The sequence below is a fragment of the Actinomyces gerencseriae DSM 6844 genome (assembly GCF_000429265.1).
Classification (GTDB): domain Bacteria; phylum Actinomycetota; class Actinomycetes; order Actinomycetales; family Actinomycetaceae; genus Actinomyces; species Actinomyces gerencseriae.
In genome coordinates this window covers 111,648-168,085 of record NZ_KE386871.1, presented here as the reverse complement: position 1 = coordinate 168,085, position 56,438 = coordinate 111,648, and the positions used below count along the sequence as shown (strand labels likewise).

Here is a 56,438-nt window from a genome sequence, read left to right as displayed (position 1 = left end):
GGCCGGCGGTGCCGTTCCCGCCGTCCGCATCTGCCCGCCCGCCCCGGTCGATGGGCAGCGCCCCGGCGCCGGCGAGGATCTGGCGGGCCGCCAGCAGCCCCACCAGCCCGCCCATGGGCAGGGCCGCGTCGCGCCTGACCTGGTAGTTCTCGTGGCAGCCGAAGGTGGCGCCCCACGCGTCCGTGTTCGACTTGAGCAGGTGGATGCGCGCGCCGCGGGACTCCAGACGGGCGTTGGCGGTGCGGGTCATCGAGGCCAGCACCGCGTCGCCGGCCAGGTCCTGGGCCACCACGTCGGTCGTCCACACGCACTCCGGCCCCGCGTACTCCGGGTGCATGCCGACGTCGATGTACAGGCGCGCCCCCGCGGCGGTGAAGCGATGCGTTCCGCTGCGCGGGGAGGAGACGTCGCGGAAGACCTCCCGCACCGCCTCCTCGACGCTCAACGGCGCGCCGTCGCGGCCGGGGGCGAGGTGGGCGCTGGTGATCCCGTACTCGGTCTCGATCCCCACGGCGCGGTGCAGGCGCCCGGCGGGGGCAGGGCTCACTGGCCGCCCTTCTGCCGGAAGCTCTGCACGAAGGTCAGCGCGTTGACCTCCAGGACGTCGTCGATCCCGTCCAGGACCTCGTCCAGCCCCTGGGCCGCGGCGCTGGGCGCCACCGGCGCCGGGGCCGGCTCGGGCTCGGGGGCGTCCTCGCGCGAGACCTCCTTGTGGATGCGATCTGCCATGTCACTGCCTCCTTGTGCTGTCCCTGTGCTCGTTCCCGCACGTCACCGCGCCGAGCCTAGTGCGCGGCGCCGTCGTCGCCCACCGGCGCCGTGGCGGCGGACTCCCGGGGACCGGGGGTCCCCGGGGCGGAGTCGGCGTAGAAGCCCTCGTCCCAGGCGTAGGTGCGCGGCTCCTCGGGGATCTCGACTCCCAGCGCCTCCAGCGCCGAGACGAGACTCGCGCCCCGATCGTCGTCGGCCCCGCCCTCGGCGCCCCGGTCACCGCCCGCACCGCGCCCGAGGGCCCGCTCCGCCTCCGCCGCCGTCGGGTGGGTCGGGTCGGGCAGGCTCACCCGCAGCAGGTCGGTCCCGCCGGTGTCCACCACCAGGGAGGTCCAGCTCGCCGCCCACACCCGGTCGGGGAAGGCCCGCAGGAACGCGGCCCGCCCACCGGCCCGGGTATCGGCGGGAGCCCGCTCGACCGCGGCGCGCACCGCCTGATCGTCCACGACCCGGCGCACCGAGCCCGCCCGCTCCAGGGCGGCCGCGAGCGAGGTCGCAGGATCGACGACGCCGAGCTGCAGGTCGGCGGCCCGGATACGGGGGTCGTCCCAGCCGCAGCCGTAACGGGCGCGCAGGCGCTCCAGCACCGCCAGCTTGGCGCACCACTCCACCAGGTGCGCGGCCCGCAGCGGGGAGCGCTCCAGGGCGTCGAGGGCCTCGCCCCACAGCGCCAGGAGCTCGGCGGTCTCCTCGTCGGGCCCCTCGGACGCGCCATCCGCCGCCCCGTCCGGTCGGGCGGCGGCGCGGATCTCCGTGAGGAAGGCGCGCTGGACCTCCAGCGCGCTCGCCGCGCCCCCGGCCGCCAGGTCGCAGCGCACCCGCAGATCGGGGTCGTGGGAGAAGGCGCGCAGTGCGCCGACCGGGTCGGCGAAGGCGAAGCGCTCGGCCAGGGCGCGCGCCCGCTCCGGATGCTCCTCGATCAGGGACAGCAGCGCCGCCATGGAGCCGGTGCGCAGCAGGCCCGTGATCGCCAGGTTCGAGGAGTCGGCGGTGATGACGTGCAGGCGGCGCCAGAGGCCCGCGTCGGCGTGCGGCTCGTCGCGGGTGTTGACGATGGGGCGCTCGCGGGTGGTGTAGAGCGAGACCTCCTGCTCGACGTAGTCGGCGCGCGCGAAGACCTGGAAGCCGGGCGTGAGCCCATCGGGGCCGATGCCGACCCGCCCGGAGCCGCCGATGACCTGCCGGGTGACTAAGAAGGGCAGGATGACGGAGGTGAGCAGCTCCCAGGGCACGGAGCGGCGCACCGCGTAGGACTCGTGGGCGCCCCAGGCGGCGCCGTGACCGTCGGTGTTGTTCTTGATGACCTGGATCCGCGAGCCGCGCCGGCGGCCCAGGGCGGTCTCGGCACGGTGCATGAGCAGATCGCCGGCCTTGTCGTACAGAACCGCCTCGCGGGGGCCGAGGGCCTCGGGGGAGGCGTACTCGGGATGGGTGTGGTCCACGTAGAGCCGGGCCCCGTTGACGGCGTGGCTGGCCGAGCCCCGGTAGTAATGCGCCTCGAAGGGCGCCACCCGTTTGACCCAGCGCGTGGGCGAGCCGGTCAGGACCGCCCCCGCCTCCCTGTCCGTGCGAGCCTCGGGGGCCAGGTCGTGGTCGGCGCCGTCGCGCGCGTCCCTGGTGGGCAGCTCGCCGGAGTAGTCGAAGCGGCAGCCGGCGCCGGCCAGCAGCTCCCGGCCGGCGTCGGCCGGCACGTGGTCCGTGGACGGCGCGCCGCCGGCGGCCGCCTCGCGCGCGTAGGCGAACAGCAGGGCGCGGGCCAGTCGGTCGGGGTCGGCGCTCGGGTCGTCGCGGTCGATGAGGGCGTACTCGGTCTCCACGCCCATGATCCTGCGCACGGTGATCATCCGGTCTCCTTCCCGCGGGCCGGGGCGAGTGCGATGACGGGGTCGGCGCGCCGCCCGCGCCCGATGACGCGCGCCCATTCCTCGGGGTCGGAGGCGCCGGGCAGCTCGGCGGACTCGGCCACCTCGGCGTGCAGGGCGTCCAGGAGATGAGCGGTCGTCAGACCGCGGCGGCCCGCCAGGGCGTCCTTGACGGCGGAGGCCTTGGCGCGCTCGACGACCGAGGCGATCATGGCCCCGGAGACCAGGTCGGCCAGGTGCCAGGTCTCGACCGCCCCCGAGCGCCGGTGGACCTCCAGGACCGCGGTGCTCGGGCTGCGGGAGAACAGTCCGTCCAGCAGCGCCTCGCCCATGGCCCGCACGGCACCGCCCGCCGATCCGGCGGCGGCGAGCTCGTCGGGGTGGAGAGGCAGGTCCTCGGTGAGGTAGCGCTCCAGGATCTGGCGGCTCGCCTCGCGGTCGGGCCGGTCGATGCGGATGCGCACGTCGAGGCGACCGGGTCGCAGGATCGCCGGGTCGATCATGTCCTCGCGGTTGGAGGCGCCGATGACGATGACGTTGCGCATCTCCTCCACGCCGTCGATCTCGGCGAGCAGCTGGGGGACCACCGTGGTCTCGACGTCGCTGGACACCCCCGTGCCGCGGGTGCGGAACAGGGACTCCATCTCGTCGAAGAAGACGACCACGGGGATGCCGCGGACCGCCTTGTCGCGGGCGCGGGTGAAGATGAGGCGGATGCGCCGCTCGGTCTCCCCGACGTACTTGTCCAGCAGCTGGGGGCCCTTGATGTTGAGGAAGTGGGTGCGCTGGCCGGTGGTGCGCGCCAGGGACGTGGCCACGGCCCTGGCGATGAGGGTCTTGCCGACCCCCGGCGGGCCGTAGAGCAGCAGGCCCCGCGGCGGGCGCAGGCGGTGCTCGACGTAGAGCTCGGGGTGGGCCATGGGCAGCTCGATGGCGTCGCGGATGCGCTCGATGGTCGCGTCCAGACCGCCGATCATCTCCCAGGAGGTGTCGGGGGAGTCGTCCAGGAGGAGGTCCTCGACCTCGCGGCGGGCGACGCGGCGCAGGGCGACGCCGTCCTTGAGATCGGCCATGAGGGCGTCGCCGGGACGCAGGCGGATGGAGAGCAGGCCGGGGGACAGGCGCAGGACGCGGGTGTCCTCGCTGCGCACGGCGACCAGGACGTGGCGCTCGTCCAGGAGCTGCTCGACGCTGACGAGCTCGCCGACGTCGTTCGGCTCGGCGGTGGCCACCGCGTTGAGGCGCTCGTCCAGGACGAGGGCGGTGCCGGGCTCCAGGCCTCCCAGGGGCAGGGCGGACGACGCCGTCACCCGCATCCGCCTGCCCGCCACGATGACGTCGATGGTGCGGGCCATGGCGTCGACGACGCCCGCATGCGTGGCGAAGGAGAGCGGGGGCGCGGTCAGGCGCTCGATCTCCTCCTGGGCGGCGGCCAGCTCCCGGCGCGCCGACGCCAGGGCGCGGGCCAGGCTGCGGTTCTTGCGCACCAGGACGTCGGTGTCGGGCGCGATGGGATCGGGCGCCACGGGTCCACCGGCCCCGGCGGCCCTGGTGCTCGGGGGAGCGGAGTCCGCGGTCTCGGCGGCGGTCGGGTCCGCGACGCCGGAGGCGCCCCCGGTGTCGCGCGGCCGCGCACGCGCGACGGTGCCCTCATCCACGTCCTGCTCCTTCGCCTCGGCGGGGTCCGGCGGCCGACCGGAACCCGGAGTGGCACGCCTGTACCAGAACGAGGTTAGCGCGTTCGCGCGCGCGGCAACAGGGGAGGGCGGCGCGGAGCCGGTCGAGCCCGGCGGATTCCGCCGATGACGGGAGGCCGTCCGCGCGGGCGGACGTCGTCGGATCGTTCCTCCCGGTGGCCGACCGCGTCGTCAGTCGGCCGGGCGCGCCCAGTCGCCCGAGCGGCCGCCCGACTTCGCCGTCACCGCCGCCTCGCGCAGCATCACACCGCGGTCCACTCCCTTGACCATGTCCACGATCGCCAGACCCGCGACGGTCGCGGCGGTCAGCGCCTCCATCTCCACCCCCGTGCGGTCCGCCGTGCGCACGGTCGAGGAGACGCGCACGCCCCCCTCCTCGACGGTCAGGTCCACCCGGCAGCCGTGCACGCCGATGACGTGCGCCAGGGGGAGCAGCTCGGGAACCCTCTTGGCGGCCGCGATGCCGGCCACGCGCGCCACGGCGAGCGCGTCCCCCTTGGGGACCGTCCCGTCGCGCAGCGCGGCGACGGTGCTCGGCGAGCAGGCCACGAAGGCGGTCGCGCTCGCGGTGCGCACCGTGGGCGTCTTGGCCGAGACATCCACCATACGGGCGGCGCCGGCGTCGTCCAGGTGAGTCAGGCGGATGCGGGACGGGTCCGTCATGGTGATTCCTTCGAGCACGGGTGGAGCGGGGCGTGCGGATCCGTTCAGGGCCCGGTGCGGGTCGGTGGGCGCGACGGGGCCGTGGGGCGGGAGGCCCCTCCCGGTGCCGCCGGGGCGCTCAGCGCGATGAGGCCCACCGGGTCTCCGAGAGCGACCTCGAGCACGTGCTCGCCCACGACGGCGAGCGCCTCGGCGGCCGATAGGGAGGCCACGAGGTGCGAGCCCGAGCCCAGGCGGTGAGTCGGCTCCACCCACCGGGGCTCGGCCCCGGGATCCGCGCCCCGCGTCGGGGCGCCCGCAGACGCCGGGGCCGGGGCGTCGACGAAGCGCACGGGGATGTACTGGCGCCTGCCCGGGGGCGTTCGCCACGCGGCCGCGGCGCGCGCGTGCAGCGGCGGCTCCCGCCGGCCCGGAGAGTCCCCGGCCCGTCCGGGGCCCGGGCCGGCGGCGTCGTGCCCGGCCAGGCGCGCCAGGGCCGGGGCGACGATAGTGGTGAAGGACACGAGCACGCTCACCGGGTTGCCCGGCAGGGCGATGATGGGCACCTCCCGCTGAGTCCCGTCGTCCTCCACGCGCACCGCGCCGTGGCCCTGCGGCTTGCCCGGCTGCATGGCGACCTTGGCGGGGTGCAGCCGCACCGGGCCGTCCGAGGCGCCGTCATCCGCCAGCATGATGAGAGGATCGAAGGCTCCGGCCGATATCCCGCCGGAGGTGACGACGAGGTCGGCCCCGCGAGCCGCTCTCACGAGCGCGCCCGCCAGCGACTCGGCGGTGTCGCCGCTGCGCGACACCGACGCGAGCGACGCGCCGTGCTCGGCGATCAGCCCCGCCAGCAGCACGGAGTTGGAGTCGGGCACGGCGCCGGCGGGCAGCGGCCGGCCGGGATCGACGAGCTCGGCGCCGGTGGACACGACGGCGACCCGCGGTCTCGGCACGGCGCGCACTGAGGCCAGACCGACCGAGGCGAGGGAGGAGACGGCGGTCGCCGACAGGAGCGCACCGGCCGCCAGGACCCGGTCCCCGACGCCGACGTCCTCGCCCGCGCGGCGCACGTTGAGGCCCGCTCGGGCGGCGGCGCGGACCTCGACCTCGGCGGGCAGCGGCCGGGGGCCGGATTCCTGGTCGGTGTCCTCGACCCTGATGACGGCGTCGGCGCCCTCGGGCAGCACGGCGCCGGTCATGATCCGCTGGGCCGTTCCGGGGACCAGGGGCGCGGGGACGGAGCCGGCCGGCACGTCCCCGCTCACCGGCAGGACGACGGGCGCCCGGGGCGCGGCCGGGGCCGTGTCCCGTGCCCGCACCGCGTAGCCGTCCATGGCCGAGTTGGTCCACGGCGGCACCGGCAGGGCGGCCGTGACGTCCTGGGCGAGCACCAGGCCGTGCGCCGCGGCCACGGGGACGTCGGTCGCGGGCAGGGGCGTCAGTGCGGCGAGGACGTCATCGACGTAGGCGTCCGGACCGAGCAGCTCGGACATGGTCCTCCTTCGGTGCTGGCGACGACGATACGCGCGGGCGGGCCGCGGCGCGACGTCGCCTCCGGGCCATCATGCCCGCCCGCGGTCGGGATGGTGCAGGGCGCGGATGACACGAGGGCGCCGACCGGGCGCCGGGGCGTCCATGCGCTCGGCGCGGTCATCGGCGTGTAACGTTCCGGGAGGGGCCGACGCGCCCCGGATGCGGACCACCCGGGAGGATCGACTATGGCCGACAGGATCGGCACGACCGGCACGACCGAGTCGGGCGGCCGGACGATCGCTCGCGTCGTGCGGGCCGAGGTCGTCCTCGGGCGGGTCTCGGTGCCGGGGCTCGCCGCCGCCGTCGAGGACCGGGCGGCCGGCGCCGTCGTCACCTTCGACGGCGTGGTGCGCGACCACGACGGCGGGCGGAATGTGAGCGAAATCACGTATTCGGCCCATCCGGTCGCCGGGGAGGTCATCGCCCGGATCGCCGGAGACATCGCCGGGCGGCCCGGCCTGCGGGCGCTCGCCGTCGTCCACCGCGTCGGGGACCTGGAGGTCGGCGACACCGCGCTCGGCGTCGCCGTGAGCGCCGACCACCGCGCGCCGGCCTTCGAGGCCGTCGGCGATATCGTCGAGGAGGTCAAGAAGCGCCTCCCGGTGTGGAAGCACCAGCTCTTCGCCGACGGCACGCGCGAGTGGTCCAACATCCCCTGAGCGGGCGTCGGCGGTCGGCCGCGCCTCAGCCTCCGGCGAAGGGCGGCAGGACGTCGATGCGGTCGCCGTCGGCCAGGGGGGTGAGCGAGTCCGCCGGCGTCGACAGCGCGTTGACCAGGCAGCTGGAGACGCCGATGACCCGTGCCATCTCCAGGCCGCGGCCCGCGAGCCGCTCGCGCAGAGCGGCGAGCGTCGTGCCGGCGGGCAGCTCGAGGCGCTCCTCCGCGCGTCCGGCGGCCTCGGCCGCCGCGGCGAAGTAGCGCAGCTCGACCTCGATCGCGTCGTCGGGCGGGACGGTCATGTCGGCTCCTCTCGATCCGGGTCCCTGATGAGCGTCGCCGCGGGCGGGATGCGGGTCGGACGGCGCCGTACCGACCATGATCGGCCATCATCGCGACAATCGCACGGGTGACGCGGATGTCACACGCCCGCGGTCCCTGGTAGCCTCGAGCCGGAGCGCGGAGCCGTTGTGGGTGGGCCGGTATGCGGCGCGAGAAGCGCGGAAGGGGCGGTGCGGGGACGTGAGCGCATGGACGTGAGCGCGGCGTGGGACGTCGTTGAGCGGGTGCTGGCCGAGCGCGCGCCGAGGGTCGCCGCCACGCTTCGGGGCCCGGCCTCCTTCGAGGGCATCGACCGCCTGCGCGCGACGGTCGGGCGCGAGCTGCCGGACGACGTCGTGGCGAGCCTGCGTCGCCACGACGGTCAGGACAACCCGACCCGGCTTCTCGACCTCTTCGACCACCACACCCTGCTCGGCGTCGATGAGATGATCGGGACCTCCGACATGCGCGCCGGGATCTTCGAGGGGCGAGACGGAGAGACCTCCATCGACTGGATGGTCCCCGACAAGGTCAGAACCGTTATGAACTGCCGGGGCTGGCTCCAGTTCACCGACGCCGAGGGCCGCGGCTACGCGCTCGACCTCGACCCCCTTCCGGCGGGGGACGTCGGTCAGATCATCAGCCTGCCGATCGACGGCCCCACTCCCGAGCCCGAGTTCCCCTCCTTCACGGCCTGGTTCTCCGACATCGCGGAGAGGCTCGACGCGGGCGCCTTCCGCGTCGAGGACGGTGACGGGATCTGGCTCGACCGCCCCGACGACTGAGTCGGGGTCGGCCCCGGGACCGACCCCGTTGCGGAGGCGGGCCGCTCTCGGCGCGGGGACGTGACGCGGTCAGCCGCCGATGGCGGACATGGTGCGAGCCGGTCGCACGAAGCCGTCCCCATGATCCGCGCCGTCGGCCGCCCGTCCCGGGGTGTCCGTGCCGTGGGCCAGCGGCTTGCGCCAGGTCGCCTCCGCCCAGATCCGAATGAGCTCGTCGTCGCTGGCGCCGGCGCGCATGGGCCCGCGCAGGTCCGTCTCCCGGGCCGAGAACAGGCAGGTCATGAGCCGTCCGTCGGCCGTGAGGCGGGTGCGGTCGCAGTCGGCGCAGAACGGAGCCGTCACCGAGGCGATGATCCCCACGGTCCCGGCCGGGTGGAATCCGTCGCGATCCGTTCCTGCGGCCACGTCCCACACGGCCGCCGGCCGGCGATCCGGCCGTCCGCGGGCCCGCAGCTCGAAACCCGCGGAGTCCAGGGCCTCCAGCACCCGCTCGGCGCCGACCACCTCCTCGGCCCGCCACGACTCGCGCGGCCCCAGGGGCATGTGCTCGATGAAGCGCAGGATCCAGCCGCGCCTCAGGCACTCGCCCAGCAGCCTCGGTGCGCGCTCGCCGAGGGCGCCGGGCATGACCACGGCGTTGATCTTGACCGGGGTCAGACCGGCCTCCTGCGCTCCGGCCGCTCCGCGGAGGACCCCGTCGAGCCGGTCGCGACGGGTCACGCGCGCGTACTCCGCCGGGTCCAGGGTATCGATCGAGACATTGACCCGGTCCAGGCCCGCCCTGCGCAGGCCGTCGGCCCGCCTGTCCAGGCCCAGCCCGTTGGTCGTCAGGCCGATGTCGGGCTTGACGCCGCGTCGTGTGCGCAGCCCCGCCACCGCTGCGACGATCGCCTCCAGATCCCGCCGCATGAGCGGCTCCCCGCCGGTCAGCCGGATCCGCTCCACTCCCAGGCGCTCAACGGCCACCCGCGCGAGCCTCGCGATCTCCGCGCCCGTGAGCAGACCGGGCGCCGGCAGCCACTCGAGCCCCGCGGCGGGCATGCAGTAGGTGCAGCGCAGGTTGCAGCGATCCGTGATCGACAGGCGCAGGTCCCGCACGGTGCGCCCGTAGCGGTCGGTCAGCTCATCGGGGACCGCGTCGCCCGACGCCGCCGGCACCTCCTCGGGCGTGCCGGGATCGCGGGCCGGAGCGCGCCCCTCGCCGGAGCCCGGCCCCGCGGACGAATCGACGCGCGCCGCCGGTACCGGCGACGCGGCCCGGGTGCGCGCCACCGTCCCGACGACGCGACCGTCACGGGGCGAGGGGAACACGGTTCGAGAATACGGGGCCATGCGCGAGGGGGCCATCCCGGGACCGGAGCGTCCGAGACCGCTGGCCGCGCGGGTGCCGGTCAGGCGACGCGCAGGATCTCGACGCGGGCGAAGCCGTCCTCGGCCTCCAGGAGGGTGTGCTGGAAGGTGAAGGGCAGCTGATCGATCTGGTTCAGCAGTGGTGTGGGCACGTGAGGGGCGAGCAGGTCGAAGCCCTCTCCCACGTTCAGCGAGGAGGCGGCACCGATGACGGCGGCGTGGCGCAGGCGGTGGGGGATGGCGCGGGCGTCGAGGGTGAGGCGGTCGGGGTCGTGGTCCTGGCAGCCGCAGCCCTCATGGGTGCGCCTCTTCTCCCGGATCGGGATGAGATCGGGGGTATCGCTCATGACGCTCTCCTTGCTCCTCGTCGTGGGTACGGCCGCCGTCGATGGCGCGCCGAGTGCGCGATCTCCGACGTGAGCCGAAGCGCGTCGTGAGATCGTTGCCCGGCCCGCTGCTACTTTATTACGGTGGACGGTGTGGAAAAAAGTGAGGTGAGCGTGTCGGGGGATCCGCGTTCGGCCGCCTCCGCCCGGGCCCCGCGCGCGTCGGTGCCGCCGACCCGGTCCCGCCCCGGCGCCTCGCGGCTGGTGCCCGGGCTCATCATCCTCGGCGCGGGCGGTGCGTGCCTCCTGGCCGGACTCGACGCCGTCCTGCTGAGACCGGGTGCGCGGGCGCCGGTCGACGACGCTGAGCTCGTCGCCTTCCACGGGCCCCTCGTGCTCGTCGGCCTCCTGGGCACGGTCGTCGCGCTGGAGCGGGCCATGGCCGCGCGTGCGGACTGGGCCCTCCTCGCACCCGCCGGCAGTGCCACGGGCTGGCTGGCCCTGGTCGCCGGAGTGCCCGGGCCCGCCGGCCGGGTGCTGGCGCTCCTGGGCGCCCTGGTCCTGTGCGCGGTCCACGTGCGCCTCCACCGGCGCGCCGCCTCCGTCGCCGTGGATCTCGGGGCCATGGGCGCCGTCGCCCTGACGGCGGGGGACCTGCTGTGGCTCCGCGGCCTCGCGATCGAGATCTGCGTCCCCCTGTGGCTGCTCCTCCCCCTCCTGACGATCGTCGGCGAGCGGCTCGAGCTCGCCCGCGCCGCCCTGCCCGGCACGATCGTCGAGGAGACCGTGCGCACGGTGTCGGCGGCCGCCCTGCTGGGCGCCTGCGTGCTGAGCGCGGCCGGGGCGGCCCGCCTCGTGATGGGCCCCGCCATGCTCGCCCTGGCCGCGGTCATGGCGCGCTACGACATCGCCCGTCGCACGATCCGCGTCGCCGGGGCCGTGCGCCTCACCGCGGCCTGCGCGCTCACCGGATACCTCTGGCTCGCCGCGGCCGGGCTGCTGTGGACCCTGGGCCCTCCGGGCGCTGGCTCCGTCGAGTCCGCAGCGGTCCCCGCGGCCGGGTACGGCGGCCAGGGACATGACCCCGCCCACCCCGCCGATCATCCTGCCGATGGCGACGTCGTCGTCCAGGTCGTCGCCGTCGCCTGCGCCTCGTCCATGGTCCTGGCCCACGCCCCCAGGATCGTCTCCGCCGTCACTCGCCGCCGTCTCCGCTACCACCGAGCCATGTGGCTGCCCTTCGTCCTGCTGCACGCCGGTTCGACGGCCCTGATCGTCTTCCGGGCACGCGGTGCCGTCGCGGCGTGGCGGCAGGACGCACCCGGTGCTGCCGGCGTCGTCGGCGCTGCCGGCATTGCCGGCATTGCCGGCGCTGTGGCGGCGCTCGTCCTCCTCCTGCCGGCCGCCACCCGTCCCGCCGTCGCGGGGTCGAGCGACGCCGACCGGCCGGAGGCGGCCGGGCCCCGCTCGATCGCGGTCGGGCCCGCGCGGAGGGCCTGAGCCGTGCCCGTCCCCGCCGGAGATCCCCGCCGGCCCTCCCGCCCGGGAGGCAGGGCCGGCGGGGGATCCGCGCCCGCCGCCACCGGCGGGCCCCGCTCCCCGGACGAGCGCGATCGTCCGGCCCGCAGGCTCTCCCGCCGCAGCACCCAGGTGCGGCGCAATGCCCTCGTCGTGGCCTGGATCATGCTCGCCGGCGTGCTCGCCGTCCTCATCATCGGGGGGCCGCTGGCCTCCTGGGGCACCTGGCTGCCTCTGCACGCCCTCCTGCTCGGAGGCATCGGCTCGGCGATCACGGTGTGGTCGGCGCACTTCGCCGACACCCTGCTCCACCGTCCGGCGCTGGGCGGGGCGGCCCTGCTCGACGCCCGGCTGTACGCCCACGGGGCGGGCACGGCGCTCGTCCTGGTGGGGATCGCCGCGGGACTGCCGGTCCTCTCCGGGGCCGGTGTCGCGGTCGTCGTGCTCGCCGCCCTGGCGGGAGCGGTCGCGATCCTCGTGCAGTACCGGCGCGCCGTCGCACCGCGCCTGGCAGCGCTGGCGATCCACTACGCCGTCGCCCTGACGCTCCTCGCGCTCGGGGCCGTCCTCGGATACCTCACCAGCTGGACCGAGTCCCGCGGGGCGACGCGCCTGTCCGACGTCCTCTACGTGGCCCACACGACCACCATGGTCCTGGGCTTCGTCGGCACCACCGTGCTCGGCACGCTCACCGTGCTGTGGCCGACCATGCTGCGCACCAGGATGGAGCCCGAGGCGCCGCGGTGGACCGGCCGCGGCCTGCCCCTGCTCGTGACGGGGACCGCGCTCATAGCCTCCTCGGGGCTGCTCGCGGCGCTGGCCGTGCCCGGCACCATCGCCTACCTCGCCGGGGCCTGCGGCGTCGTCGTGCCCGCCGTCAGGACCGCTCGACGCGTGCCCCCCACATCCTTCGCCACCGCCTCGGCCGCCGCCGCGGTCATCTGGTTCCTCATCGGCGTGGTGCGGATCGGCACGGGCATCGGCGCCCTGGCGCTCGGCGACGCCGGGCCGCAGGAGCGGGTCGCCGCCGCCCGGGAGGTCATCCACGGCGTGCGCGTGCTCCTGGCGGCGGGCTTCGCCCTGCAGGTGCTGGCCGGGGCCCTGAGCTATCTCGGCCCCGTCATGCTCGGCGGCGGGCCGGCGACCACGCGCGTCACCAACGCCGTCATGGATCGCGCGGCCGCCTACAGGGTCGTCGCCACCAACGCCTGCCTCGTCGTGGCGCTGCTCACCCCGCTGCCCTGGGGGGTGCGCCTGAGCGGGGCCGTCACGGCCGTCGCCGTCGCCGCCTACGTCCCGGTCGGGATGGGGCTGAGCGTCCGCGAGGCCGTGACTCGGGCCCGGGGGAGGAGACGTCGGGGGACCCGGGGGACGAGGGGCGTCGCCGCCTCGGCGATCCCCGTCGATCCGTCCGCTTCATCCACCGCGACCCCCGAGGCGCCGGCGTCGCCGGTGGTCTCCGGGTCGTCCGGCTCACCCGCCCGGGAGCCGTCCTCGCAGGCCGGGCCGGAGACCCGCCGCGCCCGGGCCCCTCGGATTCAGGAGAGTGCTGATGAGTGAGAAGACTCCCGTCGATCCCGCCGCCGCGGGCGGTGCGCGGGCCGGTGGCGCTCAGGCCCACCGCGGGGCCGTGACCGCCGGTACGGCCCCCGCCTTCGGACGGGGGCGCGCCGCGTCCTCGTCGCAGGGCGCCGAGGACGCCCGCCGGGCCGCGCGCGCCGTTGATCGCCGCGGTGCGCTCCTCGGACTTCTCACCGCCGGCGTCGCCGTCGTCGTGGGCGCGGCCGTCGGCGGCCGCGACGGGGCCGGCTCGGGGACGGGCCCGGTGAGCGCCACGGGCGACACCGTCGAGACCACCATCAGCGTCGAGGGCATGCGCTTCGTGCCCGACACCGTGGACGTCTCCCCGGGGGACCGGCTCGTCATCACCCTGGACAACACCTCCGATCAGGTTCACGACCTGGTCCTCGAGCTGTCGGCCGGAGGCACGGCCACCACCGGGCGCGTCGCCGCGGGAGCCACCGGCACCCTCGACGCGGGCGTGGTCGCCGGGCCGCTCGAGGGCTGGTGCTCGATCGCCGGGCATCGCGCGCAGGGCATGGTCCTCCATGTCACGGCCGGTGGGCGGAGCGCTCGGGCGGCGGGCCACGCCGGTCACGGCTCCGCGTCCTCGGGGGCCTCCTCCGACGACGCGGCGCCCGACTACTCGGCGGTCCTGCCCGACGACCTCGATGCCGTCGACGCGGTCCCGCCCCCCACGGGGACGGCGACGCTTCACGAGCACACCTTCACCGCCACCGAGCTCGTCGGCTACGTCGGGGGCGGGGCGACCCAGAGGCGCCTGACCTTCAACGGCCGGGTCCCCGGGCCGGTCCTGCGCGGCAAGGTGGGCGACACCTTCAGGATCACCCTGGTCAACGAGGGCACCATGAGCCACTCCCTCGACTTCCACGCGGGCGCCGTGTCACCGGACGAGGTCATGCGCTCGATCAACCCCGGTGAGCGACTCGTCTACGAGTTCGTCGCCCGGCGCGCGGGCATCTGGCTCTACCACTGCTCGACGCCGCCCATGAGCGTGCACCTGGCCAGCGGCATGCACGGCGCCGTCATCATCGACCCGCCCGGTCTGAGCGAGGTCGATCGCGAGTACCTCATGATCCAGTCCGAGATCTACCTCGGTCCCGAGGGCGGGGAGACCGACGCGGCCAAGGTCGCCGCCAGGACGCCCGACCTGTTCGCCTTCAACGGGATCGCCTTCCAGTACCGCGACCGGCCGCTGCCCGCCGGGACCGGGGAGCGGGTCCGCTTCTGGGTGCTCAACGCCGGGCCGTCGCAGCCCATGAGCTTCCACTGCGTGGGGCTCCAGTTCGACCAGATGTTCCTCGAGGGGGCCTGGACCCTGGGCGGGCCGGACCGGATCGGCGCCGCGTGGTCCGGCGGCGGGCAGGCGCTGGGCCTGCAGCCCGCCCAGGGCGGCTTCGTCGAGGCCGAGGTGTTCGAGCCCGGCAGCTACACGTTCGTCTCCCACTCCTTCGCCGACATGGAGAAGGGGGCCATGGGGCGCCTCGTCGTCGCGTAGGGGCCGGCGGCTCCCCGCTCAGGCGGGTGGGGCCGGGGGCTCGACGTCGACGTGGCAGCCGTCCTCCGTCAGCGGCACCACCGTCAGGCGCGTGCGCGCGCCGGTCTCGTCGGCGGGGGACGGCTCCGGCCCCGTTCGCCCGTAGACCTCGTTGAGGTAGCCCTCGTGCATGACGCACACCAGCGGGTGGGGGACCCGGTCGTCGGTGACCAGGGGACAGGCCCTGAGCACGATGGTCTCGCCCCGTGGCTCGGGCTCGAAGCCCATCATGGACAGGTTCGGCAGCAGTTTCGCGGCGCGCTGCGCGGGAGTCGCCGCGCCGTCCGGATCCTCGGTCTCCTGCGGCGGCGGCGTCATCCGCGCCCAGCGCCTCCCGATCTCCAGCGCGAGCTCGCGGGCCTGCGGGCAGGTGCCCAGCGTCTGGGAGATGGCGTCGAGCAGAGTGAGGTAGGAGTCCAGGACCTCGGTCGGACTCGGGGCGGTCGAGGCGTAGCGCAGCGCGGGACGTCCGCGTCGTCCCGTCGGCTTGGTGGAGACCTCGACGAGACCGGCGTCGATGAGCGCATCGAGGTGCTCGCGCACGGTGTTGTGGTGGAGGCCCAGCGCGGAGGCGACGTCGGCGGCGGTCATCGGGTGGCGGGCCGTCTCGATGAGATCGAGAACACGACGACGGGCGACCGTCAGCTCGGTGCGTGCCGACAGGTTCACCCAGGAGGGACGCGGCGGGCGCGCGGAGGCGGCAGGGGCTTCGGACACGCGGTGAGCCTAGTCGCAGCGGCAACCCCGTACAAAGGCCTTCCCCGCTGCTCCGTCGCCGCCCGAGGACGCTGAGGGCGAGGGCGCTCCGGGCCGATCCCGGCGCGGTCGCCGACCCGGTTGACGGACGTGCCGTCGATCGGTCAGCGGGCGCTCCGGGCCGGGCGCGTCATGGCCCAGTACCTCGGCAGGGGCGGGGCCTCGATCACGGCGACCCGTTCGAAGCCGAGCCGCTCGTAGAGGCGCCGCGAGCCGGGACTGGTGGACTCCAGGTGGGCGGGCGCGTCGTCGGCATCGACCCGTTCCAGGCCGCGGCGCAGCAGGGCGCTGCCGGTGCCCGTGCCCCTGGCCGCGGGGACGACGGCGACCATGGACAGGTACCAGTGCGGGACCGCCGGCCGGTGCGCCTCGCACAGCTCGCCGTCGAGCAGGCACAGGTCCCAGGCGCCTCCGAGCAGCGCGGGGTCCAGTCCGGGCGGGAGCGCCCCTCCGGGTCCGAGCGGTCCGGCCACCTCGCGGGGGCCGCCTCCGGTGCCGGGGGCGTCCCACAGAGTGGCGCCGAGCAGCCGGCCGGAGTCATCGACGGCCAGATCGACCCTGGCGTCCGCGCGCGCCGTCTCGTCCGCGCTCAGGTAGTGGGAGGTCAGCTCGACGCGGTGGAGGTGGTCGAGGGCCGCCCGCGGGTCGGGAGCCGCGGCGACGATGGCGCTCATGAGCGGGTCGGGCAGGAAGACGTCGGTGAGAAGGTCGGCGACGGCCTCCAGGTCCTCGGGACCGGCGGTGCGGATCCTCGGCGCCGTGCGCGTCGTCCTGCCTCCCATGATGGCGTCTCCCTTCTGCGGTCGGTCGGGCCGGTCGGGCCGAGGCCACTGTAAGCCGTGGTTCCACGGGGTCCATGAATGGCCGCGGGAGGAGCGTCCCGGTTCCCCACGGCGCCGGCGTCCGGGCCGGGCCGTCGAGTCCGCCCCGGATCGGGCGTGCTCAGCGCCGGCGCCCGGGCCGGGCCGTCGGGTCCTCGGCCTCCAGGGAGGGGGCCAGCAGACGGCGGAAGGAGCTCACCCGGGCGCGGCGCGAGGCGGTCTCGGCGGAGCCGGGCTCCGCGCCGGCGGACGGCTCCCCGGCTCCGGCCCGGCCGACCGCCCACTCGTCCAGGGCGCAGTCGAGGACGCCCGCCTCGTGGGTGCAGCCGCGCGGGCAGTCCTGCGCGACCTCGGCCAGGTCCGGGAAGCCGCGCAGCACGTCGGACGAGCTCGCGTGCGCGACCCCGAAGGACCGCACGCCGGGGGTGTCGATGACCCAGCCGCCGCCCGGCAGCTCCAGGGCCTGGAGACTGGTGGAGGTGTGACGCCCCCGGCCGGTGACCTCGTTGACGTGACCGGTTACCCGGTCCGCGCCGGGCACGAGGGCGTTGATGAGCGTCGACTTGCCGACCCCCGAGTGCCCTACGAGGACGCTGATACGTCCGACGATCGCCTCGCGCAGGGCATCGACGCCGTCCCCGTCCGCCCGCGAGGCGGCCTCGTGGCCGCGGGGGCCCAGCCGGGTCGCCACCGAGGGCACCCCGAGCGGTTCGTAGAGGGAGAGCAGTCCGGAGGCGTCGGCCAGGTCGGACTTGGTCAGCACCAGCAGCGGCCCCATGCCGGCGTCGTAGGCGGCCACGAGGTAGCGGTCGATCATGCGGGGACGCGGGGCGGGGTCCGCCACGGCGGTGACGACGACGAGCAGGTCGGCGTTGGCCACGACCGGTCTCCGCGAGCCGGCGGCGTCACCGTCCTCGGCGCTCCTGCGCAGCAGCGTGCGGCGCTCCTCGATGCGCACCATGCGGGCCAGGGTGCCGGTGCGGCCGCTGGTGTCCCCGACGACGGCGACCCGGTCCCCGACGACGACCCTGCCGCGCCCCAGCTCGCGCGCCTTCATGGCCGTGATGTCGCCGTCGCCGTCCTCGGTGAGGGCCGGATCGGCCAGGCGGATGCGGTAGTGGCCGCGATCGATGCGGGTGACCATGCCCGGGACCGCGTCGGCGTGGCGGGGGCGCCGCTTGGTGCGCGGGCGCGAGCCCCGGCCGGGGCGGACCCGAACCCGGGGGTCGTCGGTGCCGATATCGCGGCGGGGCGTCACCGGGACCCGCCCCCCCGGCCCAGCATGGCGGCCCACAGGGCCGGGAAGCCCGGGAGGGTCTTGGAGGTGCACCCGACGTCGTCGAGGGTCACGCCGTCCACGCCCAGACCGACGATGGCGGCGAAGGTGGCCATCCGGTGGTCGGCGTAGGAGCGCAGGGCGGCGCCGTGCAGCGGTGCGGGACGGATGACGAGCCCGTCGGCGGTCTCCTCGGCGTCCCCGCCCAGGAGGCGGATCCCGGTGGCCAGGGCCGCCAGGCGGTCGGTCTCGTGACCGCGCAGGTGGGCGATGCCGGTCAGCCTGCTGGTGCGGCCCCGCGCCCCGGCGAGGGCAGCCAGGGCCGCCACCGTGGGCGCGAGCTCCCCGACGGCGGACAGGTCCGCGTCGATGCCCCGCAGGCCCGCCGCGCCTGGCCCGCGGACGACCAGGGTGCGCGAGTCGTCGGGTTCGGGGCGCAGCTCGACGACGCCGCCCAGGCGCGGCAGCAGCTCGCGCCAGGCGTCGCCGCCCTGGGCCGTCGGCGCCGGCCAGCGCGGGACGCGCACCTCGCCGCCCGCGACGAGCGCCGCCGCCAGGAAGGGGCCGGCGTTGGACAGGTCCGGCTCGATGACCACCGTTCCACCTGCGGGGCGCCCCGGGTGGACGGTCCAGGCGCGGCGCCCGTCCTCGGCGGCTCCCGCCGTCGGGGCGGTTGACTCGTCCGGTTCGACCGGCTCCTCGACGATGATCCCGCGCTCGCGCAGCGCGGCCACCGTCATGGCGACGTGCGGCGCGGAGGGCACGCGCCCGGTGGCGACGACGGCGAGTCCGTCCGGCAGCAGGGAGCCGACCAGCAGCAGGGCGGACAGGAACTGGGAGGAGCCCGAGGCGTCGATGCTCACCCGGCGCGGCCGGCCGGGACGGGCGGGATCCGCCCGCCGCAGGAGCGCCCCGTCGCCGGGGCCCACGCGCACGGGCAGAAGTCCCGGCTCGCCGAGGCAGGCGACCTCCGCCCCCAGGGACGCCAGCGCGTCGAGGAGCGGCGCCATGGGCCGGTGCCGGGCCGCCTCGTCCCCGTCGAGGACGACCGGGGCGTCGGCCAGGGCCGCGAGCGCGGGGACGAAGCGCATGACGGTTCCGGCCAGGCCCGCCTCGATGCGCCCTGCGCCGTCGGGGCCGGCGCTCACGTGCAGCGGCAGCGGGGCGGGGCGCGCGCGCAGGCGGGTCGGATCCCCTCCGACCTCCTCGAAGCGGGCGCCGAGCGCGGTCAGCGCCGCCAGCATGAGATCGGTGTCGCGCGAGCGCAGGACGCCGACGAGCGTCGTCGGGCCCCCGGCCACCGCGGCCAGCAGGAGGGCGCGGGCGGTCAGGGACTTCGAGCCCGGCAGGGCGATGGTCGCGTCGAGGGGACCGCGGGCGGTCGGCACGGGCCAGGGGCGCCGATCGGCGCGAGCGGGGGAGGAGGGCATGATCGCCCTACAGCGCGTCGATGATGCGGTTCAGGGCCGTGGACGGGCGCATGACGGCGTCGGTCCTGTCCTGGTCGGGGCGGTAGTAGCCGCCGATGTCCACCGGCCTCCCCTGCACGGCGACCAGCTCGGCCTGGACGGCCTCGTTCGCGGCCTCCAGCGCCTCGGCCACCGGCGCGAAGCGCGCCGCCAGCTCGGCGTCGGCGTCCTGCACCGCCAGCTCGTGGGCCCAGTACAGGGCCAGCCAGGCGTGCGAGCCGCGGTTGTCGATCCCGCCCAGGCGCCTGGCGGGGGAGCGGTCGTCCTCCAGCAGCCTCGTCGTGGCGGCGTCCAGCGCGTCGGCGAGCACCGCGGCGCGCGCGTTGCCCCCGACCTCCGCCACGTGGCGCAGAGCCTCCGCCAGGGCCAGGAACTCGCCCAGGGAGTCCCAGCGCAGGTAGTTGTCCTCCAGCAGCTGGCGCACGTGCTTGGGCGCGGAGCCTCCCGCGCCCGTCTCGTACAGGCCCCCGCCGCTCATCAGCGGCACCACCGACAGCATCTTGGCGCTCGTGCCGACCTCCAGGATCGGGAACAGGTCGGTGTTGTAGTCGCGCAGCACGTTGCCGGTCACCGAGATCGTGTCCTCGCCGCGCCGCGCCCGCTCCAGGGACAGCCTCGTCGCGGCCACCGGGTCGAGGACGCGGATGTCGAGGCCCTCGGCGTCCTCCTCGGCCAGGTAGCGCTCGACGAGCCCGGCGACGACCCGGTCGTGGCTGCGCTCGGGGTCGAGCCAGAAGATCGCCGGGGCCCCGGTGGCCCGGGCCCGCGCGACCGCCAGGTGGACCCAGTCGCGGATGGGCGCGTCCTGGGTCTGGCAGGCGCGCCAGATGTCGCCCGCCTCGACGTCGTGCGACAGCAGCACCGTGCCCGGCTCGGCGCCGGCGCCCTCGAGGGCGACCACCTCGACGCGCCCGGCCACCGGGATGAGGAAGGTCTTGTCGTGGCTGCCGTACTCCTCGGCCCTGCGGGCCATGAGCCCGACGTTGGGAACCGTGCCCATCGTGCGCGGGTCCAGGGCGCCGTGCTCCTTGCAGTCCTCGATGACGGCCTCGTAGACACCGGCGTAGGACGAGTCCGGGATGACGGCCAGGGTGTCGGCCCTGCGGCCCTCGGCGTCCCACAGCTTGCCGCCGGCCCGGATCATCGCGGGCATGGAGGCGTCGATGATGACGTCGCTGGGCACGTGCAGGTTGGTGATGCCGCGGTCGGAGTCGACCATGCTCAGGCGCGGCCCGGCCGCCAGCTCGGCCTCGATGGAGGCGCGGATCGCCTCGCCCTCGTCCAGCCGGTCCAGCCCGGCCAGGATCGAGCCCAGTCCGTCCTCGGCGCGCAGCCCGGCGGCGGCCAGGGTCTCGCCGTGGGCGGCGAAGGTCCTCGGCAGCGCCGCGCGCACGGCGTGACCGAAGATGAGGGGGTCGGAGACCTTCATCATGGTGGCCTTCAGGTGCACCGACAGCAGGACGTCGTCGTTCTTCGCGGCGGTCATCGCCCCGGTCAGGAAGGAGTCCAGCGCGGCGGCGGACATGCGGGTCGCGTCGATGACCTCGCCGGCCGTCACCGGCAGCGACTCGCGCAGGACCCGCGTCCCCGAGCCGTCCGATGGCACGAGCCTGATCCGCAGCGAGCCCGCCTCGGGGACGACGACGGTGCGCTCGTTGTGGCGGAAGTCCCCGGTCGTCATCGTGGCGACCCGCGTCCTGGAGCCCGGGCTCCACTCGCCCATGGCGTGCGGGTGGGAGCGGGCGTAGGCCTTGACGGCGCTCGGGGCGCGCCGGTCGGAGTTGCCCTCGCGCAGGACCGGGTTGACGGCGCTTCCCTTGACCGCGTCGTAGCGGGCGCGCGCATCGCGGTCGGCGTCGGTGACCACCGAGTCGGGGTAGTCGGGAAGGTCCACGCCCTGGGCCCGCAGCTCGCGGATCGCTGCCTTGAGCTGGGGCAGGGAGGCGGAGATGTTGGGGAGCTTGATGATCGTGGCGCTCGGGGACCGGGTCAGCGCCCCGAGCGCGGCCAGGTCGTCGTCGGCCAGGTCGAAAGCGGCCAGAATGCGGTGCGCCAGCGAGATGTCGGCGGTGCCGACGCTCACGCCCGCGGCGCGGGCGAAGCCCTCGACGATCGGCAGGAGGGAGTGGGTCGCCAGCATGGGCGCCTCGTCCGTCCAGGTGTAGATGACATCGGGCTGGTCGCTCATGCGCACGTCCTTCGCTTGCGTCGTCGTGATGGGCCCACCTTAACGTGTGACCTCCGTCCCAGGCGTCGATGCTCGCTGGAGGAGACGGGCGGACGAGGGAGGGCGAGCGGTGAGGATGCGGTGAGGATGCGCGGCGGCCGACCGAGGGGCGCGGGCCCGGCCGCGAGGACGCGTATCGCAGATCTCACATGTGGTGATCGTGCACCGCCGCCCGGGCCGCGGCGACCACTTTCCGCCTCCGCTTGTGGCTCTCGATCCGCCACACCAGGGACGGGCGGCCCTCCCGGTCGACGGCGGCCAGCAGGAGCCCGGCGCCGACCGCGCCGCCGCGGGCCAGCCCCGACAGGGCCTGCTTGCGCGCCTCCTTGCCGCTGACCGCCCATACCGGGTTGTTGATCAGGGTGAAGGGGACGTTGAGGGCCGCCAGCACGGCTGCGCAGGTGCGCGGCGCCCGGCCCGTCGCCAGTCCCAGACCCGCTGCGACGCTCACCGCGCCGCAGGCCCGGGTGAGCATGCGGGCGTCCGCGGTGAGCACCGGCGGAAGCCCCGCCCTCTCCAGCAACGGCGAGACCTTCTCGAAGCGCTCTACGTGACGCGCGGGACGGGTGAGTGCGTCGATTCCGTCCAGGACGAAGGACGTGGCGAGCATCGGACGGGCGAAGGCGCGCAGAATGTTCATGACACCATCCTGACTCACGGGGGCGTCCGCGGCCAGGCTCCCGCAGCGCGTCCCGGTGCCGATCGTCCTGCTCACCGGGCGGGCATGCCGGGTGCTCGCGCGGACCGGGGTCGGGGAATGAAACCGGGCCGCCCTCCTGTTGGTCAGAACGTGACTGTGAGACCGTCGACTGGAGCGTCGACTCGGACGACGCCGAGCGGCGCGCCCGCCCCGCGCCGCCACCGCGCACCCGCCGGAGGGCGCCGGGCGGCCCTCCCGGATCGACCGGAGGGACGTCCCTCCGCCCTCGTGCGGAGCGTCCCGGGCCGTTCCGCCGGCGACCGCGAGCGCTCGGGGGCGCTAGGCTCGTGGATGATGACGGACACCGACGAGCCACGCCCCGACGGCGCTCCTCGCGCCAACGGCGAGGCGGCCACCGACCTTCTCACTGATATCGACCCCGACGGCTCCGGCAGTCTCGACCGTGCGCCCGAGGACGAGTCCGAGGAGGAGCGCGCTGCGCGCTTCGAGGCCGACGCCCTGCCCTATCTCGACCAGCTCTACGGCGCGGCCATGCGGATGACGCGCAACCCCGCCGACGCCGAGGACCTGATCCAGGACGCCTACGCCAGGGCCTTCGCCTCCTTCCACCAGTACCGTCCGGGCACGAACCTCAAGGCCTGGCTGTATCGGATCCTGACCAATACCTTCATCAACTCCTATCGCAAGAAGCAGCGCGAGCCGCTCCAGTCGGACGCCGACGCGGTCGAGGACTGGCAGCTGCATCGGGCCGCCTCCCACGACTCCACCGGGCTGCCCAGCGCGGAGAACATCGCTCTGGACGAGCTGCCCGACGAGGAGATCAAGGCGGCCTTCTCCGAGTTGAGCGAGGACCGGCGTCTGGCCGTCTACCTGGCTGATGTCGAGGGCTTCTCCTACAAGGAGATCGCCGAGATCATGGACACGCCCATCGGCACCGTCATGTCCCGCCTGCACCGCGGGCGCCGCCAGCTGCGCGAGCTCCTGGCCGATCATGCCCGTCAGCTGGGCTACACCACGACCCGGGAGGAGGGGCGCTGATGGGCGGATCGCAGGAGAAGGACGAGCCCTGCTCGTGCTCGGAGGCCCGTGAGCACCTGGAGCGCTTCCTCGACCACGAGTGCGACGTCGACCTGACCGCTCGCCTGGCCGAGCACGTGGCGACCTGCGAGCACTGCTCGCGCATCGCCGACGCTGAGACCCACCTGCGCGAGATCCTGCGGTCGCGCTGCGCGGAGCAGGCGCCGCCCGGGCTGCGAGCCCGGGTGCTGGGGAGGCTGTCGGTCATGCGGTCGACGACCTCGGCGGCCTCGATGACGTCGGTGACCTCGATGACGTCGGTGACGACCGCCGACGGCACGACGACGGTGCGCAGCCAGTCCGTCCACTACCGGCGCGGGTGATCGGTGCAACTGGGCGGGCGGGTGGCTTGCAATCGCGGACCTGTGCAAGGATACGACGTGTTCCGTGCCCCCTCGTGGGGCGGTCCATCCACGAGGAGGCAGTCATGAGCAAGCGCGGTCGTAAGCGTCGTGCACGCGCCAAGAGCAGCGCCAACCACGGCAAGCGCCCGAACGCCTGAGCCGGGGCGCGGCGTCGGCTCTCGCAGTCCGATGACGGCGGTGGCCGATCGCCCGCGTGGTGGTCAGCCACCGCGCGTCGGGGGTGCGTGTGACAGAATCGGCGGCATGAGGGCCGAGGACGTGCGCTGCGTCGAGGAGTTGAGTCGGGTGGTGCGCTCCGGGGGCCGAGTCGAGTACCTCCACTTCTGGAAACCCCGGGCCCGCCCGGACGGGAGCCTGGACGGTTCATGCTTGAGCCAGTGGTGGCCCTCCCCCTTCGAGGCCGACGGCGAGCGCTTCCCCAGCGCGGAGCACTACATGATGTGGCGCAAGGCCCGGCTTTTCGATGACCGGGGGCGAGCCGCCGAGATCCTCGCCGAGCCCAGCCCCGCCCGAGCTCGGGTGATCGGGCGCCGGGTCGCCGGCTTCGACCAGGAGACCTGGACGGCGCACCGCTGGGAGATCGTTGTGGACGCCTCGCTGGGTAAGTTCGGGTCGGACGCCGCGCTGGGCGACTATCTGCTCGGCACGCGCGATCGGGTGCTGGTGGAGGCCTCCCCGTTGGACCGGATCTGGGGCATCGGCCTGGCGGCGGACTCGGAGTTCGTCGAGGTGCCCTCCAGATGGCGGGGGCTGAACCTGCTGGGCTTCGCCCTCATGGAGGCCCGCGCCCGCCTCGCCCTGCTCTCCGCCTCTTCCCGTCGGGATCGATAGGCGCCCTCGTCGGGACCCGCCGGGTGCCGACGAGCGGAGGCCATGCCGCGCTGGCAGCGCTCGACGCCATCACCGCCGAGGCCCGACGCTGGTGCGCCCCCGGGCCGCGACCCGTGCACGTCGGCGTTTCCCCGCTCATCGGCGCGGATGTCGTCGCCCGCGCCCAGGACGCCGTCGCCGCCCTTCCCGGCCGTGGGGGGGAGCTCCCTCGTCCTGCATGAGGCCGATTTGTCCGAGCTGTGCACGGCCCTCGACGACGGCGGGCTCGACCTCATCGTCATCCCCGCCGTCCTCCCGCTCACTCGTTACCGGCATCGTGGCATCGGCGACGAGCCGGTCGTGCTCGTCGAGTCGGGAGACGATGGCGCGGGGGCGCCGACCGCGCCGACGGCGCCGGCGTTCTCGGCGCCGTCGATGTCGACGAGGTCGCGCGCCGCACTCTCCTCCTCGTCCCCGACACCTGCGGGCTGACGACCTTCACCCGCGGTCTGCTCGCCGACCGCGGGCTACCGCTTCGGGCCTACTCGGGGGAGGCCGCCAGCTACCGGGTCCTGGAGGACTGGGCCGGCATGGGACTGGGCAGCGCGCTCCTGCCCCGCTCGAAGGCGACCTCCGACTCGTGCACGCGCGCCGTGGTCGACGCCGACGGTGCGGCCGTCACGATCACCTACGAGGCGGCCTGGGACGGCACGTCGCCGATCGCGGACGAGCTCGAGGCGCTGGCCGAGCTCCTCGCCTCCGGAGGGGCGACCAGCGGCGAGCGCGGTCGGGGCGCGGATGCCGAGGAGGCGAGCACCGGGCGCGACGCCTTGGATCAACCCGGGGTATAACCTCGCGTGATATCGGCATCAGGGAAGAGCCTCTACCGGGGTCGCCGCGCCGATCCTACGGTGCGGGCAGTGGCGCACCGGCAGCCGGTCGAGCACCGAGACGCCACCCGATATCGAAGGAGCCATCATGACATATCTCCAGGTCACCATGACCATCAACCCGGACGACCGCGCCGCCGGCGCCAAGGTCTACTCCGACTACCTGCAGGAGTTCCTCGACACGGTCCCCGGCGCGAGGACCAAGGAGCTTCTCGTCCGCGATGAGGATGTCCAGGTCCTCCACGGCTTCGAGACCCCCGAGCAGGCCAACGCCTACCTGAGCAGTGAGCTCTTCACCACCAAGGTCGTCCCCGGTCTGACCCCGCTGTCCAAGGCCGACCCCGACATCCGCGTCTACACCGTCGCCTGATCCATCGAGATCGGCCGGCTCCGCCGCGGGGGACCGGTCCTGTGCTGTCTCGGTGCGGAGCTCGACCGGTCCGGGTGAGGGGGGGACTCCCGCGCCGCGCTCAGCTCGGCTGCTCCACGCCCAGCCACTCGTACCAGCCGCGGTGCAGCACCAGCCAGGCGAGCAGCCCGTAGCCGGCCTGACCGGGATGGTCGCCGTCGCCCGCGGCGACGTCGGTCATCCACTGGTCATGGTTGCGCAGCGGCTCGAAGGTCTCCACGTAGGGAACTCTGCGCCGATGGCACACCTCGGTCACCGCGCGCGACAGCGCCGCCGTCCCATCGGGATTGACCCCGGGCAGCGGCGGGGGCCCGACCACGAAGCAGGATCGCTGCTCACTCGCCGCCTTGTCCAGGATGTTGGCCAGGGCCAGCCGGCTGCGAGCGGGCGAGATGCCGGAGCCGACGTCGGCCGTCCCCAGCCCGATGACCAGGCGGTTGAGCCCGGTGTGGGTGGAGCGCAGGGTCACCTCGGAGGGCCATCGATCGGCGAGCTGAACCGTCGTCTCCCGGGGCACGGCCAGCGTCGTCCAGAAGGCGTCCAGGTCGCGGGGCGTGCGCGCCATGACGCGCCCGGCCCACCCCAGGGCCCGGGGATCGCCGTAGCCGGCCACGAGCTCGTCGCCGATGAAATGGATCCGAGTCTCGTCCACGTCACTCCTTCGCTAGCTGTCGTCGACGACCGGGTCGGTCTCCGGGCGCCGACGCGACCGCGGTCCGCCGTCGTGCGGTGGCCTGTGAAGACGACGCTACCGCGCCCCGGGCCCGGGTGCGGCCCGAGGACGGTGGCGCCGGCGCCCGCCCGCCCGGCGGGCCTCCGTCCCCCGGGTCCGGGCGCGGGGCGGCCGAGACCAGCGAGTGCTTTGACGGCGGCTACGACGGACCCGGGCCCGGGCGCGGGGCGGCCGAGGCGGCGGGCGCGGATGGCGGCCGGATGGCGAGCCCCGGTCACGACCGTTCGAACGCCGCCGCCATGAGCGCCGCCTGCTGGGCCCGGTAGGCGCCGACGCCGCCGACGGCCGGGGAGGCCGCCTCGGGAGGGGAGACGAGCCGCAGTCGTCCGGAACCGGTGATCGAAGCGGGTGCGTGCAGGGCGAGCCACGGCCACACCCCCTGGTTCGCGGCCTCGTCCTGGACGAAGACGAGCTCGGCGCCCGCGTAGGGCGCCAGTGCGTCGGCCAGCTCGGCCTCGGGAAGCGGGTAGAGCTGCTCGAGGCGGATGATGGCGGTCGAGGCGTCGCCCCGCTCGGCCCGTTCCTCGGCCAGCGCGTAGGACACCCGGCCCGAGCACAGCAGGACGCGGTCGACGCCCTCGCCCGTGGCGATCCGCTCATCGACCTCGCCGATGACCGGTCGGAAGGACCCCGAGGTGATGTCCTCCACCGGGGAGGTCGCGGCCTTGAGCCGCAGCAGCTGCTTGGGGGTGAGCACGATGAGCGGGCGGCGCGGACGGATGTAGGCGTGCTCGCGCAGCAGATGGCAGTGGTTGGCGGGTGTCGAGGGCATGACCACCCGCATGTTCCCCTGGGCGCACATCTGCAGGTAGCGCTCGATACGGGCCGAGGAGTGGTCCGGGCCCTGGCCCTCCTGACCGTGGGGCAGGAGCATGACCAGCCCGGAGCGCTGGCCCCACTTCTGGCCCGCGGAGGCGACGTACTCGTCGATGACGCTCTGGGCGCCGTTGGCGAAGTCGCCGAACTGGGCCTCCCAGATCGTCAGCCCCTCGGGGCGCTCCACCGAGTAGCCATACTCGAAGGCCAGGGCCGCGTACTCGCTGAGCAGGGAGTCGTAGATCTCCAGGGGCGCCTGGTCCGGGGTGAGGAAGCTCAGCGGCGTCCACTCCTCGCCGGAGGCGTGGTCGTGCAGGACGGCATGGCGCTGGGCGAAGGTGGCGCGACGGGCGTCCTCTCCGACCATGCGCACCGGCACGCCCTCCATGAGGAGGGAGCCGAGCGCGATGAGCTCGCCCAGGCCCCAGTCGATGCCGCCGGAGCGGCTGGCGCGCCGGCGCCTGGAGAGCATCGTCTCCAGCTTGGGGTGGACCGCGAACCCTTCCGGGTAGGCGGTCTGCGCGTCGCCGATCCGTTCGACGACGTGGCGCGGGACCGCGCTCGTCCAGCCGATCATCATGCCCTGGCCGGCTCGCTGGGAGGCGGGCACCTCCAGACTGGTGGGCTGCAGCCCGACCTTGGTGGGATCGGTGGCGTCGAACGCCTCGTCGGAGGGGACTCGGCCGGTGCCGGCCGTCCGCCCGTGGGCGGCGCGGGTCTCGGTGAGGATCCGCTCCAGCTCGTCGTGGAACTCGCTCTCGATCCTTCGGGCGTCCTCGGCCGTGATGTCCTCGCGCCCCACCAGGTCCGCGGTGTAGACCGCGCGAGTCGACGGCAGGGAGTCGATGAGCCGGTACATGACCGGCTGCGTCATCGAGGGGTCGTCCCCCTCGTTGTGACCGCGGCGCCGGTAGCAGATGAGGTCGATGATGACGTCCTTGTGGAAGGCCGCCCGGTACTCGTAGGCGCGGTGGGCGGCGCGGGCGACCGTCTCGGGGTCATTGGCGTTGACGTGGAAGATCGGCACCTGCAGGCCCTTGGCCAGGTCCGTGGCGTAGGTGGTCGAGCGGGCCGACGCGGCTCCGGTGGTGAAGCCGATCTGGTTGTTGACGATGATGTGCACGGTGCCGCCGGTGCGGTAGGCGGGCAGCTGACTCATGTTGAGCGTCTCGTAGACCACGCCCTGCCCGGCGAAGGCGGCGTCGCCGTGGACCAGGACGGGCAGTACCGTGTAGCCCCTCTCGCCCAGGCCGATGCGGTCCTGCTTGGCGCGCACGATCCCCTCGACCACGCCGTCGACCGTCTCCAGGTGGGAGGGGTTGGCCGCCAGGGACACGCGCGTGCTCACGCCGTCGGTGCCGGTGAACACGCCGTCGGTGCCCAGGTGGTACTTGACGTCCCCGGTGCCGGCGCCCTCGATGACGCTGGTGCCGTCGAACTCGTCGAAGACCTGAGCGTAGGACTTCCCCGCGATGTTGGTCAGGACGTTGAGACGGCCGCGGTGGGTCATGCCGATGACGACCTCGTCCAGACCGTCGTGGGCGGCCGCGTCCAGCAGCCGGTCGAGAGCCACGATGAGGGACTCCCCGCCCTCCAGGCTGAAGCGCTTCTGACCCACGTACTTGGTCTGCAGGAAGGTCTCGAAGGCCTCGGCCTGCCCCAGCTTGGTCAGGATCCGCCGGCGCTCGTCCGGGGTGATCGCCATCCACTCGCCCTCGAGGCGCTCCTGCCACCAGGCGCGCTGGGCGGGGTCCTGGATGTGCATGTACTCGATTCCGGCGGTGCGGCAGTAGGCCCGGCGAAGACGCGCGAGGATCTCGCGCAGGGTGGCGCGCTCGGTGCCGGCCAGGCCGCCCGTCGGGAAGGTGCGGTCCAGGTCCCACAGGCTCAGCCCGTAGGAGGACAGGTCCAGGTCCGGGTGGCGGCGCAGGCGGTGGGTCAGCGGGTCGGTGTCCGCCGCCAGGTGGCCGCGCTGCCGGAAGGCGTGGATGAGCTCGGCCACGCGCGCGGGCTTGCCGGTCTCCAGCTCGGGGTCGTAGGTGGTGTCGCGGGCCCAGACGACCGGCTCGTGAGGGATGCGCAGGGATCCGAAGATCCGCTCCCAGAAGCCGTCCAGGCCGAGCAGCTTGCGCTCGACGGTCCGCAGGAACTCGCCGGAGGCGGCCCCCTGGATGACGCGGTGGTCGTAGGTGGAGGTCAGGGTGACGACCTTGCCGACTCCCTGGCGGGCCAGGGTCTTCTCGCTGGCGCCGGCGAAGGCGGCCGGGTAGGACATGGAGCCCACTCCCACGATGAGGCCCTGGCCGGGCATGAGACGCGGCACCGAGTGGAGGGTGCCGATCATGCCGGGGTTGGTCAGGGTCACGGTGGTGCCGCGGAAGTCGTCCACCTCGAGCCGGCCCTCGCGCGCCCTGGCGACCAGGGTCTCGTAGGCGGCGACGAAGCCGGCGGCGTCCATGAGATCCGCCTTCTTGATGGAGGGCACCAGCAGACGCCGCTCGCCGTCGGGGGCGGGCACGTCGATGGCCAGGCCGAAGGCGACGTGGGCGGGCGCGTGGAGAGTGGGCCTGCCGGCGTCGTCGGTGGTGTACGAGACGTTCATGGAGGGCATCTCGGTCAGGGCCTCGACGACGGCCCACCCGATGAGGTGGGTGAAGGAGACCCTGCCGCCGTGGGTGTGGAGGAGGTGGCCGTTGATGACGGCGCGGTTCTCGATGAGGACCTTGGCGGGGATGTCGCGCGCGGAGGTGGCGGTCGGGATCGACAGCGAGGCCTCCATGTTCCGGGCGGTGCGGGCGGCGGCTCCCCTCATGCGCGAGTCGGTGTCCCGTCCGGAGCCGTCCTCCGGCGCGCCGGTGCGCCGGTGCTCCGTGCGCCGGGCGTAGGGCGACGTCGGCGGGGCTGCGTCCGAGGGCGGTGCGGGCGGCAGGTCGGAGCGGGTCACGTCCTGGACGGCCGGCGGCTGGCGGTGGGGCGGGGTCGCGGTGCCCGTGCGGGGGGCCTCGGTCGTGCCCGCGACTGCCCGCGGGTCGGGCGTCGTCGTGGAGCCGGCGGGGTCGGCAGCGTCCTCGGAGGGCTCGGAGGCGCCGGAGCCCTCGAACAGAGTCCGCCACTGCGGAGTCACCGAGGAGGGATCGGCGAGCCAGGCGTCGCGCATCTCCTCCACCATCCACTCGTTGGCTCCGAAGCCTGCGGCGGTGCCGTCCAGCGTTGACACGGTACCTCTTCTCCTCGTCCCGGGGTCTCAGCGGCATCCGTTCGCGGGATCGGCGGCGGGCGGGCCGCGGCGTCGAGAGGACCGGTGCCGCTGTGTCGCGCGTCATCGTACGGGCTGAGCAGTCACCGCGGTAGCAGAACACGGGACTAAAGACACATTTGTTTCGAGCGCGTGACGGTGGTGGCCGGGAGTGGCTCCCCGGACCGGCGCGCGTGTCAGGGGCCTCGGCGGCCGGGGGCGTCGCTCGGGACCGGGGCCGCGCTCGACATCCCCGCGGCAGGGGCCTCGGCGGCCGGGGGCGTCGCAGCGCCTTTCGGATCGCGACCGGGGCGCCGGCCCCGCACGCGGCGGGTGGCGGGGCGCCGGCGACGCGCACGGCCAATGGGCGCGCGCTCTTCGACGACCGGGTGATCTCGTGCGGTCAGTGGCGGGCAATCCAGGGAGGCCGGCCCGAGGGCGGTTCGTGGCTCTCCGGCGGGGTGGCGGTCCACCCGAGACCGTTGAGGACGTATGAGACCGTGAGATCGAGTAGACGCCGGTCACCCGCCGTCGGGGCGACAGCGGCATCGTCCTCGGGACGAACGGTGGCCGACCAGGAGTCGTGGCCGGCAATGCTCACCTGGAACTCCGGAGCGTCGGAGGTGATCATTCGGACTGCCCGAGTCAGCCCCGACGCGAAGCGGCGAGTCTGCTCGTCGATGCTCTCGATCATTCGCCGAGCAGGAGCATCACGTCGTGGTAGGCGCCGAAAAGACGCAGATCCTCCGACGGGTGGCTACCCGTGTACTCCTGGGCGAGGGCCGCATCCAGACTGCCGAAACGGCGTTCGAGCTCGCTGACGATGATCCTCTTGCGAGCCTCGAGCTCGTCCGGGCGAAGTGCTTGATGACGTCGCGCGGCGGTGCGACAGCAGTACTCACGGCTCGTCCTCCTGCGCATGGGCATCCCTCACGTCAAGGATGCGAGCCTTGTCAACCGGTGCGGAGCCGAACCGATCTCGGTGCGGAGCCGGACCGATCTCGGCGAAGGGGAGGAGGAGGCCGGCGTGAGCCTCCCCTTCGTGCCCCCGCTCCCCGGTGATAGCGTGCGAGCACTATGCGATCGGCATTCCGGCGGGCCCGCGGACGCGTCCCCCGCCACCATCCGGAACCTGACCACCCTCACCCCGCGCGTTCACGGACCCCGGCTCCCGCCCCGTCCGGCGCATCGCCGACCGCGGGCGGTGCCGCGTGACCGACTGGCTCATGATCGCGCTGGGCCTCCTGCTGACCGCGGGCACGGCCCTGTTCGTCTCCGGCGAGTTCTCCCTGGTCGCCCTGGACCCGTCCACCGTCGAGACCCGCGCCGCCGAGGGGGACGGGCGCGCCGCCACGGTCCGCAGGGCCCTGGGGCGCCTGTCCACGCTCCTGTCCGGCGCGCAGGTGGGCATCACCCTGACCACCATCCTGCTGGGGTACACCATGCAGGACGCTCTGGCCAGGCTCCTCGGCGAGCTCATGAGCACCTGGCTGGCGCAGTCCGCGGCCACCGGCGCCGCCGTCGTCATCGCCCTGGTGGTCGTCAACGCCTTCTCCATGGTCTTCGGCGAGCTCATCCCCAAGAACGCGACCCTGGCCGACCCCATGCGCACGGCCGGTTTCGTCGCGCCCCTCCTCATGGCCTTCACGGTCGTGCTCAAGCCCGTCATCCTCCTGCTCAACAACACCGCCAACCTGGTCCTGCACCGCATGGGCATCGAGCCGGCCGAGGAGATCAGCGGCACCCGGTCCGCCGGCGAGCTCGCCGCCCTCGTCCGTCACAGCGCGGAGGAGGGCTCCCTCGACCCGTCGACCGCCACTCTGCTCACCCGCTCGATCGGGCTGGGGGCGCTGACCGCCGTCGACGTCATGACCGACCGGGGCCGTCTCCACGTCCTGGACGAGGCGGACACCGCCGACGCCGTCGTGGCCCTGGCCCGCACCACCGGCCACTCCCGCTTCCCCGTCATCGGGGAGGGCGCCGACGATGTCCTCGGCATCGTTCACCTGCGCCGCGTCATCGCCGTGCCCTACGAGCGACGGGCGAGCGTGCCCGTGACCTCCTCCTCCCTCATGACCCCGGCCCCGCGCGTGCCCGAGACCATGCCGCTGGCGAGCCTGCTGGTCGAGCTGCGGAACCAGGGATCCCAGATGGCGGTCGTCGTCGATGAGTACGGGGGCACCGCGGGCGTGGTCACTCTCGAGGACGCCATCGAGGAGATCGTCGGCGATGTCGCCGACGAGCACGACCGGCGTCGGGTCGGGGCGCGCTCGGTCGCCTCCGGCGACTGGCTCGTGCCCGGATGGACGCGCCCCGACGAGCTCGCCTCGCGCACCGACCTGCACGTGCCCGACGACGGTCCCTACGAGACCCTCGCCGGCCTGGTCATGACCGAGCTCGGTCGCCTCCCGCGGATCGGCGACACGGTGACCACGCCGCGGGCCGCGCTGACCGTGGAGGCCATGGAGGGCCGGCGCGTCACCCGCCTGCGGGTGCGCCCCGTCGCGGACCCCGGCGAGGCCGGTGCCGTGGACGACGGCGAGGAGCCCGGCCCCGGGCGCGACGGCGCGACGGGGATCGTCCGATGAGCGCCCCCGTCGCGCTGGCCGTCACCGTGGCGCTGCTGGCGGGCAACGCCTTCTTCGTCGGAGCCGAGTTCGCCGTCACCTCCTCCCGCCGCTCCCAGCTCGAGCCCCTCGCCGAGGCCGGGGACGCCAGGGCCGCCACCGCGCTGTGGGCGCTCCGGCACATCTCACGGATGCTCGCCACCGCCCAGCTCGGCGTCACCGTGTGCTCGACGGGCCTGGGCGTCGTCGCCGAGCCCGCCATCGCGCACGCGCTGACGCCGCTGCTGATCAGTCTCGGGATCGGTCGGGGCGGGGCGCACCCCGTGGCCGTCGTCATCGCCCTGGTCCTGGTCGTCTACGTCCATGTCGTCGCGGGTGAGATGGTGCCCAAGAACATGTCGATCTCCGCCCCCGAGAAGGCGGTGCGGCTGCTCGCCCCGCCCCTGGTGCGGGTCTCGCGCGTCTTCGGCCCCGTCATCACCGTGCTGAACGGCTTCGCCAACCGGGTGCTGCACCTCATGGGCCTGGAGACCAGGGAGGAGGTCTCGGCCGCCTTCAACGCCGCCGAGGTCGCCTCGATCGTCGAGCGCTCCACGGCCGAGGGCGTCCTGGAGGATGACACGGGTCTGCTCGCCGGTGCCCTGGAGTTCTCCGAGGAGACCGCGGGCAGCGTCATGGTGCCCCTGGATGCGCTGACCACCCTGCCGGAGGACTGCACGCCCGAGGACGTCGAGCAGGCCGTCGCCGTCACGGGCTTCTCCCGCTTCCCGCTGGTCGCCGGCGGGGGCCATGAGGCCGCCGATGCCGATGAGGACGAGGACCGGCGCGGTGGACCTCGCGACAGCTCTTGTGGCTCCACCGCCATCACCGGCTACCTTCACTTCAAGGACGTCCTGTACGCCACCGGCGCCCAGCGCGGCGAATCGGTGCCGGCCTGGCACGCCCGTGCGCTCGTCCCCGTGCATGCGGGCGACGAGGTCGAATCCGTCCTCGCAGCCATGCAGCGGACCGGCGCCCACCTGGGGCGTGTGGAGGACGTCGACGGCACCACCGTCGGCGTCGTCTTCCTCGAGGACATCCTCGAGGAGCTGGTCGGCGAGGTCAATGACGCCATGCAGCGCGGCTGACTGCGGCCGATAGCGGCTGACAGCGGCCGGTGGCGGTTCTGACACGGGGGTCGGCGTGTCGGCGGAGCCGGCCGGACGACGTGTGGTGTACTCGCGCGAGTGTGCTCAGGTCCACCGGATTGCGCACGTCCCGGGTGTTAAAGTGCCAAGGTGGACATGAGCGAGCAGTCGATGACACGGCGTCAGCGCCGTGAGGCTGAGCGTGCCGCACAAGCGCAGCGTGAGACGGATTCTCCGATGGCGACCCGGGTCGATGACCGCGGGCAGTCGCGTGCGCGCGCCGCGGCACGCGCGGGCGCGCATGCACGGACCACGAGACCCGCGTCGCGGGGCGCCACCGGGGCGCGTACCGGTCGGAGGCCCGAGGCCGCTCCGGCTGCCACGGTCTCGCAGGCCGCCCAGGCGACGGGGCGCACCAGGCGCGCGGCCGCAGCGCCGCCGGCATCCGCTTCCTCGGATCCCTCGGGGTCCGCGGCGTTCTCAGGATCCTCAGGGCCCTCGGTATCGGCGGCTTCGCCGTGGGCCGAGTCCCCGCCCGGCGCCCTCACGCAGTCGATCGTTCCCACGGGCCCGCTCCCGGTGTCCCCCGCCCGCCCGACCCGGCCGCCTGAGGGCGCCCGTGCCCCGGGGCCGCTGCCCGGCGCGCCCGCGCCCGTCGCACCGCCCGCCGGAGTCACCGCGTGGGACGACATCATCGCCTCACCGGAGTCCGCGGCTGGACGAACGGCGTCGAGGTCCGGCGCCCGGCGCCGGCGCTCCTTGAGAACCGGAGCCAGAGCCCGTGCGAGAACCGGGGGCGGCGGGCGGCCGGGGGCGGGCCCTGAGCGGATTCCGGCTCCCGCGTCGGGGCCGGCTCCCGCGTCCGGACCGGCTCCCGCGTCGGGGCCGGCTGCCGCGTCCCGTCCGACTTCCGGTTTCGAGCCGGGGCCCGGGGCGCTCGCCGGGCCCGAACGGGCGGTGGGGGCCCCGCACGCGATCGCGGCGCCCGCGCACGATGCCCACGACGCAGGCGCCCCTATCACCGTCACCGCTCCGCCCCGGTCCCAGCACGACCTCTCCCAGCACGACCGCGCGTCCGCGGAGACGGAGCCGCTCTCGTCGGAGGAGGGCGACGAGCGCATCGTCGCTCCCACCGCCCGCCCCAGGACCGGGGCCGGCTGGGCGGGCCGCATCAGCGTGCTGACCGTGCTGGGACTCGTGACCGTCATCGCTCCGATCACCGGCTACGTGACGGCCAGTCCCCTGGCGTCCGCGGCACTGACCTCTCAGGAGGCCGCCCCGGCCCCGGAGGCGAGTGCCCCGCCGTCCTCGGTGGCCGCCGCCGTACTCGGTTCGGATGCCGACGTGGACTCCCCCTCCGACTCCGAGCTGTCCAACGTCCCCGATGCCGCGACCCTGACCCGTATCCGCGAGGCCTATGACAATGCTGCGGTGACCTGCGCGCCGCAGGCGGGCGGGGCCTCGGGCGACACCAGTGCGTTCAACAAGGCCCCGGAGATCTTCTACCCGATGGTCTCGGGCACCTACACCATTTCCTCCCCCTACGGCTACCGTCTGCACCCCACCCTGGGCTACATGAAACTGCACGCCGGCCAGGACTTCGCCGCCCCCGTCGGCACGCCCATCTACGCCGCGGCGGCGGGGAAGGTCGTGTTCGCGGGCATGGACGAGGGCACCGGCACCGTCACCATCGAGCACCAGATCGACGGCCAGACCTGGTACACGAGCTACATGCACATGTACGAGGACGGCATCTACGTCAAGGTGGGGGACACGGTCACGGCCGGGCAGCTCATCGCCGGCGTCGGCAACACCGGGCGCTCCTCCGGTTCTCACATGCACTTCGAGGTGCGCACGAAGAACGACACGGCCGATGAATCCACGGTCGAGCCCCAGAAGTGGCTCGAGGACCACCATGCCGTCGAGCTGTCCACGGACTGCTCCTGATCCTGAACGATGAGGCCCGGTTGCGAGGGAGAGCGATGAGGCCCGGGCGGCACTGCGCCGTGATCGCGCATCGCGGAGGAGCCCGGGAGGTCCCGGAGAACACCTGGAGCGCCGTCGAGCATGTCGTGGCGCTCGGGCTGGACTGGATGGAGACCGATCTGCGGGTGACCGCCGATGACGTCGTGGTGCTGTCCCACGACCCCGATCCGGGTCGGCTCAGCGGCGAGGAGCGGCCCCTGTCCGACATGTCCTCGGATGAGGTCGCCATGCTCGACGCGGGCGACGGTCACGGTTTTGCGCGGCTCGACGAGGTCCTGGCCGTCCACCCGGGACTCTCGCTCAATGTGGACCTCAAGGAGCCCGCCGTGGTGCAACCCGCCCTGCAGGCGGTTCGGGCGGCCGACGCCCTCGCCCGGGTGCGCTTCGCCTCTTTCTCCGCGCGCCGTCTGGCGATGCTGCGCCGTCAGGAGCCGCGGGCGACGACCTCGCTGGGAGGAATCGATGTCGCTGGCCTCATGCTGCTCAGCGAGGCGGCCCTGCCATTGCCGCACACGCGCTGGGGCTGGACGCGGGGGAGGGTGGATGCCGTGCAGGTGCCGCCGGCGTACCGCGGCGTGCCGGTGGTGACGCGGCGCTTCGTGGCGCAGGCGCACGCCGCGGGACTCGAGGTGCACGTGTGGACGATCGACGACCCCGAGGAGATGGTCCGTCTGGCTGCGCTCAACGTGGACGCCGTCATCACCGATGTGCCGAGCCTGGCTCTGGAGGCCCTGGGGAGCTGATCTCGCACCGGCGCCCATGGTGGGGCAGGATGAGCGCATGCAGCAGGATGCGGACGCCGTGCGCTCGACCGACGGCATTGATGCCGGACGTGATGCCGATGGCGCCGATCGCCCCGATGCCGGTGGAGCCCGCAGTGCCTCGGCCACGCCGATCGCCGTCCCCGTCGACGGCCCCGGTCCCCGTATCGACGCCCCCTGCGGCCCGGTGCGCGGGGTGTGGCGACGGATCGTCTCCGCTCCCGGCGCCCGCCTCCGCGCCCGCTTCGAGCGGTCGGCGGCCTTCTACGGCATCCCCTACGCCGAGGCCCCGGTGGGTCGGCGCCGATTCATGGCGCCCGTGCCCCGCGCGCGGTGGGGGGAGGAGCGGAGCGCCGCGCTGCCCGGTCCGACACCGCAGCGCGGCTCGATCTTCGAGGACCCCGCCATCCCCGAGCCCTCGGTGCCGGGCGACGACATGCTCAACCTCAACGTCTTCACACCGGTCCCCGGGCAGGAGCGCGCCGGGCTGCCGGTCTACGTGTGGATCCACGGCGGTGGATGGGCCTCGGGCTGTCAGGCGAGCCCCTGGTACGACGGCGCCGCCTTCAACCGGGACGGCGCGGTCACCGTGGTCATGTCCTACCGCCTGGGCTTCGACGGGTACGGCTGGGTGGCCGGCTCCGACGCCCCCGTCAACCGCGGACTGCTCGATCAGCTCGCGGCCCTGGAGTGGGTGCGGGACAACATCGCGGCCTTCGGGGGAGACCCGGGCGATGTGACCATCGGCGGCCAGAGCGCCGGGGGCGGCAATGTCCTGGCCCTCATGGCCTGTCCCCGTGCTCGAGGCCTGTTCCACCGGGCGATCAGCGAGTCGGGTGCCGTCACCGACATCCCGATCGACCTCGCCCGGTCCACGGCCCGCGAGATGGCGGGCTTCGCCGGCGTCGGGGCGAACCTGGAGGGCTGGCGGGCACTGGACTACGATCGTGTTTTCGCCGTCACCGCCGACTTCGAGAGGCGCCGCGCCGAGCAGGCCGCCCCCATTCCGCTCGCGGAGCGCATCCGGGCCGCGGTCGTCCCCGGCCCGGACACGGGGATCACCTACGGCCCCACGGTCGACGACGAGCTCCTGCCCCTGCCCGTGCGCGAGGCGCTCGCCCGAGGCGACGGCGGCGATATTCCGCTGCTGGTCATGAGCACCACGCACGAGTTCATCGACCTGTCCTTCGGGCTGGTCGAGGAGATGGGCGGGCTCACCGCGGTGGAGGTGATGGAGGAGGCCGGTCTGGATGCCGGGCTCGCCTCGGACTACGTGGCCGCCCACCCCGAGCTGTCCGGGGGTGAGCATCTCTACCTCGGCAACCTCGTCTCCGACACCATGTTCCACACCCCGCTCCTGGACTGGGCCCGGGCCCGGCACGAGTCCGTCGGCTCGGCGGCCACCTGGGTGAGCCGGTTCGCGTGGGAGTCGCCCGCCACGGGGCGGTCGACGCACTGCTTCGAGGTGCCTTTCGCCTTCGACTGCCTCGCCCACCCCTACTGCGATCACACCCTGCGGACGGCGCCGCCCCAGGCGCTGGCCGACGCGGTGCACGGCGACTGGGCGCGCTTCATCCTCACCGGTGGCCCCGGTTGGGAGCCCTGGGACGAACGCGGTCTGGGGCGCACCTATGGGGACCCGCGCGGCCCGCGTCCGAATGGGAGCGCCGACGGCGAGGTCTTCGCCGTCGAGCGGCGTCTGCTGAGCGCCGGGGAGCGGTTGGCCGACCGGGGCCCGCACTGATGACCACCGCGCCACCACGGGGCTCCCGTCGCCCGCGGTGGCGCGGGAAGGCGGTTGTGCTCAGCTCTCCGGACTGGTCCCGTCGTCGAAGGTCACGCGCATGGTCGTGCCGGGCGGGGTCAGGACGAGGGCGTCGTCCTCGCACAGGCTTCGCACGAGTCGGCGCTTGTTCTCGGGCACCGGCAGGCGCACCGACGCGATGCGGCGCACGCCGCCGGGGTGGGTGGTGTCCGACGGGCGCGGGTCGATGGAGAAGTGCGTCATGAGGAAGGGCAGGTCCTGGTCGGCGGGGAAGAAGACTCGGTGGCGCAGGGCGCGGCCCGCCGTGTCCGTGCGATGAGGACCGGGCTCCAGGTCGTCGTCGTCCATCCGGGGCTCCATGGCATCCAGATAGTACCGGGCCATCTCTGCACGGTCTCCGACATCGCAGAGATGTTCGGGGCGATTCGACGGGGCCTCACGGCCTGGTACGAGCAGAAGGAGACCGCCTGATGAGATTCGCCTGGTCTTCTCCGACGGAGGTCGCGCTTGGCATAATGTCCTTGGACGGGTGGTGCCCGGAGCGGAGCATCGTGCTGCTCCTCGTGGACGGCGCCGAGCTCAGTTCGAGTGCATGCGTCGACGGGGAGGACGGGCGTCGGCTCTTAGCGGGTGAGGCGTTTCGGCCCGACCTTGCGGTCTACGACGCTGGTGCCACAAAGACGCTGCCCGGATATCTCGTTCAAGAGGCGGTGGTTGAAGGGCTTCTCCGCCTGACCGCAGTCCTGTCGGGAGAGCTCGCCGATCATCGTCTCGAAGACCACCTCGCGCTGTCGTTGACCGAACGGATCGTGCAGCTCGGTGACGAGATCGCGGCCCAGCGAGCAGCGGGCCCCGTGTCCGCAGACACCCGGTTGGAACTCGCGGAGTTGAACGGTCTGACCCACATGGCGCTGCTTTCGTTCCGTCGGAGCCGCTACAGCGGCAAAGCCTGGTATGTCGCGACGGAGATCAGCTCCGTGATCGGTGCCCGCAGAACCCAGGCCATCGCGCCGCTCCTCCCTGCGGTTTTCGAGCAGATGATGCGCGGGCGGGAGGCCTGGGGCAGCAGTCGCGGACTGCGCCAGTTCTGGTCTCGCGTCTGTGCTGCTACGAGCGCGAGCGTGAGCGATGCACCGAGCCAGGGGTTCGCGCAGCTTATGGAGCAATGGTGTGTGGAGATTCCGCCACTGATGAGTCCCGAGGAGGGCGCGCGCGTCGTGCATCGTTCCATGCGTCGATGGGGCGCCGGCCTTCCGATGCTGTACGGGCTCACGTCAGATGACCTGTTCGCCGCCGTAGCGCTGGCGAGCAGAACGGAGGACCGACAGGCACTCCCACAAGCTGAGTACGGTTCCGATGGAGCCGTACCGGTACTCATCGGTAACGCGCCGATGGGTAGGTGACCTTTCGAGTTGATGGAGAGGGGGAGACATGAACAAGGAGATGCAGAAGCTGGAGCCGGGCATGCAGGAGCTCGAGCCCATGGAGGCGCCCGGTTTCTGGACGGGATTCGTCGGTGGTGGCACGTTTGCGACCGCCGTCACCGCGATTGGTTTCGCGGTGACGTAATCCACTGACCGGGTAACCACCCTCCGTGTGACTCCCCAGGTACCCATTTCTCGGAGCGGGTCTCATAGGGCGGTGGCAACTCCCGCGCGGTCCCCCACCGGTGCTGGAGGCGTTCGGTGGGAGACCGCCCCGATCCTCTGTTCTACGTTCTATTGTTTTTCCGACTACCCCCGGTCTGTCGAGGAAGGATGTTGTTGTCATGTCTAAATCTGCAATGAAGTATCTCTCAGGAGTTGTCGCGCTGCTGCTTTTGTCGGCTCTCGCTGGAGTGTATCTTCAGGGTGCTCTGCGCATCTTTATCTGCGCAGCCATTGTGCTGGGAATGCTCTACCTGGTTGTCAAGATAGTGCGTGGGGAGCGAGCGCAGTGACTGCCAGCCCTATCAGCGTGCGGGGGCTCCGCAAGAGTTTCGGAGGGCACGAGTCGTCGAGGACGTCACGTTCGACGTGGTTGAAGGCCGAGTGGTGGGGCTGCTGGGACGCAACGGTGCCGGCAAGACGACCACCCTCCGCGCGACGCTCGGTCTCTATCGCGCGGACTCCGGGGAAGCTCGGGTGTTCGGCAGCACCTACGACGAGCTGCCTGATGCCGCTCGTCGGATCGGTGTGAGCATGGACCGCATGGGCGCACTGCCCGGCGCGACGGTGATCAGTGACCTTCGTCTGTGGGCGAGCACCCTGCGGCTGCCGAAGCGGCACTGTGAGGAGGTGCTCGACTTCGTCGGACCTCCCGACATGGGAGGCAAGCGCGTTTCGAACCTGTCGACCGGAATGCGACAGCGTCACGGGCTGGCTCTGGCAATGCCGGCCGATCCGCGGCTCCTGATCCTTGACGAGCCGGCCTCCGGACTGGATCCCGATGGCATCCGCTGGTTGCGCGAGACCTTGCGCGGTCTGGCTGCCAAGGGGAAGACCGTGCTCCTCTCGAGTCACCAACTGGCCGAAGTGGCCCAGACTGTCGACGACGTCATGATCCTTCAGCGAACGCTTCGTTGCGCGGGCTCTCTCGCCGATTTCACCTCTGGTCGACCGCACGACCTCGAGAAACGCTTCTTCGAGGTCGTGGGTGCGCCCGGTGACCAGGACAAGGAGGTCCGCTCATGAGTTCCCGGAAACTCTCTTTCATTGACACGTTCCGCGGTGAGGACACGACCAAGCGCATCGCGCAGAACGCCACCGCGGACGCCCTGACCCAGCACCTGTCCGAGGCGATCGACCACAGCCAGATGATGAGGGAGGACGCCAACCGGGCAACAACAGTGACCATCATCACCCAGATGATCGGGCTGGGCATCATCCCGGCGGGCCAGGCGAACGCGGCGGTGCCCGGCCTCATGAACGACGACGGCGTCATGGACGCCTCCAACCCATCCCGCGACCCGCGAACGCCCGGTAGCCCAGGTGCATCCCCGGCGCCGACGCCAGCGCCCGCGCCAGGATCCCCAGCGCCCCGAAACTGATCGACGAGTCCCACACCACCTCATTACGAAGCGCCGTCGCACCCCTACGAACAACGAAGAACTCACTCACAATGACAGCGCCCCCTGACCCGGGAGCTCGCCCGACGATCGAGCTGGCTTCTCCACAAGCCGGCGCGGCACCGCTCCAAGCGTTAATAGAGCCTCGATGTCCTCCCGACGAAACAGTCTTTTGCCTCCCTCCACGTACTGGGTCGAGGGGATCTGGCCCTGGCGTGCCCAGCGCATCAGGGTTGTATAGGTGATCCCGGGTAGTAGCGCCGCTGCCTCGCGGCCACTGAGCATGTTTGACTCAGACATGTTAGTCATACGTTCATGCATGAGGGCAGCATGCTCGTCCTTCTTGTGTATGTCAAGTGTCTTCTTGTTAGCGAGACGCTCATCCGGTATATTTGTCGCGTGCCTACCACGACTGCATCTACTGCAATGACCTTCGATGCCGCCGTCGGCGTCGCCGTGAACCAGTACCTGTTGACCCACAACTTGACGCGCGCGCAGGTCGGCGCCTTCCTCGGTGTTGCGGGCTCGAACATCAGCCAACGTCTCCGCGGGAGGATCACCTGGCCGGCGGAGGATCTGTTCAAGCTCGCCCAGGCCTTCGGCGTGACCGTCGACGACCTCATGCCGAGTCAGGTTGTCACGGAGGATGGCGCCACATGGATCCCGGCGCCGTACGCGTCCGGGTCTGGACGGCAAGAGACCCCCGTCGCGGGGGGCGGCGGGGGCGCGGGGGCGGTGCCCCGGACAGGATTCGAACCTGCGGCCTTCTGCTCCGGAGGCAGACGCTCTATCCACTGAGCTACCGGGGCCCGAGGCGGAACTCTACCAGTGCGAGGCCCGCAGGCCGAAACCGGGTCTCGCCCGCCCGACTCACCGCTCGCGGTTCGTCTGCACTCCGCGCACGGCCAGCGGTGCCCCACGGTCGGGGACCCTGCCTTTGCCGCCGCAGAACGGCACTCCGAGCGCGGCCAGCGGCGCCGGGACTCGGGACGCGGGGCTCATCGCGGCTGCGATGTGACGTTTCTCGCTTTACGTCCCCGGGTTGCGGAGAGCCCGGAGCGCTCCTCTCAGGCACGGCCGGTGATCGTGAGCCACACCAGCGCCATGTTGAGCACGATGATGAGCGCCGCTGCCGCCCGCGCCGTCCAGCGCAGCGGAGCGCCGTCGCGCCACCGCCCCATGAGCCTCGGCGAACCGGTCATCCGCATGAGGGGCACGATCGCCAGGGGGATCCCGAAGGACAGCACCACCTGGCTCAGCACGAGCGCCCATGTCGGCTCCGCGCCGACCCCGATGATGACCAGCGCGGGTATGAGCGTGATCGCTCTGCGCAGCAGCAAGGGCACGCGCACGTGCAGCAGTCCGGCCATGATCTCGGACCCCGCGTAGGCCCCCACCGACGTGGAGGCCAGCCCGGAGGCGAGCAATCCCACGGCGAAGACGACGCCGACGGCCGGTCCCAGCGACGCCGTGATGGCGGCGTGGGCTCCCTCGATCGTGTCCGTCCCCTCGGCGCCGGACAGCGCCGAGGCGGCGAGCAGCAGCAGGGCGATGTTGACGGCGCCGGCCACGGCCAGCGCCCAGGCAACGTCGATGCGCGTGGCGCGGATGAGGACGGCGGTGCGCGCCCCGCTGTCGTCGTCACGGGCCCGGTCGGTCGAATCGGCCGAGCCGCCGGAGCCGTCGTCGGACGTGCGCCGGCCGCGCCCCTCTCCGATCTCGTCGTGGTGGTCGCGCACGAGCGAGGAGTGCAGGTAGATCGCGTGCGGCATGACGGTCGCGCCGAGCATCGAGGCGGCCACGAGCAGACTGTCGGAGTCCCGCAGGCGGGGGACGAGCCCGGCGGCCGTTGAGGACCAGTCGGGCGGGGCGACGACGAGCCCGCCCACGAAGCCGATCGTCACCGCGACGAGCAGGCCGACGACGACGCCCTCGAAGGTGCGCTGGCTGCGCCTCTCCTGCAGGGCCAGAAGCAGCATGGAGACGGCGCCGATCATGCAGCCCCCGGTCAGCAGCGGCAGTCCGAGCAGGAGATGGAGGGCGACGGCGCCGCCGATCACCTCGGCCAGGTCCGTGGCGGCGGCGACGAGCTCGGCCTGACCCCAGAAGGCCAGGCGCGCTCGGCGTCCGAGACGCTCGCCGAGCACCTCGGGCAGGGACCGCCCGGTGACGATGCCGAGCTTGGCGCTCTGGTACTGGATGAGGACCGCCATGGCGTTGGCCAGGACGAGGACCCACACGAGCGCGTAGCCGTAACGGGCGCCGGCGGTGATGTTGGCGGCCACATTGCCCGGGTCGACGTAGGCGACGGCGGCGACGAAGGCTGGGCCGAGCAGCGCGAGGAGGCGGTGGCGCGGGGGAGCGGGCCGTGACGCGGGCGCATGGGCCCGCGCGATGCGTGCGACGGCATCGGACTCGCCCGTGGTCGCGCCGTCTCCGGGCGCGGAGTCCGGGCCGAGGGGTGCGGCGGAGGATGCGGAGGAGTCGTCGAGCATGATGAGCCTCGTCGGGGCGCGCACGGGGAGGGCGGGAGCCGACCATGCGATTTCGGATCGTCGAAAATCCTAGTCCCTCGGAGAGCGGCCGGCGCCCTCGTCGGCGCCTCGCGCCGACTCGCCTCCTCCCCGAGCGCCGCGGCTGCCGGGAACTCTCGGGAGCCGTCGGGATGCGACGTCGCCGCACTGCTCCGCTACCCTGTGCCCGTGACCCCAGAAGAGCTCGCTGAAGCGACCCGCACCGTCCTGACTACTGCCGCCGCAGACGGCTCCCTCGCCCTGAGCGTCGAGGATGTGCCGCTTCCCCGCGTCGAGCGCCCCCGCAACCGCGACCACGGCGACTGGTCCACCAACGTCGCCATGCAGCTGGCCAAGAAGGCGGGCACCAAGCCGCGCGACCTCGCCGAGCTCCTCGTCCCGCGCCTTGAGGCCCTCGACGGCGTCGCCTCCGTGGAGGTCGCCGGACCCGGTTTCCTCAACTTCCGCCTGAGCGCCGCGTCCGCCGGAGAGCTGGCCCGCACCATTATCGAGGCCGGGGAGTCCTACGGCCGCAACGAGACCCTGGTCGGTCAGCACATCAACCTCGAGTACGTCTCGGCCAACCCCACCGGCCCGGTGCACCTGGGCGGCGCCCGGTGGGCCGCCGTCGGCGACTCCCTGGCCCGGATCCTGTCCGCCTGCGGCGCCAGTGTCACCCGCGAGTACTACTTCAACGACCACGGTGCCCAGATCGACCACTTCGCCAGCTCCCTGCTGGCCTCCGCCCGAGGCCAGGAGACGCCCGAGGACGGCTACGGCGGCGCCTACATCGGCGAGATCGCGCAGCGAGTCGTCGCCGACGAGGCGGCCGCCGGCCGCCCCGATCCCGTCGGACTGCCCGACGACGAGGCCGCCGAGGTCTTCCGCGCCCGCGGCGTCGAGCTCATGTTCGACTCCATCAAGTCCGAGCTCCACGCCTTCCGCTCCGACTTCGACGTCTTCTTCCACGAGGACTCCCTGCACACCTCGGGCGCCGTCGATCGTGCCATCGACCGCCTGCGCGAGCGCGGCGTCATCGAGGAGCGCGACGGCGCAACCTGGCTGCGCACGACCGAGTTCGGCGACGACAAGGACCGGGTCCTCATCAAGTCCGATGGCGAGGCGGCCTACTTCGCCGCCGATCTCGCCTACTACCTGGACAAGCGCGAGCGCGGCGCGGACTGCTCCATCTTCCTGTTCGGCGCCGACCACCACGGCTACGTCGGTCGCATGATGGCCATGTGCGCCGCCTTCGGCGACGAGCCCGGCGTCAACATGCAGATCATCATCGGCCAGTTCGTCAACCTCGTCAAGGACGGCCAGCCCGTGCGCATGTCCAAGCGCGCCGGCACCATCGTGACACTCGGCGACCTCGTCGACGCCGTCGGCGTGGACGCCGCCCGCTACGCCCTGGCCCGCTCGTCCATGGACTCCACCATCGACATCGACCTGGACCTGCTGGCCTCCACCTCGAGCGAGAACCCGGTGTACTACGTCCAGTACGCCCACGCCCGCACGCGCAACGTGGCCCGCAACGCCGCGGAGCACGGCGTGTCCCGCGAGGCCGGCTTCGTCCCGGCGGCGCTGGACGACCCGGCCGACTCCGCGCTGCTCGGCGTGCTCGCCCAGTTCCCGGCGATCGTCGCCCAGGCCGCGCAGCTGCGCGAGCAGCACCGGGTGGCCCGCTACCTCGAGCAGCTCGCGGCGGCCTACCACACCTGGTACGGGGCCACCCGCGTCACCCCCCGCGGTGACGACGTCGTGAACGCCGGCCACGTCGCCCGCCTGTGGCTCAACGACGCCGTCGGGCGGGTCATCGCCAACGGTCTGGACATGCTGGGAGTCAGCGCTCCGGAGCGCATGTGAGCGCCACGCGGTGAGCGCCGGCGGGAGGACCGATCTCGCCGCCGCGCTCGACCGATCTCGCGAGACCGGTCCGGTTGCGCACCGAGATCGGAGGACACGGCATCGACGTCGGGAGGAGAATCATGACTGCTGCGAGTGTTCCCGTCGGGGAGGCCCCGCTGGGCGCTCTGGTGGCCCCCGAGCCCGATGAGCGGCCCGACCTGTGGCCCTCCACCGCCCGCCGCGGCGACGACGGCGCCCTGCGCATCGGCGGGCGCGGCCTGACCGAGATCCTGGCCGAGGCCCCCACGCCCGTCTTCGTCATGGACGAGGCCGATCTGCGCGGCCGCGCCGCCACCTGGGCCGCCGCCATGGCGGAGGAGTTCTGGCCCGCCTACGGCATGAACGGCGGCGAGGCCTTCTACGCCGGCAAGGCTTTCCTCACCACCCGCGTGGCGCGCACCGTCCTGGCCGAGGGCATGGGCATCGACGCGGCCGGTCGCATCGAGCTCGCGGTGGCCCTGACGGGTCTGGCCGCCATCGACGGCGCGAACGGCGCGGATGAGGTCTCGCGCGCCGCACGACTGGGGCTGCACGGCAACGGCAAGAGCCGCGCCGAGATGCGCACGGCCCTGGCCCACCGGGTCGGCCACCTCGTCCTCGACTCCGCCGATGAGGTCGTGCTCGCGGCCGGGGCGGTCCGCGACCTGCGCGAGGCGGGCGTGTACGGCCCGGACGAGACCGGTCGGGTCATGCTGCGGCTGACCACCGGCATCCACGCCGGCGGGCACGAGTTCATCTCCACCGGCCACGAGGACCAGAAGTTCGGCGTGTCCGTCGCCTCCGGCGAGGCGGCGCGCGTCATCGAGGCCATCCATGCGGCTCCCGAGCTGGTACTGGCGGGCCTGCACTCCCACATCGGTTCCCAGATCCTCGATCTGACGGGGTTCCGCGAGGCTGTCGGCGTCGTCCTGCGGCTGCGCCATGCCCATCCCGACGCCGCCGGGGCGCTGTGCGAGGAGGTGGACCTCGGCGGCGGTTACGGCATCGCCTACACGGGTGCCGACCCCGTGCCGCCGAGCGCCGCGGAGGTCGCCCGTGCGCTGGCCGACGCCGTGCGCGTCACCTGCGCCGACCTGGGGGATCCGGTGCCGCGCGTGTCGGTCGAGCCCGGGCGCAGCGTCATCGGGCCCACCACGGTCACCCTCTACACGGTCACCGGCCTCAAGCGCGTCCGGCTCGGCGGCGGAGCCGGTCGTTCGTACGTCAGCGTCGACGGCGGCATGAGCGACAACATCCGTCCCGCCCTCTACGACGCCGCCTACACGGCGCTTCTCGCCAACCGTCGCCCGAATCCCGCCGCGGGGCTCGTGCGCGCCCGAGTGGTCGGCAAGCACTGCGAGAGCGGCGACGTCGTCGTGCGCGACGTCGACCTGCCCGGCGACCTGGCGACGGGCGACGTCCTGGCCGTGCCCGCGACCGGCGCCTACGGACGCTCCATGGCGAGCAACTACAACCTGTTCACCCGCCCCGGCGTGGCCTGGGTCGATGGCGGGAGGCAGGGCTGGGTGCTGCGCCCCGAGACCATCGAGGACCTGCTGCGTCTGGAGGGGGACGCATGACCGCCTGAGGCTCTGCTGCGGAGCATCATCCGGCAGACGCGCAAAAACGAAACGATCGTTGTTGCCGGTCTCGTCGCGGGCCTGGCGCCCTCCTTCCCCGTGCTGGTGGCCGCGCGCGTCGTCCAGGGCGTCTTCGCGGCGCTTCTGGGCCCCACCGATCTGGCGGCCATCAACGTCGTGTTCACGCGGCGTCGCGAGCGCGATCGGATCTTCGCCGTCTGCGCGGTCGTCATGCTCGTGGGCGCCGTCCTGGTGCGGCGGTGTCGGAGGAACGCGTGACCAGGGCGGAGCCACGACAAGGGGGACTCCTCTACTCCTCCAGGAGGAGTGGACGGGGAGAAGAACCCATCCTAGTGACCTACCCGACGGATGAGGCTCTTCTTACAGTCGTGCCATGGACATCGCACGCTCATCCTTGGAGTTCCCGCCCCCGACCTGGAGCCGGGATGCCGCCCCGGCCGCCGGGCGGTACGCCGTCCTGGAGAGCAATGCGGCGGCCGCTTGGACCCTGGTGACCTGCGCCCTGATCGGGCTGCTCCTGGTGATCGGCATCCACCCGCCGCTGCAGAGTGCGATGGGCGTTGCGGTGGTCCTGCTCGCACTCGCGGGCTGGTCGGTCCTGACCGTGCGTCTGGTCAGGCTCCTGCGGCAGCAGGACCGGTGACCCCGGCGTGCGGGCCTCCTCTCCCGCGGATGCGGGCGGGCCGCAGCGGCGACGGCTATGACTGGCACGGCCGGCCCTCCTGCCTCACGGGCGCGCGCCGACCACGGCCGGGCGGCGGGCCGATCGCGGACAGGGCGGATCGGCGAGAGACGTCAGATTTCGTGGAGGGTGACTCCCGCACCGCCGAAACGCACGACGATGACGGCCGTCAGGGCCCAGCAGGCCAGGACGAGGATGGTGTCGCGCCATCGCCAGCGCGGAGCCGAGCGCTCGGTTCGGTGGGGGTGGGCTCCGAAGCCGCGCGCGTCCATCGACATGGACACCCGCTCGGCGTGGCGCACGGCCCCGGCCATGAGGGCGGGCACCGCCGTCCACCGCCGCACCAGGGGCCTCAGGAACGACGGTGAGACCCGCGTGCCGCGCAGGGCGTGCGCCTCCTGAATGACTCGATACTCGATGGCGAAGCGCTCCCGGAAGCCGAGGGCGGCCATGCCCGCATAGGCGATGCGGTAGGGCACGTGCAGGTGGATCACCATCGCCCGCAGCAGGTCCCTGGGGCCGGCGAGCAGCCCGGTGAGCAGGAGCAGCGACAGGACCGCGCCGAGCTTGCCCCCCAGGCGCACCCCGGCGAGCACCTGGTTGCGCTGGAGGCCCACGCCGAGGGCCTCGATGACGACGGGGGAGGCCCCGACCCGCTCGATGGGCGCGGAGACGGCCAGGGCCGAGCCGACGATCGCGGCGAGCGCGAGGACCACGACGACCAGGACCGGGCCGCGCCGCAGGTCGGCCGTCACGAGGACGACGGCGGCGACGCCGAGCGTCCACAGCGCCGGGACCGGGGTGCTCAGGGCGGCGATGACGACGGCGAGCGGAGCGATCGCCGCGAAGGGCGACAGCGGATCGAGTGCGAGCAGGGCGCTGAGCCCCGGACCGGCTCCCTCGGGGCGCGCGATCGGTTGAGCGCCGTGCGCGCTGTCGTCCGGTGCGCTCATGCCAGCTCCTTCCAGGAGACGCACGGCGGCGTCCTCGCCCCCAGATCCGCGGCGGCGCGGGTCACCCGGGCCAGGGCGGGCGGGCGCAGACCGGCCCGCTCCAGCAGCGAAGCATCGGCGAGGAGCTCGCGGGCCGGCCCGTCGGCCAGGACCGCTCCCCGGGCCAGGATGAGCACGCGGTCGGCGTGCTCGGCGGCGAGCTCCATGTCATGGGTGGCGATGATCAGGCCCGCGCCCCCGGTCGCGACATCGTGGAGCCGGTCCATGAGGGCCTCGGCGCTCCGGCGGTCCTGTCCGAAGGTCGGCTCGTCCAGGCAGATGACCTCGCGGTGCTCGCCGAGCACCGAGGCCACGGACAGGCGCCGCTGCTGGCCTCCGGAGAGCAGGAAGGGGTTCGTCTCCGCGCGCTCCACGAGGTTGAAACGGGCCAGCATATCGGCGACCGCTCGGTCGACCCGGGCGGGCTCCGCGCCCTCCAGGCGCATGCCGTGCGCCAGTTCGTCGCGCACGGTGCGCTCCAGGAACTGGTGCTCCGGATTCTGCATGACCAGGGTGACCGCGCGCCCGGTGCGGCCGGGGCGCCGGGGCCTGCCGGCGACGACCACCTCCCCGTTCGTCCACGTCTCCAGTCCGGCGAGCGCCCGCAGGAGCGTGGACTTCCCCGAGCCGTTGACCCCGATGATGGCGAGGATCTCGCCCCGCCTCACGGTGAGGTCGATGCCGTGGAGCACCTCGCGGCGCGCCCGCCCCCGTCCCCTGGGCACTGCGAGGTCCCGCGCGACGAGAACGGGTTCGGGGCCGCCGTCGGGGGACTCGCCGGCGGCGGCCGGCGCGGGCCCCTCCGGGGCCGCGCGGGACGGGGGCGGCTGCTCGAGGCGGGCCCCGGCGAGCGCTCGGGCGGCGTCGTCGAGCGTCAGCGGGAGGGCCGGCGCGTCGTCCTCCATCCCGGGCCGCGCGCGAGAGGCCAGGAGCCGGTGCAGGCGCACGGCCGTGGGAAGGCGGATGCCCTCCGCGGCCAGCGTCTCGCCGCGGGCCCCGAAGACCTCCCGGGGCGGTCCGGCCGCGATCGTCGCGCCGTCGGCGTCCAGGGCGATGACGTGGTCGACGGCGCTGACGAGCTCGTCCAGGTCGTGCTCGACGACGAGGATCGCCGTGCCCCGCTCCTTGAGGGAGGGGAGGAGCGCGTAGAAGTCCGCGGATCCGGCCGGGTCGAGGTTGGCGGTCGGCTCATCGAGCACGAGCAGCGCCGGCTCGACGGCGAGGGCCGCGGCGAGCACGACCCGCTGGCGCTGCCCACCGCTCAGCTCCCAGGGGCTCTCCCGGGCCAAGCGCGCCATGCCGACCGCCTCGAGGGCGGCCAGGGCCCGCGGCTCGATCCGCGAGGCCGGTACCCGCAGATTCTCCAGGGCGTAGCAGACCTCGTCGAGGACCTTCGTGGTCACGATCTGCGAGTCGGGGTCCTGCATGACCATGGCGACGCTGCGGGCCAGGTGGGAGATGTCCGCGTCGGCCACCTCCCGCCCGGCCACGAGGACGCTGCCGCGGTAGTCGGAGGGGACCGAGTGCGGGACGAGTCCGTTGAGAGTGAGCGTGACGGTGGACTTGCCGCACCCGGAGGGGCCGAGCAGGAGCGTCGTGGTCCCGGCGGGCAGCGAAAGCGTCGCCCCCTCGGGGACCCACGCCCCGGTGCCGGCGTAGCGCACGCTCACCCGGTCCAGGCGGGCGAGCGGGGGCGCGTCCCCCGAGCCGCTCGTCCCGGCGCGCCGAGCCCCCTCGACGGTCGGCGCCGTCATCGGGTCACGCCGACGCCGGTGCGCGCCAAGGCGCGCTTGAGCAGCAGGCAGATGGCCACTCCGGCCCAGCATGAGGCGATCGAGAGGACGATGCCGAGGCTCACCTGACCCCTGGTGAGGGCGATCTGGAAGCCGGACCCGTAGACGGAGGCGTTGAAGCCCCCGAAGACGACGCCGGAGATCGCGTAGACCCACCAGGTCCAGCGCCGGTAGAGGAGGACCGCCACCGGCGCGCCCACGAGCAGGGAGCCGAAGACGTTGCCGAGGATCGCGGGCGGGCCCTGCGGGGTGAGGAAGGCGCCGATCACGCCCATGACCAGGCCGCTGACGACGAAGACCCCCGGCTTGTTCACGATGACGCCCGGCAGGAGATAGGGGATGATCCAGGCCCCCATGAGGGCGCACATGATGAGGATGCCGTTCGGGTTGACGGCCACGATGAGGGAGAGGTAGGTCAGCGGCACGACCATGATCGCCCCCACGACGCCGAGGGCGGCCACGGTCATGAGGTTGCGGGTGCCGAGGACCGAGTCGCGCAGGCCGGCGTGCCGGGAGGTGCGGATGACGGGCTCGCCGGGCCCCCCGGCCGGCTTCTCGTTCGGGCTCTCGCCTGCTGCGGAGGCGGTCGCGGGTGAGTCCATGGTGCTGCTCCCGGTGGGGTCGAGGAGGCGCTTGCGCGGCGTTCGCGAAGCGGATGAGGCGAGGCTCGCATAAGATAAGACTCGTTCTCATGAAGGTCAAGCCCCGTCATCTCGTGCGACGTGCGCGGTGAGATGCGGGTCGCCCGACGGGTGCCGCCGCATATGCTGGGCCGCGACGCAATCGCCCTTCGGCGAATCCCCTCCTGAGCAAGGTGGTCCCTCGTGACTGAGCAGCCCCAGCCGGCCCCCTCCCGTCCCGACGCCGCGCCCGCGCTGCGGGTCGGCGTTCTCGGCTCCGGTACCGTCGGCACCCAGGTCGTCCGGCTCCTCCTCGAGCAGGCGGACGACTTCGCCGCCCGCTCCGGCGCCCGGCTGGAGGTCACCGGAGTCGCCGTGCGCAACCTCGACGCGCCCAGGGACCCGTCCGTCCCCCGCGCTCTCCTGACCGACGATGTCACGGCCGTGGCCACGGGCAACGACATCGTCATCGAGCTCATCGGCGGTATCGAGCCCGCGCGCACCCTCATCCTCGCCGCCTTCAAGTCCGGCGCCTCCGTCGTCACCGGCAACAAGGCCCTCATCGCCGCCCACGGCCCCGAGCTCTACGACGCCGCGGCCGCCGCCGGCACCGACTTCTACTACGAGGCGGCCGTCGCCGGCGCCATCCCCGTGGTCTACGCCCTGCGCGAGTCCATGGCCGGGGACCGGGTCACCAGCGTGCTCGGCATCGTCAACGGCACCACCAACTACATCCTCGACGAGATGAGCGCCAAGGGCCTGTCCTTCGAGGAGGCCCTCGCCTCCGCCCAGGCCCTCGGCTACGCCGAGGCCGACCCCACCGCCGACGTCGACGGCCTCGACGCCGCCGCCAAGGCGGCCATCATCGCCTCCCTCGCCTTCCACACCCGCGTCGGCCTGTCCGACGTCCAGGTCGAGGGCATCCGCGACGTCACCGCCGACGACATACGCGAGGCCCACGCCTCCGGCTGCGAGATCAAGCTCCTGGCCATCGCCCAGTGCCGCGACGACGCCCACGCCCGCGGCGTGTCCGTGCGGGTCCACCCCTCGCTCGTGCCCGCCGCCAACCCGCTGGCCTCGGTCCACGGGGCCTTCAACGCCGTGCTGATCGAGGCGGAGTCGGCCGGGCGCCTCATGTTCTACGGGCAGGGCGCGGGCGGCGCGCCCACGGCCTCCGCCGTCCTGTCCGACGTCGTCGCCGCTGCGTTCCACCGCGTCAACGGCGGTCAGGCTCCTCGCGAGTCCAACTACGCCGACCTGCCGATCCTCGGTCCCGCCTCCGCCGTCACCCGCTACCAGGTGCAGCTGCGCGTGGACGACCAGCCCGGGTCCCTGGCCATCGTCGCCGGTGTCTTCGCCGACAACGAGGTGTCCATCGACTCGGTGCGTCAGAGCGCCTACGTCGGCGGGCGCGACGCCATCGTCACGATCGTCACCCATCCCGCCGGCGTCTTCCACCTGGACGCGGCCGTCGACGCGCTGCGCGATGAGGCCCGCGTGCCCGAGGTCGTCTCCGTCCGGCGCGTCGAGGGGCGGTGACGATGCGCCTGGCGAAAGAGCGGGCCGCCGTGCGGGTGCCCGCCACCACCGCCAACATGGGGCCGGGCTTCGACTCCTTCGGCATGGCCCTCCGCTACTACGACGAGGTCGAGGTCCGTCCGATCGTCGGCACCACCCGTGTGCACGTCGAGGGCGCGGGGGAGGGCGCGGTGCCCACCGGCGACGACAACCTCGTCGTGCGCGCCCTGCGCGCGGGTCTCGACGCCGTCGGCGCTCCGCAGGCCGGCTTCGAGATGCACTGCGTCAATCGCATTCCGCATGGCGGGGGCATGGGCTCGTCCGCCTCGGCGGTCGTGGCCGGCCTCATGCTCGCCCGAGGCCTGCTCTCCGAGCCCCTGGCCCTGCCCGCCGACGAGGTGTTCCGCATCGCCACCGGTTTCGAGGGGCACCCCGACAATGTCGCGCCCGCCGTCTTCGGCGGGGCGACCGTGGCCTGGACGGAGGCCGACGGCGCGCCCAGGGCCGCGCCCATGCCGGTGGACGGATCGTTGCCGGTGAGCCTCCTCGTGCCGCCGCCCGCGACCCGCCTGAGCACCGAGGAGGCGCGCAGGGCCCTGCCGGACTCGGTGCCGCGGACGGACGCCCTGTTCAACACCTCGCGGGCCGCCGTGCTCATGCTCGCACTGGCGGGTCGTCCTGAGCTGCTCATGGCGGGCACCGAGGACCGTCTCCACCAGGAGTACCGCCGGAGCGTGCTGCCGGCGTCGATGGCGGTCATGGACTCGCTGCGCGGGCAGGGGTATCCCGCAGTCATCTCCGGCGCCGGGCCCACGGTGCTGGTGCTGGCGGACATCGCGCAGCAGACCCGTTTCACGCTCGAGCGGCACGGTTGGACGGTCCTGCGCCCCGGCATCGACACCCGGGGCGCAGTACCGGCGTCCTGAACCGGCCTTGTGAGCCGGCCGCTCCGGGGACCAGCACTCCGGCGGCCGCGCTCGATGAGATAAGGACCGATCAGTCGCGCACGCCTCGCCCACCGCGCCCTCGCACGCCAAGAACCCGTACGACGCCCCCATGGCGAGCCCGGGACCGGGCGCCCTCGCATCGTCCTCGCCGGCCCGGCGCACGCGGCGACCGTGGTGAACGTGGCATGCGTTATACGCGTCGTCAGCACTATATGTATGCGCGTGTACTCGCCGACTGCTATGCTTGCGATATCTGCGCTGCGGATCTATGCCGCACCGTAGAGCGCACGAGCCCCGGACGTGAGGCGCAGCCTCAGCAGAAACCGGCAGTGCACGACCCGCCCCGTGAATGGTTCCGGGGGGAGTCCCCCCAGTTGAACGTTTCCTCTTGTGGAGCGCAACCACACCGTAAGGACACTCGTGACCGAGACCTCCAGCGCCCAGCCCTCGCTGTCCACCATGCGGCTGGCCGAGCTTCAGCAGCTCGCCGGCTCGATGGGCCTCAAGGGCATCTCGCGCATGCGTAAGAGCGAGCTCGTCGCCGCCATTCGCGACGGCGGAGCCTCCGACGATTCCGTCAAGCCCCCCGCCTCCGCGGACAATGCTGTCAGCGCCGTCTCCGGCGCCGAGTCGGGGGCGGAGACGCCCGCGACCGAGCCCGCCGGGAAGCGAGTCGTCGAGGGCGACGCGGACGACACGACCGACTCATCCGACTCATCCGAGACCCGTTCGACCGATGCTCAGCCGTCTCGCGTCGAGCGGGCCGCGGACGAGCCCGCGCAGTCCCGCCCGCGGAGGCGTCGCCCAACCGCGGCGGCGAGCGCCCCGCGGGCCGAGGTCCCCGCTGTGGAGCTGCCGGTCCGTCCGGAGAAGGACGCCGACGGCGCCCCCTCGGACGAGAGCCGCACCGGCGAGCGGGATGCCCAGGACGCCCAGCACGGTGATCGGCGCAGTGATCAGCAGGGGGCTCCGGAGTCCCCGCGTCGCGGGCGCCGTCGGGCCCAGGCCGCCGCGGGCGCTCCGGAGCGGATCGATAACCGCGCGTCTCGCGAGCGCACCGACTCCTCGGAGGGCCACTTCGACGCGAAGGCCGCACTCATGCGCGACCTCGCCGACGCCACCGGCACCCCTGCCGTGGAGCCCGATCGCAAGCGTCGCGATGGCGGTGGGCGCGGTCATGAGACCGACTGGGACGAGGAGGGTCGTGGCGGACGCCGCCGTCGTGGCCGCAAGCGCCGCGATCGCGACCGCGACGGCTCCCAGGGCGAGGGCAACCAGGGCCGCGGCCAGCAGTCGCGCGAGGACGAGGTGCTCCTGCCCGTCGCCGGCATCCTCGACGTCTCCGACCACCAGCACGCCTATCTGCGCACCTCCGGCTACCTGTCCGGTCCCAAGGACGTCTACGTCTCGGCCCACCAGATCAAGGACAACGGTCTGCGGCCGGGCGACGCCATCACGGGCTGGGTCCGCGAGGGCGGGGAGACCTCCCACCCGGGCGGTCACCAGGGCCGCAACAACCGTCGGCAGAACCGCGCGGGCCGTCAGAAGTACAACCCGCTGGTGAGCGTCGAGACCATCAACGGGATGGATCCCGAGCGCGCCAGGCGCCGTCCCGAGTTCACCAAGCTCACCCCTCTCTACCCTCAGGAGCAGTTGCGCCTGGAGACCACGCCCAAGGCCATGACCCCGCGCGTCATCGACCTGGTCGCCCCCATCGGCAAGGGACAGCGCGGGCTCATCGTCTCCCCGCCCAAGGCCGGCAAGACCATCGTCCTGCAGCAGATCGCCAATGCGATCTCCGTCAACAACCCCGAGGCCCACCTCATGGTCGTGCTCGTCGATGAGCGCCCCGAGGAGGTCACCGACATGCAGCGCACGGTCAAGGGCGAGGTCATCGCCTCGACCTTCGACCGCCCCGCCTCCGACCACACGACCGTCGCCGAGCTCGCCATTGAGCGTGCCAAGCGGCTGGTCGAGCTCGGGCAGGACGTCGTCGTGCTGCTCGACTCCATCACGAGGCTCGGCCGCGCCTACAACCTGTCCGCTCCGGCCAGCGGCCGCATCCTGTCCGGTGGTGTGGACGCCTCCGCCCTCTACCCGCCCAAGCGCTTCTTCGGGGCCGCCCGCAATATCGAGAACGGCGGGTCGCTCACGATTCTGGCCACCGCGCTGGTGGAGACCGGCTCGAAGATGGATGAGGTGATCTTCGAGGAGTTCAAGGGGACCGGGAACATGGAGCTGCGCCTGTCCCGTCAGCTGGCGGAGAAGCGCATCTTCCCGGCGGTGGACGTGGCCGCCTCCTCGACCCGTCGCGAGGAGCTGCTCATCGACCCCGCCCAGCTCAAGATCATGTGGCGACTGCGCCGCCTGTTCACGGGGCTGGAGCAGCAGCAGGCCCTCGAGCTGGTCCTCGGCAAGCTCAAGGACACCCAGTCCAATGCCGAGTTCCTCATGGTCATCTCCAAGACGACGCCGGCTGGCACCTCGCTGGCCGACTCCGAGGA

The 56,438-nt window shown here is 73.3% G+C and carries 53 protein-coding genes, 1 tRNA gene and 1 pseudogene (2 of these 55 cut by a window edge); 29 read left to right on the top strand and 26 right to left on the bottom strand.

Translation table 11 applies throughout. The features are described 5' to 3' along the window. The 6 genes from G448_RS0110275 to G448_RS16215 all read right to left on the bottom strand — a co-directional run. Window positions 1-547, bottom strand: the start of a protein-coding gene (locus G448_RS0110275) for a proteasome accessory factor PafA2 family protein (RefSeq protein WP_026407897.1). The gene continues 953 nt to the left of window position 1, outside the view; only the first 547 of its 1,500 coding nucleotides appear in the window; the start codon lies at window positions 545-547; its stop codon lies beyond the left edge, outside the window. Next, window positions 544-729, bottom strand: coding sequence for a ubiquitin-like protein Pup (locus G448_RS0110270; protein ID WP_026407896.1), 186 nt, complete (start codon window positions 727-729; stop codon window positions 544-546). The genes G448_RS0110275 and G448_RS0110270 overlap by 4 nt, the downstream gene beginning before the upstream one ends. Before the next feature lie 56 nt (window positions 730-785). Continuing rightward, on the bottom strand, window positions 786-2,615 hold the full coding sequence (locus G448_RS16220) for a proteasome accessory factor PafA2 family protein (protein ID WP_034495046.1): 1,830 nt from the start codon (window positions 2,613-2,615) through the stop codon (window positions 786-788). Next, window positions 2,612-4,159 carry a proteasome ATPase gene (gene arc, locus G448_RS0110260; RefSeq protein WP_425393660.1) on the bottom strand — a complete coding sequence of 516 codons (1,548 nt, stop codon included), beginning with the start codon at window positions 4,157-4,159 and terminating at the stop codon, window positions 2,612-2,614. The genes G448_RS16220 and arc overlap by 4 nt, the downstream gene beginning before the upstream one ends. Window positions 4,160-4,501: 342 nt before the next feature. Beyond that, on the bottom strand, window positions 4,502-4,993 hold the full coding sequence (gene moaC, locus G448_RS0110255; RefSeq protein ID WP_026407894.1) for a cyclic pyranopterin monophosphate synthase MoaC: 492 nt from the start codon (window positions 4,991-4,993) through the stop codon (window positions 4,502-4,504). 44 nt (window positions 4,994-5,037) lie between these two features. Continuing rightward, window positions 5,038-6,468, bottom strand: a complete 1,431-nt coding sequence (locus tag G448_RS16215) for a molybdopterin molybdotransferase MoeA (protein ID WP_084436649.1) — start codon at window positions 6,466-6,468, stop codon at window positions 5,038-5,040. Between the two features lie 225 nt (window positions 6,469-6,693). On the opposite strand from G448_RS16215, the gene G448_RS0110245 reads away from it, so the two are divergent. Beyond that, window positions 6,694-7,167, top strand: a complete 474-nt coding sequence (locus tag G448_RS0110245; RefSeq protein WP_051268905.1) for a molybdenum cofactor biosynthesis protein MoaE — start codon at window positions 6,694-6,696, stop codon at window positions 7,165-7,167. Window positions 7,168-7,192: 25 nt separating this feature from the next. On the opposite strand, the gene G448_RS0110240 is transcribed toward G448_RS0110245, so the two are convergent. After that, a complete protein-coding gene (locus tag G448_RS0110240) occupies window positions 7,193-7,468 on the bottom strand; it encodes a MoaD/ThiS family protein (protein ID WP_026407892.1) in 276 nt (91 codons plus the stop codon). Between the two features lie 228 nt (window positions 7,469-7,696). Here G448_RS0110240 and G448_RS0110235 point away from each other — a divergent pair, with 228 nt between their 5' ends. Beyond that, on the top strand, window positions 7,697-8,272 hold the full coding sequence (locus tag G448_RS0110235; RefSeq protein ID WP_026407891.1) for an SMI1/KNR4 family protein: 576 nt from the start codon (window positions 7,697-7,699) through the stop codon (window positions 8,270-8,272). Between the two features lie 69 nt (window positions 8,273-8,341). Here the strand turns inward: G448_RS0110235 and moaA are convergent, their stop codons facing one another. Next, the gene (gene moaA, locus G448_RS0110230) at window positions 8,342-9,583 is read right to left on the bottom strand and encodes a GTP 3',8-cyclase MoaA (protein ID WP_026407890.1); all 1,242 of its coding nucleotides are present in this window, start codon (window positions 9,581-9,583) and stop codon (window positions 8,342-8,344) included. A gap of 80 nt (window positions 9,584-9,663) precedes the next feature. After that, on the bottom strand, window positions 9,664-9,969 hold the full coding sequence (locus G448_RS0110225; RefSeq protein ID WP_026407889.1) for a DUF2249 domain-containing protein: 306 nt from the start codon (window positions 9,967-9,969) through the stop codon (window positions 9,664-9,666). A gap of 132 nt (window positions 9,970-10,101) precedes the next feature. Here G448_RS0110225 and G448_RS16210 point away from each other — a divergent pair, with 132 nt between their 5' ends. From G448_RS16210 to G448_RS0110210, 3 genes are read left to right on the top strand one after another with little or no spacing between them, the layout of a single operon-like run. Continuing rightward, window positions 10,102-11,448: a hypothetical protein gene (locus tag G448_RS16210; protein WP_084436702.1), complete on the top strand. Its 1,347-nt coding sequence runs from the start codon at window positions 10,102-10,104 to the stop codon at window positions 11,446-11,448. 3 nt (window positions 11,449-11,451) lie between these two features. Further along, the gene (locus tag G448_RS16205) at window positions 11,452-13,026 is read left to right on the top strand and encodes a hypothetical protein (RefSeq protein ID WP_084436647.1); all 1,575 of its coding nucleotides are present in this window, start codon (window positions 11,452-11,454) and stop codon (window positions 13,024-13,026) included. After that, window positions 13,019-14,545: a multicopper oxidase domain-containing protein gene (locus G448_RS0110210; RefSeq protein ID WP_026407888.1), complete on the top strand. Its 1,527-nt coding sequence runs from the start codon at window positions 13,019-13,021 to the stop codon at window positions 14,543-14,545. Before G448_RS16205 ends, G448_RS0110210 begins: the two co-directional genes overlap by 8 nt. Window positions 14,546-14,563: 18 nt before the next feature. Here the strand turns inward: G448_RS0110210 and G448_RS0110205 are convergent, their stop codons facing one another. The 6 genes from G448_RS0110205 to G448_RS0110180 all read right to left on the bottom strand — a co-directional run bounded on the left by G448_RS0110205 (window position 14,564) and on the right by G448_RS0110180 (window position 21,773). After that, the gene (locus G448_RS0110205) at window positions 14,564-15,301 is read right to left on the bottom strand and encodes a helix-turn-helix transcriptional regulator (protein WP_026407887.1); all 738 of its coding nucleotides are present in this window, start codon (window positions 15,299-15,301) and stop codon (window positions 14,564-14,566) included. 143 nt (window positions 15,302-15,444) lie between these two features. After that, on the bottom strand, window positions 15,445-16,122 hold the full coding sequence (locus G448_RS0110200; protein ID WP_026407886.1) for a GNAT family N-acetyltransferase: 678 nt from the start codon (window positions 16,120-16,122) through the stop codon (window positions 15,445-15,447). 160 nt (window positions 16,123-16,282) lie between these two features. Further along, entirely contained in the window at window positions 16,283-17,419 is a 1,137-nt protein-coding gene (gene rsgA, locus G448_RS0110195; RefSeq protein ID WP_026407885.1) for a ribosome small subunit-dependent GTPase A, read from the bottom strand. Further along, on the bottom strand, window positions 17,416-18,867 hold the full coding sequence (gene aroA / locus G448_RS0110190; RefSeq protein ID WP_026407884.1) for a 3-phosphoshikimate 1-carboxyvinyltransferase: 1,452 nt from the start codon (window positions 18,865-18,867) through the stop codon (window positions 17,416-17,418). The genes rsgA and aroA overlap by 4 nt, the downstream gene beginning before the upstream one ends. 7 nt (window positions 18,868-18,874) lie before the next feature. Then, window positions 18,875-21,094 carry an NADP-dependent isocitrate dehydrogenase gene (locus tag G448_RS0110185; RefSeq protein WP_034495043.1) on the bottom strand — a complete coding sequence of 740 codons (2,220 nt, stop codon included), beginning with the start codon at window positions 21,092-21,094 and terminating at the stop codon, window positions 18,875-18,877. A gap of 184 nt (window positions 21,095-21,278) precedes the next feature. Next, window positions 21,279-21,773: a DoxX family membrane protein gene (locus G448_RS0110180; protein WP_026407882.1), complete on the bottom strand. Its 495-nt coding sequence runs from the start codon at window positions 21,771-21,773 to the stop codon at window positions 21,279-21,281. A gap of 351 nt (window positions 21,774-22,124) precedes the next feature. Here G448_RS0110180 and G448_RS0110175 point away from each other — a divergent pair, with 351 nt between their 5' ends. From G448_RS0110175 to G448_RS0110150, 6 genes are all read left to right on the top strand, one after another. Next, window positions 22,125-22,832: a sigma-70 family RNA polymerase sigma factor gene (locus tag G448_RS0110175; RefSeq protein WP_026407881.1), complete on the top strand. Its 708-nt coding sequence runs from the start codon at window positions 22,125-22,127 to the stop codon at window positions 22,830-22,832. Then, complete coding sequence (gene rsrA, locus G448_RS0110170) at window positions 22,832-23,194, top strand: mycothiol system anti-sigma-R factor (protein ID WP_026407880.1); 363 nt, start codon at window positions 22,832-22,834, stop codon at window positions 23,192-23,194. Before G448_RS0110175 ends, rsrA begins: the two co-directional genes overlap by 1 nt. A gap of 104 nt (window positions 23,195-23,298) precedes the next feature. Next, entirely contained in the window at window positions 23,299-23,373 is a 75-nt protein-coding gene (locus G448_RS19260; protein ID WP_370538935.1) for a 50S ribosomal protein bL37, read from the top strand. Between the two features lie 106 nt (window positions 23,374-23,479). Beyond that, the gene (locus G448_RS0110165; RefSeq protein WP_034495039.1) at window positions 23,480-24,067 is read left to right on the top strand and encodes a riboflavin biosynthesis intermediates N-glycosidase; all 588 of its coding nucleotides are present in this window, start codon (window positions 23,480-23,482) and stop codon (window positions 24,065-24,067) included. A 239-nt stretch (window positions 24,068-24,306) separates the two neighbouring features. Then, entirely contained in the window at window positions 24,307-24,897 is a 591-nt protein-coding gene (locus G448_RS19255) for a LysR substrate-binding domain-containing protein (RefSeq protein WP_084436645.1), read from the top strand. Window positions 24,898-25,024: 127 nt separating this feature from the next. Continuing rightward, complete coding sequence (locus G448_RS0110150; protein WP_034495037.1) at window positions 25,025-25,306, top strand: hypothetical protein; 282 nt, start codon at window positions 25,025-25,027, stop codon at window positions 25,304-25,306. A 100-nt stretch (window positions 25,307-25,406) separates the two neighbouring features. Here the strand turns inward: G448_RS0110150 and G448_RS0110145 are convergent, their stop codons facing one another. The 4 genes from G448_RS0110145 to G448_RS16195 all read right to left on the bottom strand — a co-directional run bounded on the left by G448_RS0110145 (window position 25,407) and on the right by G448_RS16195 (window position 31,050). After that, on the bottom strand, window positions 25,407-25,997 hold the full coding sequence (locus G448_RS0110145) for a GDSL-type esterase/lipase family protein (RefSeq protein WP_026407875.1): 591 nt from the start codon (window positions 25,995-25,997) through the stop codon (window positions 25,407-25,409). Between the two features lie 295 nt (window positions 25,998-26,292). Next, a complete protein-coding gene (locus G448_RS0110140; protein WP_026407874.1) occupies window positions 26,293-30,111 on the bottom strand; it encodes a multifunctional oxoglutarate decarboxylase/oxoglutarate dehydrogenase thiamine pyrophosphate-binding subunit/dihydrolipoyllysine-residue succinyltransferase subunit in 3,819 nt (1,272 codons plus the stop codon). A 421-nt stretch (window positions 30,112-30,532) separates the two neighbouring features. Beyond that, window positions 30,533-30,823, bottom strand: a complete 291-nt coding sequence (locus G448_RS0110135; RefSeq protein ID WP_026407873.1) for a hypothetical protein — start codon at window positions 30,821-30,823, stop codon at window positions 30,533-30,535. Beyond that, window positions 30,820-31,050 carry a hypothetical protein gene (locus G448_RS16195; protein WP_245572287.1) on the bottom strand — a complete coding sequence of 77 codons (231 nt, stop codon included), beginning with the start codon at window positions 31,048-31,050 and terminating at the stop codon, window positions 30,820-30,822. Before G448_RS16195 ends, G448_RS0110135 begins: the two co-directional genes overlap by 4 nt. Before the next feature lie 290 nt (window positions 31,051-31,340). Here G448_RS16195 and G448_RS16190 point away from each other — a divergent pair, with 290 nt between their 5' ends. From G448_RS16190 to G448_RS16180, 5 genes are all read left to right on the top strand, one after another. Next, window positions 31,341-32,717, top strand: coding sequence for a hemolysin family protein (locus G448_RS16190; RefSeq protein ID WP_245572286.1), 1,377 nt, complete (start codon window positions 31,341-31,343; stop codon window positions 32,715-32,717). After that, window positions 32,714-33,823, top strand: coding sequence for a hemolysin family protein (locus tag G448_RS0110120; protein ID WP_026407872.1), 1,110 nt, complete (start codon window positions 32,714-32,716; stop codon window positions 33,821-33,823). The genes G448_RS16190 and G448_RS0110120 overlap by 4 nt, the downstream gene beginning before the upstream one ends. 957 nt (window positions 33,824-34,780) lie before the next feature. Next, the gene (locus tag G448_RS18845; RefSeq protein WP_245572285.1) at window positions 34,781-35,770 is read left to right on the top strand and encodes a M23 family metallopeptidase; all 990 of its coding nucleotides are present in this window, start codon (window positions 34,781-34,783) and stop codon (window positions 35,768-35,770) included. Between the two features lie 35 nt (window positions 35,771-35,805). Further along, window positions 35,806-36,552, top strand: a complete 747-nt coding sequence (locus G448_RS0110110; protein ID WP_026407871.1) for a glycerophosphodiester phosphodiesterase family protein — start codon at window positions 35,806-35,808, stop codon at window positions 36,550-36,552. Window positions 36,553-36,589: 37 nt separating this feature from the next. Further along, entirely contained in the window at window positions 36,590-38,314 is a 1,725-nt protein-coding gene (locus G448_RS16180) for a carboxylesterase/lipase family protein (protein WP_084436643.1), read from the top strand. Between the two features lie 60 nt (window positions 38,315-38,374). Here G448_RS16180 and G448_RS16175 read toward each other — a convergent pair whose 3' ends face one another. Continuing rightward, window positions 38,375-38,719, bottom strand: a complete 345-nt coding sequence (locus G448_RS16175) for a VOC family protein (RefSeq protein WP_051268903.1) — start codon at window positions 38,717-38,719, stop codon at window positions 38,375-38,377. A 167-nt stretch (window positions 38,720-38,886) separates the two neighbouring features. Between G448_RS16175 and G448_RS0110095 the strand changes: the two genes are divergently transcribed. From G448_RS0110095 to G448_RS0110075, 5 genes are all read left to right on the top strand, one after another. After that, window positions 38,887-39,738 carry a hypothetical protein gene (locus tag G448_RS0110095; protein ID WP_156911011.1) on the top strand — a complete coding sequence of 284 codons (852 nt, stop codon included), beginning with the start codon at window positions 38,887-38,889 and terminating at the stop codon, window positions 39,736-39,738. 28 nt (window positions 39,739-39,766) lie between these two features. Then, window positions 39,767-39,904, top strand: coding sequence for a daptide-type RiPP (locus tag G448_RS18440; protein ID WP_169720847.1), 138 nt, complete (start codon window positions 39,767-39,769; stop codon window positions 39,902-39,904). 199 nt (window positions 39,905-40,103) lie between these two features. Then, window positions 40,104-40,274: a hypothetical protein gene (locus G448_RS18200; RefSeq protein ID WP_156911010.1), complete on the top strand. Its 171-nt coding sequence runs from the start codon at window positions 40,104-40,106 to the stop codon at window positions 40,272-40,274. Next, window positions 40,255-41,007, top strand: a complete 753-nt coding sequence (locus tag G448_RS16170; protein ID WP_084436641.1) for an ATP-binding cassette domain-containing protein — start codon at window positions 40,255-40,257, stop codon at window positions 41,005-41,007. The genes G448_RS18200 and G448_RS16170 overlap by 20 nt, the downstream gene beginning before the upstream one ends. Further along, a complete protein-coding gene (locus G448_RS0110075) occupies window positions 41,004-41,363 on the top strand; it encodes a hypothetical protein (protein ID WP_026407869.1) in 360 nt (119 codons plus the stop codon). Before G448_RS16170 ends, G448_RS0110075 begins: the two co-directional genes overlap by 4 nt. Before the next feature lie 66 nt (window positions 41,364-41,429). Here the strand turns inward: G448_RS0110075 and G448_RS19250 are convergent, their stop codons facing one another. Continuing rightward, window positions 41,430-41,666, bottom strand: a complete 237-nt coding sequence (locus G448_RS19250) for a helix-turn-helix domain-containing protein (RefSeq protein ID WP_425393659.1) — start codon at window positions 41,664-41,666, stop codon at window positions 41,430-41,432. A gap of 30 nt (window positions 41,667-41,696) precedes the next feature. Between G448_RS19250 and G448_RS19245 the strand changes: the two are divergent. Further along, window positions 41,697-41,990, top strand: a pseudogene (locus tag G448_RS19245) (helix-turn-helix domain-containing protein); the annotation flags it as partial. A gap of 127 nt (window positions 41,991-42,117) precedes the next feature. Here the strand turns inward: G448_RS19245 and G448_RS0110070 are convergent. Then, window positions 42,118-42,190, bottom strand: a tRNA-Arg gene (locus tag G448_RS0110070). 258 nt (window positions 42,191-42,448) lie between these two features. Next, complete coding sequence (locus G448_RS0110065; protein WP_084436696.1) at window positions 42,449-43,876, bottom strand: Nramp family divalent metal transporter; 1,428 nt, start codon at window positions 43,874-43,876, stop codon at window positions 42,449-42,451. 207 nt (window positions 43,877-44,083) lie between these two features. Between G448_RS0110065 and argS the strand changes: the two genes are divergently transcribed. From argS to G448_RS0110045, 4 genes are all read left to right on the top strand, one after another. Continuing rightward, window positions 44,084-45,760, top strand: coding sequence for an arginine--tRNA ligase (gene argS / locus G448_RS0110060; RefSeq protein WP_026407867.1), 1,677 nt, complete (start codon window positions 44,084-44,086; stop codon window positions 45,758-45,760). A 122-nt stretch (window positions 45,761-45,882) separates the two neighbouring features. After that, entirely contained in the window at window positions 45,883-47,361 is a 1,479-nt protein-coding gene (gene lysA, locus G448_RS0110055) for a diaminopimelate decarboxylase (protein WP_026407866.1), read from the top strand. A 99-nt stretch (window positions 47,362-47,460) separates the two neighbouring features. After that, window positions 47,461-47,640: a hypothetical protein gene (locus tag G448_RS0110050; protein WP_026407865.1), complete on the top strand. Its 180-nt coding sequence runs from the start codon at window positions 47,461-47,463 to the stop codon at window positions 47,638-47,640. Between the two features lie 115 nt (window positions 47,641-47,755). After that, entirely contained in the window at window positions 47,756-48,025 is a 270-nt protein-coding gene (locus G448_RS0110045) for a hypothetical protein (protein WP_026407864.1), read from the top strand. 152 nt (window positions 48,026-48,177) lie between these two features. Here G448_RS0110045 and G448_RS16165 read toward each other — a convergent pair whose 3' ends face one another. From G448_RS16165 to G448_RS18435, 3 genes are read right to left on the bottom strand one after another with little or no spacing between them, the layout of a single operon-like run. After that, on the bottom strand, window positions 48,178-49,017 hold the full coding sequence (locus G448_RS16165) for an energy-coupling factor transporter transmembrane component T family protein (protein WP_051268901.1): 840 nt from the start codon (window positions 49,015-49,017) through the stop codon (window positions 48,178-48,180). Continuing rightward, a complete protein-coding gene (locus G448_RS16160) occupies window positions 49,014-50,810 on the bottom strand; it encodes an ABC transporter ATP-binding protein (protein WP_051268899.1) in 1,797 nt (598 codons plus the stop codon). The genes G448_RS16165 and G448_RS16160 overlap by 4 nt, the downstream gene beginning before the upstream one ends. Then, window positions 50,807-51,451 carry an ECF transporter S component gene (locus G448_RS18435; protein ID WP_084436634.1) on the bottom strand — a complete coding sequence of 215 codons (645 nt, stop codon included), beginning with the start codon at window positions 51,449-51,451 and terminating at the stop codon, window positions 50,807-50,809. The genes G448_RS16160 and G448_RS18435 overlap by 4 nt, the downstream gene beginning before the upstream one ends. A gap of 222 nt (window positions 51,452-51,673) precedes the next feature. Here G448_RS18435 and G448_RS0110025 point away from each other — a divergent pair, with 222 nt between their 5' ends. From G448_RS0110025 to rho, 3 genes are all read left to right on the top strand, one after another. After that, window positions 51,674-53,008, top strand: coding sequence for a homoserine dehydrogenase (locus G448_RS0110025; protein WP_034495031.1), 1,335 nt, complete (start codon window positions 51,674-51,676; stop codon window positions 53,006-53,008). A 2-nt stretch (window positions 53,009-53,010) separates the two neighbouring features. Next, window positions 53,011-53,913, top strand: a complete 903-nt coding sequence (thrB, locus tag G448_RS0110020; RefSeq protein WP_026407861.1) for a homoserine kinase — start codon at window positions 53,011-53,013, stop codon at window positions 53,911-53,913. A gap of 441 nt (window positions 53,914-54,354) precedes the next feature. After that, window positions 54,355-56,438: the 5' portion of a transcription termination factor Rho gene (gene rho / locus G448_RS0110015; RefSeq protein WP_026407860.1), read on the top strand. The gene runs 4 nt beyond the window's last position; the window shows 2,084 of its 2,088 coding nt (coding positions 1-2,084); it begins with the start codon at window positions 54,355-54,357; its stop codon lies beyond the right edge, outside the window.

Bases quoted from the DNA above. Each gene is read 5' to 3' on its own strand.
- G448_RS0110045 (WP_026407864.1), top strand. From the start codon at position 47,756: ATGGACATCGCACGCTCATCCTTGGAGTTCCCGCCCCCGACCTGGAGC.
- G448_RS0110065 (WP_084436696.1), bottom strand. From the start codon at position 43,876: ATGCTCGACGACTCCTCCGCATCCTCCGCCGCACCCCTCGGCCCGGAC.
- moaC (WP_026407894.1), bottom strand. From the start codon at position 4,993: ATGACGGACCCGTCCCGCATCCGCCTGACTCACCTGGACGACGCCGGC.
- G448_RS0110175 (WP_026407881.1), top strand. From the start codon at position 22,125: ATGATGACGGACACCGACGAGCCACGCCCCGACGGCGCTCCTCGCGCC.
- aroA (WP_026407884.1), bottom strand. From the start codon at position 18,867: ATGCCCTCCTCCCCCGCTCGCGCCGATCGGCGCCCCTGGCCCGTGCCG.
- lysA (WP_026407866.1), top strand. From the start codon at position 45,883: ATGACTGCTGCGAGTGTTCCCGTCGGGGAGGCCCCGCTGGGCGCTCTG.
- G448_RS18435 (WP_084436634.1), bottom strand. From the start codon at position 51,451: ATGGACTCACCCGCGACCGCCTCCGCAGCAGGCGAGAGCCCGAACGAG.
- G448_RS0110135 (WP_026407873.1), bottom strand. From the start codon at position 30,823: ATGATCGAGAGCATCGACGAGCAGACTCGCCGCTTCGCGTCGGGGCTG.
- G448_RS0110120 (WP_026407872.1), top strand. From the start codon at position 32,714: ATGAGCGCCCCCGTCGCGCTGGCCGTCACCGTGGCGCTGCTGGCGGGC.
- G448_RS0110270 (WP_026407896.1), bottom strand. From the start codon at position 729: ATGGCAGATCGCATCCACAAGGAGGTCTCGCGCGAGGACGCCCCCGAG.
- G448_RS0110235 (WP_026407891.1), top strand. From the start codon at position 7,697: ATGGACGTGAGCGCGGCGTGGGACGTCGTTGAGCGGGTGCTGGCCGAG.
- G448_RS0110180 (WP_026407882.1), bottom strand. From the start codon at position 21,773: ATGAACATTCTGCGCGCCTTCGCCCGTCCGATGCTCGCCACGTCCTTC.
- G448_RS0110150 (WP_034495037.1), top strand. From the start codon at position 25,025: ATGACATATCTCCAGGTCACCATGACCATCAACCCGGACGACCGCGCC.
- G448_RS0110185 (WP_034495043.1), bottom strand. From the start codon at position 21,094: ATGAGCGACCAGCCCGATGTCATCTACACCTGGACGGACGAGGCGCCC.
- G448_RS16160 (WP_051268899.1), bottom strand. From the start codon at position 50,810: ATGACGGCGCCGACCGTCGAGGGGGCTCGGCGCGCCGGGACGAGCGGC.
- G448_RS16165 (WP_051268901.1), bottom strand. From the start codon at position 49,017: ATGAGCGCACCGGACGACAGCGCGCACGGCGCTCAACCGATCGCGCGC.
- G448_RS16195 (WP_245572287.1), bottom strand. From the start codon at position 31,050: ATGCGCAGGAGGACGAGCCGTGAGTACTGCTGTCGCACCGCCGCGCGA.
- G448_RS19250 (WP_425393659.1), bottom strand. From the start codon at position 41,666: ATGCTCAGTGGCCGCGAGGCAGCGGCGCTACTACCCGGGATCACCTAT.
- G448_RS18200 (WP_156911010.1), top strand. From the start codon at position 40,104: ATGTCTAAATCTGCAATGAAGTATCTCTCAGGAGTTGTCGCGCTGCTG.
- G448_RS0110210 (WP_026407888.1), top strand. From the start codon at position 13,019: ATGAGTGAGAAGACTCCCGTCGATCCCGCCGCCGCGGGCGGTGCGCGG.
- G448_RS0110200 (WP_026407886.1), bottom strand. From the start codon at position 16,122: ATGGGAGGCAGGACGACGCGCACGGCGCCGAGGATCCGCACCGCCGGT.
- thrB (WP_026407861.1), top strand. From the start codon at position 53,011: ATGCGCCTGGCGAAAGAGCGGGCCGCCGTGCGGGTGCCCGCCACCACC.
- G448_RS16220 (WP_034495046.1), bottom strand. From the start codon at position 2,615: ATGATCACCGTGCGCAGGATCATGGGCGTGGAGACCGAGTACGCCCTC.
- G448_RS16215 (WP_084436649.1), bottom strand. From the start codon at position 6,468: ATGTCCGAGCTGCTCGGTCCGGACGCCTACGTCGATGACGTCCTCGCC.
- G448_RS0110245 (WP_051268905.1), top strand. From the start codon at position 6,694: ATGGCCGACAGGATCGGCACGACCGGCACGACCGAGTCGGGCGGCCGG.
- G448_RS16175 (WP_051268903.1), bottom strand. From the start codon at position 38,719: ATGGCCCGGTACTATCTGGATGCCATGGAGCCCCGGATGGACGACGAC.
- G448_RS0110225 (WP_026407889.1), bottom strand. From the start codon at position 9,969: ATGAGCGATACCCCCGATCTCATCCCGATCCGGGAGAAGAGGCGCACC.
- G448_RS0110165 (WP_034495039.1), top strand. From the start codon at position 23,480: ATGAGGGCCGAGGACGTGCGCTGCGTCGAGGAGTTGAGTCGGGTGGTG.
- rsrA (WP_026407880.1), top strand. From the start codon at position 22,832: ATGGGCGGATCGCAGGAGAAGGACGAGCCCTGCTCGTGCTCGGAGGCC.
- G448_RS16180 (WP_084436643.1), top strand. From the start codon at position 36,590: ATGCAGCAGGATGCGGACGCCGTGCGCTCGACCGACGGCATTGATGCC.
- G448_RS0110110 (WP_026407871.1), top strand. From the start codon at position 35,806: ATGAGGCCCGGGCGGCACTGCGCCGTGATCGCGCATCGCGGAGGAGCC.
- G448_RS0110075 (WP_026407869.1), top strand. From the start codon at position 41,004: ATGAGTTCCCGGAAACTCTCTTTCATTGACACGTTCCGCGGTGAGGAC.
- G448_RS18440 (WP_169720847.1), top strand. From the start codon at position 39,767: ATGAACAAGGAGATGCAGAAGCTGGAGCCGGGCATGCAGGAGCTCGAG.
- G448_RS0110240 (WP_026407892.1), bottom strand. From the start codon at position 7,468: ATGACCGTCCCGCCCGACGACGCGATCGAGGTCGAGCTGCGCTACTTC.